49 protein-coding genes (2 of these 49 cut by a window edge) are annotated in these 57,671 nt (G+C 69.7%); 30 read left to right on the forward strand and 19 right to left on the reverse strand.

The window, feature by feature from the left end; all coding sequences use genetic code 11:
* Together A3IC_RS0144760 and glpX are read right to left on the reverse strand one after the other, a co-directional pair.
* Nucleotides 1-1,178, reverse strand: the 5' portion of a protein-coding gene (locus A3IC_RS0144760) for an MFS transporter (protein ID WP_020556581.1). It extends 880 nt beyond the left edge of the window; the window shows 1,178 of its 2,058 coding nt (coding positions 1-1,178); the start codon lies at nucleotides 1,176-1,178; the stop codon falls past the left edge of the window.
* Between the two features lie 222 nt (nucleotides 1,179-1,400).
* A complete protein-coding gene (gene glpX, locus A3IC_RS0144765; protein WP_020556582.1) occupies nucleotides 1,401-2,432 on the reverse strand; it encodes a class II fructose-bisphosphatase in 1,032 nt (343 codons plus the stop codon).
* A 214-nt stretch (nucleotides 2,433-2,646) separates the two neighbouring features.
* On the opposite strand from glpX, the gene A3IC_RS0144770 reads away from it, so the two are divergent.
* Together A3IC_RS0144770 and A3IC_RS0144775 are read left to right on the forward strand one after the other, a co-directional pair.
* Nucleotides 2,647-3,171 (forward strand): DUF4245 domain-containing protein, encoded by a 525-nt coding sequence (locus A3IC_RS0144770; protein ID WP_026219458.1) that lies wholly within the window; start codon nucleotides 2,647-2,649, stop codon nucleotides 3,169-3,171.
* A gap of 467 nt (nucleotides 3,172-3,638) precedes the next feature.
* Complete coding sequence (locus A3IC_RS0144775; RefSeq protein WP_020556584.1) at nucleotides 3,639-6,281, forward strand: immune inhibitor A domain-containing protein; 2,643 nt, start codon at nucleotides 3,639-3,641, stop codon at nucleotides 6,279-6,281.
* Between the two features lie 114 nt (nucleotides 6,282-6,395).
* On the opposite strand, the gene A3IC_RS0144780 is transcribed toward A3IC_RS0144775, so the two are convergent.
* The 6 genes from A3IC_RS0144780 to ychF form a co-directional block, all read right to left on the reverse strand.
* On the reverse strand, nucleotides 6,396-6,650 hold the full coding sequence (locus A3IC_RS0144780) for an exodeoxyribonuclease VII small subunit (protein WP_020556585.1): 255 nt from the start codon (nucleotides 6,648-6,650) through the stop codon (nucleotides 6,396-6,398).
* 40 nt (nucleotides 6,651-6,690) lie between these two features.
* Nucleotides 6,691-9,417, reverse strand: coding sequence for an immune inhibitor A domain-containing protein (locus tag A3IC_RS0144785; RefSeq protein WP_020556586.1), 2,727 nt, complete (start codon nucleotides 9,415-9,417; stop codon nucleotides 6,691-6,693).
* Nucleotides 9,418-9,539: 122 nt separating this feature from the next.
* Nucleotides 9,540-10,751, reverse strand: a complete 1,212-nt coding sequence (gene xseA, locus A3IC_RS0144790) for an exodeoxyribonuclease VII large subunit (protein ID WP_026219460.1) — start codon at nucleotides 10,749-10,751, stop codon at nucleotides 9,540-9,542.
* 195 nt (nucleotides 10,752-10,946) lie between these two features.
* The gene (locus A3IC_RS0144795) at nucleotides 10,947-11,201 is read right to left on the reverse strand and encodes a Txe/YoeB family addiction module toxin (protein WP_020556588.1); all 255 of its coding nucleotides are present in this window, start codon (nucleotides 11,199-11,201) and stop codon (nucleotides 10,947-10,949) included.
* The gene (locus A3IC_RS0144800) at nucleotides 11,198-11,479 is read right to left on the reverse strand and encodes a type II toxin-antitoxin system Phd/YefM family antitoxin (RefSeq protein ID WP_020556589.1); all 282 of its coding nucleotides are present in this window, start codon (nucleotides 11,477-11,479) and stop codon (nucleotides 11,198-11,200) included. Before A3IC_RS0144800 ends, A3IC_RS0144795 begins: the two co-directional genes overlap by 4 nt.
* A gap of 205 nt (nucleotides 11,480-11,684) precedes the next feature.
* Nucleotides 11,685-12,758 carry a redox-regulated ATPase YchF gene (ychF, locus tag A3IC_RS0144805; RefSeq protein WP_020556590.1) on the reverse strand — a complete coding sequence of 358 codons (1,074 nt, stop codon included), beginning with the start codon at nucleotides 12,756-12,758 and terminating at the stop codon, nucleotides 11,685-11,687.
* A 135-nt stretch (nucleotides 12,759-12,893) separates the two neighbouring features.
* Here ychF and A3IC_RS0144810 point away from each other — a divergent pair, with 135 nt between their 5' ends.
* Nucleotides 12,894-13,436, forward strand: coding sequence for a hypothetical protein (locus A3IC_RS0144810; protein ID WP_020556591.1), 543 nt, complete (start codon nucleotides 12,894-12,896; stop codon nucleotides 13,434-13,436).
* A 564-nt stretch (nucleotides 13,437-14,000) separates the two neighbouring features.
* The gene (locus A3IC_RS0144815) at nucleotides 14,001-14,384 is read left to right on the forward strand and encodes a DUF6542 domain-containing protein (RefSeq protein WP_020556592.1); all 384 of its coding nucleotides are present in this window, start codon (nucleotides 14,001-14,003) and stop codon (nucleotides 14,382-14,384) included.
* Between the two features lie 149 nt (nucleotides 14,385-14,533).
* Here the strand turns inward: A3IC_RS0144815 and A3IC_RS0144820 are convergent, their stop codons facing one another.
* Together A3IC_RS0144820 and A3IC_RS60190 are read right to left on the reverse strand one after the other, a co-directional pair.
* Nucleotides 14,534-15,487, reverse strand: a complete 954-nt coding sequence (locus A3IC_RS0144820) for a 4-hydroxy-3-methylbut-2-enyl diphosphate reductase (protein WP_020556593.1) — start codon at nucleotides 15,485-15,487, stop codon at nucleotides 14,534-14,536.
* 197 nt (nucleotides 15,488-15,684) lie between these two features.
* Nucleotides 15,685-16,722, reverse strand: a complete 1,038-nt coding sequence (locus A3IC_RS60190; protein WP_020556594.1) for a CE1 family esterase — start codon at nucleotides 16,720-16,722, stop codon at nucleotides 15,685-15,687.
* A 132-nt stretch (nucleotides 16,723-16,854) separates the two neighbouring features.
* On the opposite strand from A3IC_RS60190, the gene A3IC_RS60195 reads away from it, so the two are divergent.
* From A3IC_RS60195 to A3IC_RS0144840, 3 genes are read left to right on the forward strand one after another with little or no spacing between them, the layout of a single operon-like run.
* Nucleotides 16,855-17,355 carry a (deoxy)nucleoside triphosphate pyrophosphohydrolase gene (locus tag A3IC_RS60195; RefSeq protein WP_020556595.1) on the forward strand — a complete coding sequence of 167 codons (501 nt, stop codon included), beginning with the start codon at nucleotides 16,855-16,857 and terminating at the stop codon, nucleotides 17,353-17,355.
* 24 nt (nucleotides 17,356-17,379) lie between these two features.
* Entirely contained in the window at nucleotides 17,380-19,833 is a 2,454-nt protein-coding gene (locus tag A3IC_RS60200; RefSeq protein WP_020556596.1) for a SpoIIE family protein phosphatase, read from the forward strand.
* Between the two features lie 56 nt (nucleotides 19,834-19,889).
* Nucleotides 19,890-20,384: an HIT family protein gene (locus A3IC_RS0144840; protein WP_020556597.1), complete on the forward strand. Its 495-nt coding sequence runs from the start codon at nucleotides 19,890-19,892 to the stop codon at nucleotides 20,382-20,384.
* 16 nt (nucleotides 20,385-20,400) lie between these two features.
* Here A3IC_RS0144840 and A3IC_RS0144845 read toward each other — a convergent pair whose 3' ends face one another.
* The 5 genes from A3IC_RS0144845 to A3IC_RS0144865 all read right to left on the reverse strand — a co-directional run bounded on the left by A3IC_RS0144845 (nucleotide 20,401) and on the right by A3IC_RS0144865 (nucleotide 25,390).
* Nucleotides 20,401-21,159, reverse strand: a complete 759-nt coding sequence (locus A3IC_RS0144845; protein WP_020556598.1) for a succinate dehydrogenase/fumarate reductase iron-sulfur subunit — start codon at nucleotides 21,157-21,159, stop codon at nucleotides 20,401-20,403.
* Entirely contained in the window at nucleotides 21,159-23,087 is a 1,929-nt protein-coding gene (locus A3IC_RS0144850) for a fumarate reductase/succinate dehydrogenase flavoprotein subunit (RefSeq protein WP_026219461.1), read from the reverse strand. Before A3IC_RS0144850 ends, A3IC_RS0144845 begins: the two co-directional genes overlap by 1 nt.
* 70 nt (nucleotides 23,088-23,157) lie before the next feature.
* On the reverse strand, nucleotides 23,158-23,979 hold the full coding sequence (locus A3IC_RS0144855; RefSeq protein ID WP_020556600.1) for a hypothetical protein: 822 nt from the start codon (nucleotides 23,977-23,979) through the stop codon (nucleotides 23,158-23,160).
* A gap of 4 nt (nucleotides 23,980-23,983) precedes the next feature.
* A complete protein-coding gene (locus A3IC_RS0144860; protein ID WP_079027103.1) occupies nucleotides 23,984-24,307 on the reverse strand; it encodes a hypothetical protein in 324 nt (107 codons plus the stop codon).
* A gap of 273 nt (nucleotides 24,308-24,580) precedes the next feature.
* On the reverse strand, nucleotides 24,581-25,390 hold the full coding sequence (locus tag A3IC_RS0144865; RefSeq protein WP_158696348.1) for a hypothetical protein: 810 nt from the start codon (nucleotides 25,388-25,390) through the stop codon (nucleotides 24,581-24,583).
* 202 nt (nucleotides 25,391-25,592) lie between these two features.
* Between A3IC_RS0144865 and typA the strand changes: the two genes are divergently transcribed.
* From typA to A3IC_RS0144920, 11 genes are all read left to right on the forward strand, one after another.
* Complete coding sequence (gene typA, locus A3IC_RS0144870; RefSeq protein ID WP_020556603.1) at nucleotides 25,593-27,458, forward strand: translational GTPase TypA; 1,866 nt, start codon at nucleotides 25,593-25,595, stop codon at nucleotides 27,456-27,458.
* A gap of 325 nt (nucleotides 27,459-27,783) precedes the next feature.
* Nucleotides 27,784-28,827, forward strand: a complete 1,044-nt coding sequence (locus tag A3IC_RS0144875; protein ID WP_020556604.1) for an ABC transporter permease — start codon at nucleotides 27,784-27,786, stop codon at nucleotides 28,825-28,827.
* A gap of 131 nt (nucleotides 28,828-28,958) precedes the next feature.
* Complete coding sequence (locus tag A3IC_RS0144880; protein ID WP_026219463.1) at nucleotides 28,959-30,722, forward strand: ABC transporter substrate-binding protein; 1,764 nt, start codon at nucleotides 28,959-28,961, stop codon at nucleotides 30,720-30,722.
* A gap of 131 nt (nucleotides 30,723-30,853) precedes the next feature.
* On the forward strand, nucleotides 30,854-31,840 hold the full coding sequence (locus A3IC_RS0144885) for an ABC transporter permease (protein ID WP_020556606.1): 987 nt from the start codon (nucleotides 30,854-30,856) through the stop codon (nucleotides 31,838-31,840).
* Nucleotides 31,841-31,973: 133 nt separating this feature from the next.
* The gene (locus tag A3IC_RS0144890) at nucleotides 31,974-33,074 is read left to right on the forward strand and encodes an ABC transporter ATP-binding protein (protein ID WP_106669198.1); all 1,101 of its coding nucleotides are present in this window, start codon (nucleotides 31,974-31,976) and stop codon (nucleotides 33,072-33,074) included.
* 45 nt (nucleotides 33,075-33,119) lie between these two features.
* Entirely contained in the window at nucleotides 33,120-34,253 is a 1,134-nt protein-coding gene (locus A3IC_RS0144895; RefSeq protein WP_020556608.1) for an ABC transporter ATP-binding protein, read from the forward strand.
* Nucleotides 34,254-34,745: 492 nt separating this feature from the next.
* On the forward strand, nucleotides 34,746-36,392 hold the full coding sequence (locus tag A3IC_RS0144900) for a peptide ABC transporter substrate-binding protein (protein ID WP_020556609.1): 1,647 nt from the start codon (nucleotides 34,746-34,748) through the stop codon (nucleotides 36,390-36,392).
* Between the two features lie 159 nt (nucleotides 36,393-36,551).
* Complete coding sequence (locus tag A3IC_RS0144905; RefSeq protein WP_020556610.1) at nucleotides 36,552-37,481, forward strand: ABC transporter permease; 930 nt, start codon at nucleotides 36,552-36,554, stop codon at nucleotides 37,479-37,481.
* Nucleotides 37,474-38,484, forward strand: coding sequence for an ABC transporter permease (locus A3IC_RS0144910; RefSeq protein WP_020556611.1), 1,011 nt, complete (start codon nucleotides 37,474-37,476; stop codon nucleotides 38,482-38,484). The genes A3IC_RS0144905 and A3IC_RS0144910 overlap by 8 nt, the downstream gene beginning before the upstream one ends.
* A 16-nt stretch (nucleotides 38,485-38,500) precedes the next feature.
* Nucleotides 38,501-39,544, forward strand: a complete 1,044-nt coding sequence (locus tag A3IC_RS0144915; RefSeq protein WP_020556612.1) for an ABC transporter ATP-binding protein — start codon at nucleotides 38,501-38,503, stop codon at nucleotides 39,542-39,544.
* Nucleotides 39,537-40,619 (forward strand): ABC transporter ATP-binding protein, encoded by a 1,083-nt coding sequence (locus A3IC_RS0144920; RefSeq protein ID WP_020556613.1) that lies wholly within the window; start codon nucleotides 39,537-39,539, stop codon nucleotides 40,617-40,619. The genes A3IC_RS0144915 and A3IC_RS0144920 overlap by 8 nt, the downstream gene beginning before the upstream one ends.
* A 122-nt stretch (nucleotides 40,620-40,741) precedes the next feature.
* Here the strand turns inward: A3IC_RS0144920 and A3IC_RS0144925 are convergent, their stop codons facing one another.
* Nucleotides 40,742-42,874, reverse strand: a complete 2,133-nt coding sequence (locus A3IC_RS0144925; protein WP_020556614.1) for a S9 family peptidase — start codon at nucleotides 42,872-42,874, stop codon at nucleotides 40,742-40,744.
* Between the two features lie 206 nt (nucleotides 42,875-43,080).
* On the opposite strand from A3IC_RS0144925, the gene A3IC_RS0144930 reads away from it, so the two are divergent.
* The 5 genes from A3IC_RS0144930 (at nucleotide 43,081) to A3IC_RS63480 (ending at nucleotide 48,628) form a co-directional block, all read left to right on the forward strand.
* Nucleotides 43,081-43,281 carry a hypothetical protein gene (locus A3IC_RS0144930; RefSeq protein WP_020556615.1) on the forward strand — a complete coding sequence of 67 codons (201 nt, stop codon included), beginning with the start codon at nucleotides 43,081-43,083 and terminating at the stop codon, nucleotides 43,279-43,281.
* Nucleotides 43,282-43,434: 153 nt separating this feature from the next.
* Complete coding sequence (locus A3IC_RS0144935) at nucleotides 43,435-44,055, forward strand: class I SAM-dependent methyltransferase (RefSeq protein ID WP_020556616.1); 621 nt, start codon at nucleotides 43,435-43,437, stop codon at nucleotides 44,053-44,055.
* Between the two features lie 59 nt (nucleotides 44,056-44,114).
* The gene (mshB, locus tag A3IC_RS0144940) at nucleotides 44,115-45,017 is read left to right on the forward strand and encodes an N-acetyl-1-D-myo-inositol-2-amino-2-deoxy-alpha-D-glucopyranoside deacetylase (protein ID WP_020556617.1); all 903 of its coding nucleotides are present in this window, start codon (nucleotides 44,115-44,117) and stop codon (nucleotides 45,015-45,017) included.
* Nucleotides 45,018-45,027: 10 nt separating this feature from the next.
* Entirely contained in the window at nucleotides 45,028-45,420 is a 393-nt protein-coding gene (locus A3IC_RS60205; protein WP_040878340.1) for a DUF6113 family protein, read from the forward strand.
* Between the two features lie 682 nt (nucleotides 45,421-46,102).
* Nucleotides 46,103-48,628 carry a VanW family protein gene (locus A3IC_RS63480; protein ID WP_158696349.1) on the forward strand — a complete coding sequence of 842 codons (2,526 nt, stop codon included), beginning with the start codon at nucleotides 46,103-46,105 and terminating at the stop codon, nucleotides 48,626-48,628.
* 75 nt (nucleotides 48,629-48,703) lie between these two features.
* Here the strand turns inward: A3IC_RS63480 and A3IC_RS63485 are convergent, their stop codons facing one another.
* Nucleotides 48,704-49,423: a hypothetical protein gene (locus A3IC_RS63485; RefSeq protein WP_158696350.1), complete on the reverse strand. Its 720-nt coding sequence runs from the start codon at nucleotides 49,421-49,423 to the stop codon at nucleotides 48,704-48,706.
* Between the two features lie 120 nt (nucleotides 49,424-49,543).
* Between A3IC_RS63485 and A3IC_RS0144960 the strand changes: the two genes are divergently transcribed.
* The 5 genes from A3IC_RS0144960 (at nucleotide 49,544) to A3IC_RS60225 (ending at nucleotide 54,993) form a co-directional block, all read left to right on the forward strand.
* Entirely contained in the window at nucleotides 49,544-50,494 is a 951-nt protein-coding gene (locus A3IC_RS0144960; protein ID WP_020556621.1) for an ABC transporter ATP-binding protein, read from the forward strand.
* Nucleotides 50,491-51,219, forward strand: coding sequence for an ABC transporter permease (locus tag A3IC_RS0144965; protein ID WP_026219468.1), 729 nt, complete (start codon nucleotides 50,491-50,493; stop codon nucleotides 51,217-51,219). The genes A3IC_RS0144960 and A3IC_RS0144965 overlap by 4 nt, the downstream gene beginning before the upstream one ends.
* A 49-nt stretch (nucleotides 51,220-51,268) precedes the next feature.
* Nucleotides 51,269-52,477, forward strand: a complete 1,209-nt coding sequence (locus tag A3IC_RS60220; protein WP_020556623.1) for a sensor histidine kinase — start codon at nucleotides 51,269-51,271, stop codon at nucleotides 52,475-52,477.
* A 10-nt stretch (nucleotides 52,478-52,487) separates the two neighbouring features.
* The gene (locus A3IC_RS0144975) at nucleotides 52,488-53,093 is read left to right on the forward strand and encodes a response regulator transcription factor (RefSeq protein WP_020556624.1); all 606 of its coding nucleotides are present in this window, start codon (nucleotides 52,488-52,490) and stop codon (nucleotides 53,091-53,093) included.
* 292 nt (nucleotides 53,094-53,385) lie between these two features.
* Nucleotides 53,386-54,993, forward strand: coding sequence for a glycoside hydrolase family 18 protein (locus tag A3IC_RS60225; RefSeq protein ID WP_158696351.1), 1,608 nt, complete (start codon nucleotides 53,386-53,388; stop codon nucleotides 54,991-54,993).
* 65 nt (nucleotides 54,994-55,058) lie between these two features.
* Here A3IC_RS60225 and A3IC_RS0144985 read toward each other — a convergent pair whose 3' ends face one another.
* Together A3IC_RS0144985 and A3IC_RS60230 are read right to left on the reverse strand one after the other, a co-directional pair.
* Complete coding sequence (locus A3IC_RS0144985; protein WP_020556626.1) at nucleotides 55,059-55,898, reverse strand: transglutaminase family protein; 840 nt, start codon at nucleotides 55,896-55,898, stop codon at nucleotides 55,059-55,061.
* Nucleotides 55,895-56,836: a GNAT family N-acetyltransferase gene (locus tag A3IC_RS60230; protein WP_020556627.1), complete on the reverse strand. Its 942-nt coding sequence runs from the start codon at nucleotides 56,834-56,836 to the stop codon at nucleotides 55,895-55,897. The genes A3IC_RS0144985 and A3IC_RS60230 overlap by 4 nt, the downstream gene beginning before the upstream one ends.
* A gap of 204 nt (nucleotides 56,837-57,040) precedes the next feature.
* Between A3IC_RS60230 and fdxA the strand changes: the two genes are divergently transcribed.
* The gene (gene fdxA, locus A3IC_RS0144995) at nucleotides 57,041-57,367 is read left to right on the forward strand and encodes a ferredoxin (protein ID WP_020556628.1); all 327 of its coding nucleotides are present in this window, start codon (nucleotides 57,041-57,043) and stop codon (nucleotides 57,365-57,367) included.
* An 87-nt stretch (nucleotides 57,368-57,454) separates the two neighbouring features.
* Nucleotides 57,455-57,671: the start of a succinyldiaminopimelate transaminase gene (gene dapC, locus A3IC_RS0145000; RefSeq protein ID WP_026219469.1), read on the forward strand. It continues 866 nt past the right edge of the window; the window shows 217 of its 1,083 coding nt (coding positions 1-217); the start codon lies at nucleotides 57,455-57,457; its stop codon lies beyond the right edge, outside the window.

A 57,671-nucleotide genomic window follows, 5' to 3' on the forward strand; every position in this document is an offset into this window, starting at 1 on the left:
ATGACCAGACCCAGACCGATGCCGAAGACCAGCATGTACAGCGAGGACGCGGCGGTGGTGGTGAACTCGTCCATCCTGGACATCAGGAACATGCCGACCGCCATCACGGCGGTGCCCAGGATCGGGTAGATCTTGTATCTGCCGGTATGGCTGATCAGTTGCCCGCTGAGGATCGAGGTGATCAGCAGGCCGCCCATCATCGGCAGCAGCCGCAGGCCCGATTGGGTGGGTGTGGCGCCGTTGACGACCTGCATGAACAGCGGCAGGAAGCTCAATCCGCCCATCATCGCGAAGCCGACGATGAAGCCGATGCCCGCGGTCACCGAGAAGATCCGGTTGTGGAACAGCTTCAGCGGCAACACCGGTTCCCGCGCGCGCCGCTCGACCGCGACGAACCCGGCCAGCAACAGCACCGCGGCGACGCCCAGTCCGACGATCTGTGCGGAGGCCCACGGGTAGGTGGTGCCGCCGAAGGTGCTGAGCAGGACCAGACAGGTGGTGCCGCCGGCCAGCAGCGTGATGCCGAGATAGTCGATGCTCGGCCGGGTGTGCATTTCCCTGGTGTGCAGCGCGGCGGCGATCACCACCAGGGCGATCATGCCGATCGGCAGGTTGATGTAGAACACCCAGCGCCAACTGAGGTGGTCCACGAAGAACCCACCGAGCAGCGGGCCGGCCACCGAGGTGACCCCGAACACCGCGCCGAACAGGCCCTGGTAGCGCCCGCGCTCACGCGGCGGCACCACGTCGCCGATGATCGCCTGGGACAACACCATCAGGCCGCCGCCGCCGAGTCCCTGGATCGCCCGGAACGCGATCAGCTCGAACATGCTCTGGGCGATGCCGCACAGGACCGAGCCGATCAAAAAGATCACGATCGACGCCTGGTAGAGCTTCTTGCGCCCGAACAGGTCGCCGAGCTTGCCCCACAGCGGCGTGCTCACGGTCGACGCGAGCAGGTACGCGGTGACCACCCACGACAGGTGGTTGAGCCCGCCGAGGTCGCCGACGATGGTCGGCAACGCGGTGGAGACGATGGTCTGATCGAGCGCGGCCACCAACATCCCGAGCATCAGCCCGGTCAGGATCAGCCCGAGCCGCGGCGCCGCCTCGGTCTTCGCCCGGTTGCTGCCGTTGCCTCGGGCGGTCCGGGCATGTCTGCCACGCGGCGCGCTCATCCGGGGGCCTCCTTGATCGATGCTCAAGGAGGATCCCCGCTGAAAGGTACAAAATCCGCACCTATTAGTGGGACGGGAGGCGCGGGCCGAGCGTCGAGATCTCCGAGCCCCGCTTTCACCCGAGCCTCGGCGTCGAACGCCGACCGAGCCGAAATCGGCCCGGCCGGCGTTCGAGGCCACCTCGGCCGAAGGGCCGGGTCTCACATCCCCGGCCGAACGGTCCTAACGCGCGTGGTCGAAGTCGATCGCGCTGTACGCCCGCAGCTTCGCGAGCCGGTGCTGGCTGTCGATCTGCCTGATCGTGCCGCTCTTGGAGCGCATCACCAGCGAGGAGGTGAGCGCCGTGCTGGAGCGGTAGCGCACCCCGCGCAGCAGTTCGCCGTCGGTGATGCCGGTCGCGACGAAGAAGACGTTGTCGCCGCGGACCAGGTCGTCGGTCAGCAGCACGCGCGACAGGTCGTGCCCGGCGTCGATCGCCTTCGCCCGCTCGGCCTCGTCCTTGGGCCACAGCCGGCCCTGGATCACGCCGCCCATGCACTTGATCGCGGCGGCGGCGATGATGCCCTCCGGCGTGCCGCCGATGCCGAGCAGCAGGTCGACGCCGGTGCCGTCCTTGGCCGCCATGATCGCGCCGGCCACGTCGCCGTCGGTGATGAACTTGATCCGGGCGCCGGCCTCGCGGATCTCCTTGACCATCGAGTCGTGCCGGGGTCGGTCCAGGATGCAGACCGTGACGTCCTCCACGGCGCTGTGCTTGGCCTTGGCCACCCGGCGGATGTTCTCCGCGATCGGCGCGGTCAGGTCCACCACGTCGGCCGCTTCCGGGCCGGTGACCAGCTTCTCCATGTAGAACACGGCCGAGGGGTCGTACATGCTGCCCCGCTCGGACACGGCCATCACCGCGACCGCGTTGTTCATCCCCTTGGCGGTCAGCGTGGTGCCGTCCACCGGGTCGACCGCGACGTCGCACTCGGGTCCGGAGCCGTCGCCGACCCGTTCGCCGTTGAACAGCATCGGGGCGTCGTCCTTCTCGCCCTCGCCGATCACCACGACACCGTTCATCGACACGGTGTGGATCAGGCTGCGCATCGCCTTGACGGCGGCGCCGTCCGCGCCGTTCTTGTCACCTCGACCGACCCAGCGGCCGGCCGCCATCGCGGCGGCCTCGGTGACGCGGACGAGTTCGAGTGCGAGGTTGCGGTCCGGGGCTTCCGGTGCGACTTCGAGCTGCGGAGGTACAGATTGGTCCGTCATCTGGCGGGCCTTCCTGTAGGGGAACCGGTCCGTAACCACGAGGGGTGCCCTGATCCCCCGGGGCCGTGTGTCATCGCTGCGGGTGGCACGGCGATCGCGCGGCCCCGAGTCCGGACTGGTTCCAACGGGATTGCCCCGATGTTATCGGTGAGCGGTGGTATCGGTGCAGGTAGCCCGTGCAAAACGAGACGGTGCGGAATGCGACCATGTTCGGGTGGCGAGGAAGTCGGGTCGAGAGACCGTTCGGGACATGGTTCTTTCCTTGGGAGCGTGCGGCCTGGTGGTCGGCGCGCTGTTCCTGGTGGCGCCGCACAGCGGCGCGGATCCGGTGAAGCGGGTGCCCTACGAACCTTCCTTCCTGCAGGCGGCCCGGGTCTCGCCGTATCCACTGCTCGCCCCGCGGGGACTGAGCGAGCGGTGGCGGGCGACGTCGGTGAACTTCACGGGGTTCGACCGCAACCAGACCACGTGGCACATCGGCTTCATCAACCCCAACGACAAGTACGCCGCGGTCGAGCAGACCAACGGCTTCACCGACGAACTGGTCCGGGACAAGGGCAAGCGCGGGCAACCGATCGGCAACCGGGACGTGGCCGGCGAGCAGTGGAAGGCGTACGACGGCCCCAAATATCGTTCGTTGGTTCGGGTGCGCGACGGCGTGACCACGATGGTCACCGGCAATGCGACTTTCGAGGATTTGACCGTTCTCGCCGCATCCCTGCGAACTGCCGCCAGCTGAGCCGAAAGTCGGCGGATCCGCCGGACGTATCGGGGTGACTCGGGCAGCCGGCTGCGCAGGATGTACAGCGGCTTGTAAAGGTTCCGTAAAGACCACACGCCTTCCTCTGCCCCGCGCGTTACTCCCGCCCCTAGGGTCCGGAAGCCCGGTCGAACGTGTGTCGGCATCGTCGTGACCCGATGGTTGCCGCCATGTGTCCGCCGGGCTTTCCGAGTCGGCCCGACGTCGTGTGCGCTTGATCAGATCCCACGCGACGTCGCTTTGCGTCCGGGGATCGCTCCCCGGTCGGAAAGGGGAGCACGTTGAGTCCAGCGATACCCGGGAGGGGTCCGACGCCTGCCGGCGTCCGGCGGGTCAAACGCCGTGTGGCATTGCTGTCCGTATCCGCACTTGCGATCACCGGACTTGCCGCCACGACGGCCCCTTCGACCTCGGCCGCGCCTACGCGCGTCGACACGACACGCGCGGTGTGGAATCCGGGCCCCGAGGACCACTACGTCAACTCCGTCGACGCGGCGGTCGACACCAGTGCGCTGCCCGGCGACCCGGCCCAGGCCGCTTCGCTGAAGGCGCAGAACGCCGCGGCCGACCGCAAGAACTCCGACGGCAACCCCCGTGCCGCCGCGCAGATCAAGGCGCTGGAGGCCGAGGCCGGGCGTACCGGCAAGAGCCCGGCCGAGATCAAGGCCGAGCGCAGCGGCAAGCCCGTCGACGCCAAGCAGACCGCGAAGCTGCTGACCGTCCTGGTCGAGTTCAACGACCAGGCCAACGACGACTTCTCGGGCTTCAAGCGACCGACCAGCGTTTCGGACCCGACCTGTGTCACCGAGCCCCCCGGCACCATCAAGAACGGGCCGCTGCACAACCGGATCCCGAACCCGGCGCTGAACCCGAACGACAACAACTCGCAGTGGGTGCCGAACTTCGACCAGACCCACTTCAACAAGATGCTCTACTCCAAGGAGGGCATCACCGAGCGCATGCGCACCGACCTCACGGGGCCGGACGGCAAGCCGGGCATCAGCCTCGCGGGCCAGACCATGCGCAACATGTACGAGGAGATGTCGGCCGGAAAGTACTCGGTTTCCGGCGAGGCGACGCCTTGGGTCAAGGCACCGCACTCCGAAGCCTGGTACGGCGCGGGCGCCTGCGGCAACGCGCGGCAGGACAACAGCGGCAGCCCGGACAACCCGCTCGGCGCGCAGAAGCTGGCGATCGACGCGGTCGACGAGCTGGCCAAGCAGCAGCCGAACTTCCCGTGGGCCGACTACGACAAGGAAGACCCGGGCGACGCCGACCACGACGGCAACACCCAGGAGTCCGACGGCGTGGTGGACCACCTGGTCCTGGTGCACGCGGGCAAGGACAAGTCGGCCGGCGGCGGTGCCGAGGGCACCTACTCGATCTGGGCGCACGCGAGCACCGTGCTCTTCGGCCACCAGGTGCCCGGCAGCAACATCAAGATCGCGAACTACATCGTGCAGCCCGAGGACTCCGGAGTGGGCGTGTTCGCCCACGAGTTCGGCCACGACCTGGGCCTGCCCGACCTGTACGACAACTTCAGCGCAGGCGAGACGGACCTGAACTTCTGGGACCTGATGTCGGCCGGTTCGCACACCGGTGCGCTGTTCCAGTCGCAGCCCGCGCACATGGGCATCTGGGACAAGTACGCGCTCGGCTGGCTGACCCCGGACCTGGTCAAGGTCGGTGACCGAGCCAAGGTCGCCACGCTGGGCCAGGCCGCCAAGACGCCCAAGGGCACCTCCCGCGGCATCCGGGTGAACCTGCCGAACAAGCAGGTCAAGGTCGGCGCTCCGCACGGCGGTCAGAACATGTGGTACTCCGGCCAGGACCAGGCTTGGTCCGACGTCCGGATCGAGCGGAACATCGCGGTGCCCGCGGGCACGGACGTGAAGTTCTGGATGTGGAACGACTACGTCATCGAGCAGGACTGGGACTTCGGCTTCGTCGAGGTGTCCACCGACAACGGTGCCACCTGGAAGCAGCTCGCGGTCAAGGACGAGTCCGGCAAGCTGGTCAGCACGCCGTCGGACTACCCGGACCCGACGAAGAACCTGGCCACGTTCCGCAAGACCAGCGGCCTGACCGGCGACAGTGGCGGGTGGCGGCACGACAACGTCGACCTGACCCCGTACGCGGGCCAGAACATCAAGCTGCGGCTGGACCTGAACACCGACGCCGCGTTCATGGAGAAGGGTTGGTTCGCCGACGACTTCTCGCTCACCAACGGCACCACCACGGTGTGGTCGGACGACGTGGAGAGCGGCGACAACGGCTGGACCGCGATCAAGGGCACCAACGCGATCACCAGTGGCAACGGCTGGGGCCGTACCAGCGGCACCTTCGAGCGGGAGCAGTACTACCTGCTGGAGTGGCGCAACCTGTCCGGCTTCGACGAGGGCCTGAAGTACGCGTACACGTCCGGCGTGAACGGCAAGACCAACCGGGTCCCGTACAACGCCCCGGGCATGCTGGTCTGGCTGCGCGACAACCAGTACCAGAACAACGGCGTCAACTTCAACATCGACAACGGGCCCTCGTGGGGCCCCAAGGGCGAGCTGTTGATCGTCGACTCGCACCCGGACCCGCTGCGCTACACCGGCGATGCCAAGGCGCAGTTCCCGCAGCCCGACCCGAACACCGCGAACATCGAGAAGCGCAATGTGTTCGCCAACCTCCCGAGCCGGCCGCAGGCCGCGAACGCGGCGTTCGGCTTCGTCAAGACGTCGCCGTTCACGGACTGCATCCCCGGCACCGCCTACTGCACCTCCATCGCGGCGCAGGCGCCGGTGACGATGTTCACCGACACGCTCGGCTGGGCACCGGGCACCGAGCTCTACAAGGGCCGGGTCGTGCCGAAGGACCGCTACGGCTCGACCGTGGTCCCGGCGAAGGGACCGTACACGACCAAGGTCACCAAGGCGGACGGTTCGCTCGACCGGGACAGCTTCGGCAAGCTCTTCCACGGTTCCGAACTGGGCACGGGCAACCCCGGCTTCGACAAGGGCTACGGCGTGACCGTGCTGCCGGTGCTCCCGCTGCCGGGCAACTCCGGTGCGGTGGTCTGGATCCTGCCGGCCCAGAAGTAAGTGCTCCACCCCTGATCACCCGCTGACGGCGTGGCCGGTGGTCGGGTGAACCGGAAGGGGCGCTCCCGAATTCGGGAGCGCCCCTTCTGTCGTTCGTCGACCGTCGCCGTCGGATCAGTCGTCCTCGTCGGACTCGTCCGCTCCGGCTCCCGCGCGCTCGGCGCGGACCGCCGCGTCCAGCCTGGCCCGGGCGCCGTCGAGCCACTGCTCGCACACCACGGCGAGCTGCTCGCCGCGCTCCCACAGGGCCAACGACTCCTCCAGGGTGATGCCGCCGGTCTCCAGGCGGCGCACGACCTCGATCAGCTCGTCACGGGCCTGCTCGTAGGCCGGTGCCTCGTCCGGCACGGATGCGGTCTGCTCACTCATGCCGCCAGCTTAGGTCCCTCGACCGGGACCCCGGTGCGGCTCACGGCCGGGCCGAGGCGATCCACACGGCGGCCCCGCGCTCCGGGCGCCCCCGCGACAGCGGCCCGACCAGCGTGGCCGAGGCGCCGTAGGCGAGGCCCGGGCCGGGATCGCCGGTGCCGAGCACGGAGCCCTGGTACGGCACGCCGTGGTGCGCCGGATCGGGCGCGCCGTCCGGCGTGACCACCCGGGTGCTGTACGGACCGCGCGCGGGCAGCACGGTGGACCCGTCGGTGAAGCGGTCCACCGGCGCGCCGTCGACGTACTCGACGCCCGGGGCCCAGCCGCGGTCGTCGCGGAACGCGCGGACCGGTTCGCGGGCCGCGAAGTCCTGACACCACGCGCCGTTGCTGTGGCACGCGCCGAACGCCGGCGTGGGCAGGAAGCCGAACGCGGCGTCCGCGGACTGCGCCCGACTCTCCAGATTCTTCCGGGGGTTGCTCCTGATCCGGTAGTGCTCGCCCGCCTCGCCGGTCCACCGACGCGGATCCGGATGCGCGTCCACGAGCAGCGTCTGACCCTTGGCGCCGTAGCTGGGCGGCGCGCTCAGATTGAAGTTCACACCGTTGTTCTGGTATTCGGCGTCGCGCAGCCACACCAGCATGCCGGGCACGTCGTAACCCAACCGGCGCACCCGCACGCCGCGCTTGTCGCTGCGCTCGGCGGTGTACGCGAAGTTCAGGCCCCGGTCGAAGCCGACCGGGGCGCGCCACTCCATCAGGTAGTACTGCTCGCGCTCGACCTCGCCGGAGGTCCGGCCCCAGCCGGCCCCGCGTGTCACCGTGCTGGTGCCCTTGACCGGGGCCCAGCCGTTGTCGCCGCCCTCCACGTCGTCCGACCACACCGTGCCGCCGTCGGCGCCGCCGGTGAGTGCGAAGTCGTCGGCGAACCAACCCTTCTCCATGAACGCGGCGTCGGTGTTCAGGTCCAGCCGCAGCTTGACCGTGCGACCCGCGTACGGGGTCAGGTCCACGTTGTCGTGCCGCCACCCTTTGGTGCCGCCGGTGAGGCCGTTGACCTTGCGCAGTTCGCCGAGGTTGCGGTTGGGGTCGGGGTAGTCGGGCGGGGTGCTGACCAGTGCGCCCGTGTCGTCGTGCACGGCGAGCTGGGTCCAGGTCGCACCCTCGTCGACGGACACCTCGACGAAGCCGAAGTCCCAGTCCTGTTCGATGGTGTAGTCGTTCCACATCGAGAAGGTCGCGGGTCCGCCGGCGGGCACCGCGAGGTCGCGGACGATCCGGCCGTCCGACCATTCCTGGTCCCGCTCCGAGTACCACATCTTCGTGCCGCTGTGCGGGGTGCCGATCCGGACTCTCTCACTCGGCAGGTTCACCCGAACCGCGTCGGCGGTGCCGGCCCGCGGCTCGGCGGCGGCGCCGAGGAGCACGGCGCGCGCGCTGCCGCCGACCGGGACCACGGGCGGATCGATCCAGCCCAGGACGTACTTCGACCACGCGCCCATGTGGGTGGGCATGGTCTGGAACAGCGGCCCGGCGTGCGAGCCGGAGGACATCAGGTCCCAGAATTCGATGTCGGTGTCGCCGCCGCTGAAGTTGTCGTACAGGTCGGGCAGCCCTAGGTCGTGGCCGAACTCGTGGGCGAACACGCCCACTCCGGCGTCCTCGGGCTGGACGATGTAGTTCGCCACCTTGAGGTCGGTGCCCGGGACGGGATGCCCGCGCAACACGGTGCTCGCGTGCGCCCAGATCGCGTAGGTGCCCTCGGCGCCGCCGCCGGCCGACTTGTCCTTGCCCGCGTGCACCAGCACGAGGTGGTCGACCACGCCGTCCGGCTCGCGGGTGTTGCCGTCGTTGTCGGCGTCGCCCGGGTCCTCCCGGTCGTAGTCGAACCACGGGAAGTCGGGCCGGGCGGCGGCCAGCGCGTCCACCGCGTCGGTGACGAACTGCCGTACGCCGCGCGGGTTGTCCCGGCCACCGCTGTTGTCCTGGCGGATGGCGCCGCAGTGGCCCGCGGCGTACCACGCCTCGGAGTGCGGGACGCTCACCCAGCCGGCCGCCTCGCCGCCGACCGAGTACGCGCCGTGCGACATCTCCCGGTACATGTTGCGCATGGTCAGGCCCGCGAGGTCGACGCCGGGCCGGCCGTCCGGGCCGGTCAGGTCGGGCCGGACCCGCTCGGTGACGCCCCCCTCGGAGTAGAGCATGCGCTCGTAGTGGTGGCGGTCGAAGTCCTTGACCCACAGCGTGTTGTTGTCCTGCCCGCCGATCGCCGGATCGGGCAGCAGGTTGTGCCGGGGGCCGTTCTTGACCGTGCCCGGCGGCTCGGTCACGCAGGTCGGGTCGGCGATACTGGTCGGGCGCGAGAAGCCGGAGAAGTCGTCGTCGGCTCTGTCGTCGAACTCGACCAGGACGGTCAGCAGTCGTGCGTCCTGCCGGGCCGCTTCGGTCTGCGCGCGCGGGCTCTTGCCGGTCCGGGCCGCGATCGCCTCGGCGCGGGCGAGCCGGCGGGCGGGAGCCGGGTTGCCCTCGGCGAACTTGCGATCAAATTGCCGGGCCCGCTGCTCGGCCGCGAGCGCGTGCTCACGCACCTCGGGCGACGCGCCCGCCGGCCCGTCGGGCGGCAACGGGTCCCTGGGCGCGACGTAGTTGACGTAGGAGTCGGCGGCTGACGGATTCCACCGCGCGGGCGAGTCGTCGGTGGCGGCCACGGAGGACGTGGCGACACCGGTGAGCAACAACGCGGACGCGGCGAGCAGATGACGCAACACACGCGCAAACTAAGCCGTTTTCACGGCCGATCGGGTGAGATGTCACTGCTTGTCATACGAACGGGTCAAAAATCAGGGTGTGTGGGGTGACGGCGGAGCGGGCGGTCCGCTCCCGGTGTCGGTCAGTCCTTCGGGACGACCACCTCGAAGCGTCCGGCCGCCACGCGGGCGGTCAGTCGGTCGCCGGCCGCCACCTCCGCGGGATCGCGGACCGCGTGCCCGTCCGCTCGCTGCAACACCGCGTAGCCGCGCTCCAGGGTGGCCGCGGGGGAGAGCGCGACGACCCGCGCGCGGGTGTGCGTGAGGTCGCTCGCGGCGCGCTCCAGCAGGTGCCGCAGGGTGCGCCGGGAACGATCCACGAGCCCGGCCACCTCCTCCGCGCGCAGGTCCACCATGCGCTGCGGATCGGCCAGCACCGGCCGCGAACGGGCGGCCCGCAGGCCCTGGTACTCCCGATCGAGCCGGGCCCGCAGCGCGAGCCGCCCGCGATCGCGCACCTGGTGCACCCGATGCAACTCCTCGCGGATGTCCGGCACGATCCGCTTCGCGGCGTCGGTGGGCGTGGACGCCCGATAGTCGGCCACCAGGTCCAGCAGCGGCGAGTCCGGCTCGTGCCCGATCGCACTCACCACCGGCGTCGTGCACGCGAAGACGACCCGCACCAACTCCTCACTGGAGAACGGCAACAGATCCTCCACGCTGCCGCCGCCCCGGGCCACCACGATCAGGTCGACGTTCGGGTCGGCATCCAACTCGCGGATCGCCGCGACCACCTGGGAGACCGCGCTCACCCCCTGCACCGCGACGTTGCGCACCGCGAACCGCACGGCCGGCCAGCGCCGCTTGGCGTTCTCCAACACGTCCCGCTCGGCGGCCGAGGCGCGCCCACAGACCAACCCGACCCGGTGCGGCAGAAACGGCAGCGGCTGCTTGTGCCGCGGATCGAACAACCCCTCGGCGGTGAGCGCCCGCTTGAGCTGCTCCAACCGCGCCAACAACTCGCCGATCCCCACCGGCCGAATCTCCGCGGCCCGCAACGACAACGTCCCACGCGCCCGGTACCAGTCCGCCTTCGCGTGCACGACCACCCGCGAACCCTCGGTCACGATGTCCCCGACCGCGTCGAACACCTTCCGATAGCAGGTCACCGAGATCGACACGTCCTGCTCGGCATCGCGCAGCGTCATGAACACCACCCCGGCCCCCGGCCGCCGACTGAGCTGGGTGATCTGCCCCTCGACCCACACATCCCCGAGCCGATCGATCCACCCCCCGATCAACCGGGAAATCTCCGCCACGGGCAGGGGCGCATCGGCAGAAGTCGTGAGAGCCATCCCCAGAGGCTAACCGGCCGCCACCTACGGCCGGCCCCGACACCGGACCCGTTCCTGTCGGATGCCGGTCCGACGCGGATCGACGTCCACCCGCCCGGCCTCCCGCCCGATGAGGGGCCGCGGCCGGCCGGAGGGATCCGTCCCGGCGCGACCCGGCACCGGAAGGATATTTCGGCGCACCGCCGGGTTCGGCGGTCAGTAGTGGTAGCGTGCGGCGAGGATGACGATCTCCTTGTCCGTGACCAGATAGACCAATCGGTGCTCATCGTCGATCCGGCGCGACCAAGCCCCCGGCAAGTGGTACTTCAGCGGCTCGGGCTTACCGATTCCCGAGAACGGGTCACGCTTGACGTCCTCGATGAGCTTGTTGATCCGAGCGAGCATCTTGCGGTCGTTCCCGAGCCAGGACGTGTAGTCCTCCCAGCCCCCATCCTCGAAGACAAGCCTCACGGGGCGCCCGCATCCGCGCCCGCCGAGTCCGGATCGATCAGCTCACGCTCCGAGACGTCGACGTGGGCCAGGGCGTTCTCGTAAGCCTTGAGCAGCCGGCGAGCGTTAACCGGAGAGCGCAGCAGGTACGAGCCCTCGCGCAGCGCGGCATAGTCCTCGGCCGAGACGAGCACGGCGTTGCCGTGCTTGGAGACGATCTCGATGGCCTCGTGGTCGTCGTTGACTTTCTTGATCAGCGGAAAGAGTGCCTTACGGGCTTCGCTCGCGGTTATCGACATGACCCGACCCTTCCATCAAGTGGTACCTGATAACGTACCACTCCTGTGTCATTCGGCCGGGTCGAGCGGCTGATGGGTGCTCGGATATTCCGGCACCATCCCGGCGCGATCCCGACACGGGAACGAGCGAAGGGGTCGACTCTCGGACGAGTCGACCCCTTCTGACCTGCTTTGCCACGCCCACGAGGTGGCGTCGACTCATCGCTCAGACGTTGAAGCGGAACTCCACCACGTCGCCGTCCTGCATGATGTAGTCCTTGCCCTCCATGCGGGCCTTGCCCTTGGTGCGGGCCTCGGCGCGGCTGCCGGTTTCGACCAGGTCGTCGAAGCCGATCACCTCGGCCTTGATGAAGCCGCGCTGGAAGTCGGTGTGGATCACGCCGGCGGCCTCGGGGGCGGTGGCGCCCTTGGCGACCGTCCAGGCGCGAGCCTCCTTGGGGCCGGCCGTGAGGTAGGTCTGCAGGCCCAGCGTGTCGAAGCCGACTCGGGCCAGGATCGACAGGCCGGATTCCTCCTGGCCCAGGCTCTGCAGCAGTTCCAGCGCCTCGGCCTCGTCCAGTTCGATCAGCTCGGACTCGATCTTGGCGTCCAGGAAGATCGCCTCGGCCGGGGCGACCAGCTCGCGCAGTTCGGCCTTGAGCTCCTCGTTGACCAGCTCGTCCTCGTCGACGTTGAAGACGTACAGGAACGGCTTGGCGGTGAGCAGGTGCAGCTCGCGCAGCGGCTCCGGGTCGAGGCCGGCGGCGAAGACCGTGGTGCCCGCCTCCAGCACCTCCTTGGCCTTCTCCACGGCGGCGGCCACCGCGATCTTGTCCTTCTGCAGGCGCGAGTCCTTCTGGAGTCGCGGCAGGACCTTCTCGATCGTCTGCAGGTCGGCCAGGATCAGCTCGGTCTCGATGATCTCCTTGTCGTCGGCCGGCGAGATCTTGCCGTCGACGTGCACCACGTCCGGGTCGGTGAAGACCCGGATGACCTGGCAGATGGCGTCCGACTCGCGGATGTTGGCGAGGAACTTGTTGCCCAGGCCCTCACCCTCGGAGGCGCCGCGCACGATGCCGGCGATGTCCACGAAGTCGACCGTCGCCGGGATCTTCTTGGCCGAGCCGAAGATCTCGGCCAGCGTGTCCAGACGCGGGTCCGGTACGCCCACCACGCCCACGTTCGGCTCGATGGTCGCGAACGGGTAGTTCGCCGCGAGCACGTCGTTCTTGGTCAGGGCGTTGAAGAGCGTCGACTTGCCGACGTTGGGCAGGCCGACGATTCCGATGGTGAGCGACAACTGGATTCCCTGGCTTCTCGGCGATCGATGTGGCGCGCTGCGGACATACAAGCGCCTGTGGAAAGTGTAGGTGGTGGCCTGTGGCCAGTAGCATCCCTGGTTTCGTACGTCGGCCACTCAACGACGGGGACATCGATGAGCCGCACCTCGAACACCAACCACAACCGCAGGCAGCTGGTGGACGGCGTCCTGTGGGAGTCCAAGCCCATGCGCATCCTGTTGCTCACCGCGTTCGTCCCGATCGCGCTCGGCCTGTTCGACGTGGCCGACCTCGGTCTGCCGACCGTCGTGGCCTTCGCGCTCTACGGCGGGCTCAGCCTCTTCGTCCTCCTCGGCTTCGCGCTCTACCAGTATCGAAAGTTGTCGATCGGGCCCAATGGTCTGGTTTTCCACGGCCTGTTCCGCACTCGGGGCCTGCGCTGGGAAGAGATCTCCTCGGTTGAGGCCAAACTCAAGGTCAACAGCGGGGAGAGCCCGTCCTACGCGATCGTGCGCTGTGCGATGCGCGCCGGCGGCCGGAAGCAGCACACGATCAACTTCCTGGACAAGCAGATGTTGCCCTATCTGGCCGTGGACCTGCGTCGATACGCCGCGTTGCGTGGCATCCCGGTCCAGGTGCTGAGCACCGACGAGGTGGTCCGCACGGTGGACATGGTGGAAAGCGGCGCCCAGGTGTGACCCCCGACCCCGGGCCCGATCCGGACTCGACCCGGAACTCGACTCGGACCTCGTCACGGCCGCCCGGCCGCCCCGACCACCGCGTCGGCGGCGCCCCCGGGCACCGGTCGGTCCGAATTGCTCGCCCGCAACCGCCACCAATCCCGCCCGAACGAGCGTCCTCCCTGGTGAACCCCGAGAAATCGGGGCAGGAACGGATCGGTCGAGGACGAGGTGAGTGGCGACCGGGCGGACGGTTCGACACGGACGAGGTGAGGTTTTTCGTGTTCTTGGACGGGTTTGACCGCGATGCGGCAATACCTTGGGTCAATGGAACAGCGCAGCCGAACGGGAGCGCGTCCCGTACCGACCCGGAACCCACCGAAACGGCCTGCCGTGCCGGCGCCGGGACGAGGTGAGGCAGTGCGCCGTCGACCCGACTCTTCCGCCCCGCCGCCCGCGACACCGGGGGCAGGCCGCGAGCAGGCCCGGGAGCGGACCGGGAGTTCCGCGGCCCGAGTACAGGCGCGACCACGTCGGCCGGTCTCGTCGCGGCGGGCGAACGGCGCCGCGGGCGGATTCCGGATGTCCGGCAGCGGCCTCACCGCCGCGGGCGCTGCCGTGTTCGGCTTGGGCGGCACGCTGCTCGGCGGCCTCGTCGACCACTTGGCGACCGACGAACTGGGCTTCCTGTTCGGGTTCGCGTTCCTGATCAGCTCGGTGTTCGTGGCCTGGAAGGTGCGCGCCCGGTACTGGATCGCCGCGATCATCACGCCCCCGATCGCGTTCGCCACGACCGTCGTGCTCGTGAGTACGTTCCTGGGCGCCGACACCCAGGAGAGCTTCCTCACCCGGGTGGGCCTGGACCTGATCACCGCGCTGTCCTTCAAGGCGGGCCTGCTGTGGGGCGGTACGGCTCTGGCGGCCGTCGTCGTCCTGATCAAGCGCCGAGCGGCCGACCACCTCTAGACCGAGCCGGCGCATCGGCGAGCCGAAAGCCGACGGGGCCTGTCCGATCCCTCGGACAGGCCCCTCACGACAACTCCCGAACCCTCCGGCCGGCGTCTTCCGCCGCCCCGGCCCGGACAACCCCGCCCGGACAACCCCGGGTCCACCGCTCAGGTGTTGCGCAGATCCCGGCGCAGCTCCTGCGGCAGCGCGAACTGCAGCCGTTCCTCGACCGATCGGTGGATGTGTACGTCGCCGAAGCCGCGCTCGGCCAGCCACGCGAGCACGCCGTCCACGAGCACCTCGGGCACCGAAGCGCCGGAGGTGACGCCGACCGTGCCGACCCCCTCCAGCCACTCGTCCTTCAGCTCTTCCGCGTAGTCGACCAGGTACGACGCCCGGGCGCCCGCCTCCAGCGCGACCTCGACCAGACGCACCGAGTTGGACGAGTTGGTCGAGCCGACCACGATCACCAGGTCCGACTCGGCGGCGATCTGCTTCACCGCGACCTGGCGGTTCTGCGTCGCGTAGCAGATGTCGTCACTCGGCGGGTCGATCAGCAGCGGGAGCCTCTTGCGCAGCTCCTTGACGGTGGCGACGGTCTCGTCCACGGACAGCGTGGTCTGGGAGAGCCAGGCCACCTTCGAGGGGTCGCGCACCTCGACGTTCGCGACGCCTTCGGGGCCGTCCACCAAGTGGATGTGATCGGGCGCCTCACCGGCGGTGCCGATCACCTCCTCGTGCCCCTCGTGGCCGATCAGCAGGATGTCGTAGCCCTCCTCGGCGAAGCGCACGGCCTCCTTGTGCACCTTGGTCACGAGCGGGCATGTGGCGTCGATCGTGCGCAGCGACCGGGCCGCCGCCTCCTGGTGCACCACGGGAGCCACACCGTGGGCGGAGAAGACGACCGTGGCGCCCTCGGGCACCTCCGCCGTCTCGTCCACGAAGATCGCGCCGCGCTTCTCCAGCGTCTCGACGACGTATTTGTTGTGCACGATCTGCTTGCGCACGTACACCGGCGCACCGTACAGATCGAGGGCCTTCTCGACGGTCTCGACGGCTCGGTCGACGCCCGCGCAGTACCCCCGGGGGGCGGCGAGCAGGACGCGGCTGGTTGACGACATGGGTCCATCGTAAGGGCGGCCCCGGGTGATCCACCCGGCTCCGGGCGGCAAAGCGCGCGCTGCTCGCGTCGGGTGCGCCGGGGGTGCCGCTCGGCCGGCTGCGTACGGTCCCGGTGGCACACCCCGCGCATCGCGCGATCGCGCGCGGCTTCGACCGGTCGCGGCCGACGCCCTGAGCGGCGGGCGTGTACCGGCAGTCAGAGCGCGTACTCGGAGAAGAACGCCCACATCAGCTCATTGGCCGAGACCTCCTGGTTGATCCGGCCGAACCCGCGCACCTCGGTACCCGCCGCGCCCGGCCAGGTGTGCCCCGCGTCGGACTGGGTGTACAGGATCACCGCCGTGCCGCCCGCGCAGCCGGTGTACGCGGTGCGCTCGACGTGCCGGGACACGCGCGTGCGCACCGGTGCGCTCGGGCATTCGTCGATCGCGGCCCAGCGCCGCACCGCATCGGTCACCGGGTAGGTCCAGCGCGACGCGATCCCGCCCTCGTAGGGGTTGGCCTGGTCGGCCAGGCCGTGGAAGGTCAGCACCGGGATCGGTCGGATCGGTCGGCACGGCGCCGGCCGGGCGCCGTCGGTGCCGTCCGCACGCAGACCCGCGACCGGGGCGATGGCCGCTATCCGCCGACTGAGTGCGCAGCCGAGCAGCGAGGTCATCCGGGCGCCGCCGGAGAACCCGGTCGCGTATACGCGCCGATCGTCCAGGCACAACGAACGGTCCAGCGCGTCCAGCGCGGCCTCGACGAAGCCGACCTCGTCACGGCCGCCGGCCGCGGCCGGATGTCCGCCGTACAGCGGCACGCCGGGGATGTTCCAGGTACGGCCGCCGGACGAGCCGGGATGGCTCAGGCCGCCTTCCGGGACCGCGACGACGAAGCCGTGCCGCTCGGCGGACGCACCCATACCGGTGATCGCCATCTGTGCCGTGCCGGTGCTGTCGCTGCCGTGCAGGTTGAGCACCAGCGGCCGCGGCGCCACGCCGTCGTAGCTCCGCGGGAGGTACGCCCGGACCCGGTAGGTCTCACCGGAGAAGGACACCGGGACGGTCACCCATCCCTGCCGGTCCCGCCCATCGCACCCGGTGTCCGCGGCGGCGGCCCCGGCGGTGGCCGGCGGACCGGCCTCGCGGGCGGTCAGTCGGGCCGACGCGAACACCGCGAGCACCGCGGCGACCGCGGCGCACACCGCGAGCATCCGGCCCGCCCGCACGCCCGCGCCACGGAATCCCGCCACAGCCACCCCACCTCGTTCGGCGATCCGGGTCCGGATCCGTTCATTTCGCAAACGTGCCCTCGAACTCCGACGTTCGCGAACCGTGAAAGGTTGCCTCATGCGGCGACCGCTCGGCACGTAGAGTTGTCCGCCATGACCGGGACCCGCATCGTCGTCGGCGCCGCGATCCTCCATCGAGGGCGCGTACTGGCCGCGTGCCGCAGCGCGCCGGCCGAGTTGGCGGGTGGTTGGGAGTTCCCCGGCGGCAAGGTCGAACCCGGCGAGAGCGAGTCCGCCGCGCTGGTGCGCGAGTGCCACGAGGAACTCGGCGCGACCGTGCGACCGGTGCGCCGACTGCCCGGGGCGTGGCCGCTCGCCCGGGGGTATGTACTGCACGTGTGGCTGGCCGACTTGGTCGCGGGCGAACCCCGGGCGCTCCAGGACCACTCGGCGCTGCGCTGGCTGGTCCCGGACGAGGTGCTCGGGCTCGCGTGGCTGGCACCGGATCGCCCGGCGGCGGAACTGGTCGCGATCGAGTTGGGCGGGCACGACGCACGAAACGCACGGCAGCCGGCGGTGCACCGGGGGGCGGCTCGGCCGCACCCGGGGGCCGGGCTTGAGAACGTGATCAACCGGGAAAACGGTCCGGAGTAGCAGCGAAAAAGGGATCCGCCGTCGATGGAGCAGCGCCGAGAAGCCGACCGGAATCCGGGGGACGCGGCCCGGCGATCCTCGGCGCCCGGTTCCCTGTTCGACCTTGTCCCGTCGGCCACGTGGGTGCTCGACGCCGACGGCCGGATCGTGATGTGGAGCGCCGCCGCCGAGCAGCTCTTCGGCTACCGGCGCGAGGACATCCTCGGCGCCCGCGCGGTCGACCTGGTGCATCCGCCGTTCACCGCCGCGCAGGAGGCGGCCACCCAGCACGCGGTCGCGGGTGCGGACGTCTTCGCCGGCTCGTACACGATGCGCCGCGGCGACGGCACGCTGTGCACGGTCGAATCGCGCGCGGCCTTCGCCGAGGACCTGGCCGGGAACCGCTTCGTGCTGATCACCTCGATGGACTCGACGGTGGTGCGCAAGGTCGAGGCCGACCTGGCGATCCGCGAGGCGCTGTTCGACCAGTCGCCGATCGGGGTGGGCATCTTCGACGCCGACCTGCGCTACGTCGCGGTCAACGACGCGCTCGCCGCGATCAACCGGATGCCCGTCGAGGAACACATCGGACGCCGGCTCGAGGAGGTCCGTCCCGGGATGGACACCGAGCGGGTGCGCACGATCCAACAGCGCGTCCTGGAGACCGGCGAGCCCGTGGTCGACTCGCGGATCTTCGGTCCGATCCCCACCGACGGCAGCCCGCGCACCGTGTGGTCGATGTCGTACAACCGCCTGGAGGCGCCCGGCGGTCGGATCCTGGGCATCAGTTGCTCGCTGATCGACGTGACCGAGCGGCACTACGCGATGGTCAAGGTGGACGCCGCGCGCAAGCGGCTCGCGCTGCTGAACGAGGCCGGCACCCGGCTCGGCGCCACCTTGGACATTCCCCGGATCGCCGAGGAGCTGACCGCGTCGGTGGTGCCCGGCTTCGCCGACCTGGCCGCCGTGGACCTGCTGGAGGCGATCGTCCGGGGCGAGGAGATCCCACCCGGCGCGCACGCCGAGAAGGCCCGCCTGGAACGGGTCGCCTCACGCGGCGCGCGCCCGGGGCGATACACCGACGAACTGCTCCACGAGGGCAGCACCCTGGTCTACGCGGCCGATTCGACGTTCGGCCGCTGTCTGCGCACGGGCGGCTCGTACCTGATGCGCAACGTGCAGGACGACATGTACGACGAGCTGATCCGCGACTCCGGCCGGGCCGAGGCCGCCCGGGCGCTGGGTCTGCACACGATGATCGTGGTCCCGCTCAGCGCCCGCGGGGTGGTGCTCGGCACGATGCTGCTCGGGCGCGGCGAGGGCCGGCCCGCGTTCGACCCGGACGACCTCACGCTCGCCACCGAACTGGGCGCGCGGGCGGCCGTGTCGGTGGACAACGCGCGGCTGTACCACCACCAGCGGGAGACCGCGGTGATGCTCCAGCGCAGCCTGTTGCCGCAGAACCTGCCGGAGTTGCCGGGCATCTCGGTCGCGCACCGATACCTGCCGGGCAGCTCGGTGACCGAGGTGGGTGGCGACTGGTACGACGTGATCCCGCTGTCGGGCGGGCGGATCGGGCTCGTGGTCGGCGACGTGATGGGACACGGCGTGCACGCGGCGGCGGTGATGGGCCAACTGCGCACCGCGGTGCGCACGCTCGCGGGCCTGGAACTGCCGCCGGCCGAGGTGCTCGGGCACTTGGACGACATCGTGGTGGGGCTCGGCGAACTCCACTACGCGACGTGTGTCTATGTCGTCTACGACCCGGTGGCCCGCGCCTGCGAGTTCGCCAGCGCGGGCCACATGCCGCCGGTGCTGGTCCCGGCGGGCGGGCGACCGCGGGTGATCGACAACCCGCCCGGCACGGTCCTTGGCGTGGGCGGTCTCGGCTTCGAGCAGGGCGACTTCACGGTCGAGTCGGGCAGCACGCTGGTGCTGTACACCGACGGCCTGGTGGAGACCCGGGACCGCTCCCTCGACGTGGGCATCGACCTGCTGTGCGATGCCGTGGCGGGGCCGCCGGGAACGCTCGGGCAGCTCGCCGACAAGATCCTCGCCGACGTCCACGAGGAGCCGGGCTTCGACGACGTGGCCCTGCTCGTGGCCCGCCTGGACGCGCTCGCCGAGGACTCGGTGGCGTCCTGGTGGCTGCCGGCCGAGCCCGCCGTGGTCTCCCGCGCCCGCGAACTGAGCCGCAAGACGCTCACCGAGTGGGGCCTGGACGCCCTGATCGACATCACCGAGCTGCTGGTCAGCGAACTGGTCACGAACGCGCTCCGGTACGGCGCCGGCCCGATCCGACTCCGCCTGCTGCGCGGCCGGGCACTCCTGTGCGAGGTCGCCGACGCGGGCACCACGCTCCCGCGGATGCGCGAGGCCGAGGACACCGACGAGGGCGGCCGCGGCCTCCAACTGGTCAACCAGCTCGCCGAACGCTGGGGCAGCCGAAAGTCCGGCCATGGCAAGACGGTCTGGTTCGAACTGACGTTGCCGGAATAACCGTTGCCGGCGATCGACCGACCGGTTCGATCACGGCCGAGCCAGGAGGTCGGCCCATGGAGCCGAGCGAGACCGGGTGCCACTCCTGTGAGCAGGAGGCGCGGTTCGGCGAGTTGCCGTCGCGGGAGCGGGTTGCGTTCGATGCGTGGTGGCGGGTGGCGCATGCCTTCGATACTGCGTTGCCGGGGTGGCTGGTGCTGGTTCCGCGGCGGCACGTCGTGTCGATCGCGGAGTTGACCGGGGACGAGGCGGGCACGCTCGGGACCTGGCAGGTCGCGCTGGCGCGGGCGTTGCGCGAGGTGACCGGGTGTACGAAGACCTACGTGGCACAGTTCGCCGAGCGCGAGGGGTTCGCGCACGTGCACTTTCACATCGTGCCGCGACCGCCCGACCTGGCGGCGGAGCTGCGTGGGCCGGGCGCGTTCGCGATGCTCGGGCGCCCGGAGGGCGAGCGGGTCACGGCCGAGCGCATGGACGCGTCGGCCGACGCCCTGCGTGCCGTCCTGGGCGCGGACCCGGGCCGACCGGCGGTTTCCGGCCGGCCCGCGTGACCGAGCCGTCTCCCTCTCAGTCCCCCGATCCCCGCCGCCGGATCTTGTTCCCCAGCCACACCAGCGGGTCGTACTTGCGGTCCGCCACCCGCTCCTTCATCGGAATCAGTGCGTTGTCGGTGATGTGGATGTTCTCCGGACACACGTCGGTACAACACTTGGTGATGTTGCACAGACCCAGGCCGTGTTCCTCCTGGGCGGCCTTCTGCCGGTCCGCGACGTCCAGGGGGTGCATGTCCAACTCGGCGATCCGCATCAGGAAGCGGGGGCCGGAGAAGGCCGCCTTGTTGTCCTCGAAGTCACGGATGACGTGGCAGGTGTTCTGGCACAGGAAGCACTCGATGCACTTGCGGAACTCCTGCGAACGTTCCACGTCGACCTGCTGCATCCGGTACTCGCCCGGCTTCAGGTCCGCCGGCGGCGTGAAGGAGGGCACCTGCCGGGCCTTGGCGTAGTTGAACGACACGTCGGTGACCAGGTCGCGGATCACCGGGAACGTGCGCATCGGGGTGACCGTGACCACCTCCTCCGGCGCGAACGTGCTCATCCGCGTCATACACAGCAGCCGGGGGCGGCCGTTGATCTCGGCGCTGCACGAACCACACTTGCCCGCCTTGCAGTTCCAGCGCACCGCCAGATCCGGGGCCTGGGTGGCCTGGAGGCGGTGGATGATGTCGAGGACGACCTCGCCCTCGTTCACCTCGACCTTGAAGTCGCGCAGCTCGCCGCCGTCGACATCGCCGCGCCAGATGCGAAAGTCCGCCTTGTAGGACATCAGCCGTCCTCCCCGGGAAGTTCTGCGTCGGTCAGGTACTTCTTCAGCTCGTCGCGCTCGAAGAGTTCGAGCAGGTCGGCGCGCATCGGCACGGCCTCGCTCCGGGTCAGGGTCACGGACAGGTGTTCCGCGTCGGGGTCGGCGATCGAGCACGCGAGTACCACCCGACGCCACTGGGGCGACATCGCCGGGAAGTCGTCCCGGGTGTGTCCGCCGCGGCTCTCCTGGCGCTCCAGCGCCGAGCGCGCCACGCACTCGCAGACCAGCAGCATGTTCCGCAGGTCCAGGGCCAGGTGCCAGCCCGGGTTGTACTGCCGATGGCCCTCCACGCCGGCCTTGGCCGCGCGGGCCTTGAGCTCCTCGAGGCGGGTCAGCGCCTCGGCCATCTCGCCCTCCCGGCGGATGATGCCGACCAGGTCGTTCATGGTCTGCTGGAGCTCCTGGTGGACCGTGTACGGGTTCTCCGCGCTCTCCGTGGCGAACGGTGCCAACGCCTCCGCCGCGGCCGCGTCGATCTGCTCCGGGGCCGCCTCGCGCCGCTCCTCGCCGAGCGCCTCGGCGTAGCGTGCCGCGTGCTCGCCCGCGCGTCGGCCGAACACCAGCAGGTCGGACAGCGAGTTGCCGCCGAGCCGATTGCTTCCGTGCATGCCACCGGCGACCTCGCCGGCCGCGTACAGGCCGAGCACGCCCGGCGTCGCGGCGGTGTCCGGGTCCACCGCGATCCCGCCCATCACGTAGTGGCAGGTGGGTCCGACCTCCATCGCCTCGGCGGTGATGTCCACGTCCGCCAGTTCCTTGAACTGGTGGTACATCGACGGCAGTTTGCGACGGATCTCCTCGGTGCCGCCCGCCATCCGGCCGACCACGGTCAGGAACACCCCGCCGTGCGGGGAGCCGCGGCCCGCCTTGACCTCGGAGTTGATCGCGCGCGCCACCTCGTCCCTGGGCAGCAGTTCGGGCGGGCGCTTGTTGTTCTCCTGGTCGGTGTACCAACGATCGCCCTCGGCCTCGGACTTGGCGTACTTCTCCTTGAACACGTCCGGGATGTAGTCGAACATGAAGCGCTTGCCCTCGGAGTTGAGCAGCACCCCGCCGTCGCCGCGCACCGACTCGGTGACCAGGATGCCCTTCACCGACGGCGGCCAGACCATGCCGGTGGGGTGGAACTGGACGAACTCCATGTTGATCAGCGGTGCCCCCGCGAGCAGCGCGAGGGCCTGCCCGTCGCCGGTGTACTCCCACGAGTTCGAGGTCACCTTGAAGCCCTTGCCGATCCCGCCCGTGGCGAGCACGACGGCCGGTGCGTCGAAGACGGTGAAGCGGCCCGACTCGCGCCAGTAGCCGAACGCGCCGGTGATCCGGTTGCCGGTGTCGGAACCGGCGTCCGGGACGGTCAACAGGCGGGTGATGGTGCACTCCTGGAAGACCTTGAGCCGCGCCTCGGGATCGCCGAACTCGCGCTCGTCCTGCTGTTGCAGGGCGACGATCTGCTGCTGGAGGGTGCGGATCAGTTCCAGCCCGGTGCGGTCGCCGACGTGCGCCAGCCGCGGGTACTCGTGGCCACCGAAGTTGCGCTGGCTGATCCGACCGTCCGCGGTGCGATCGAACAGCGCGCCCCAGGACTCCAACTCCCAGACCCGGTCCGGGGCTTCCTTGGCGTGCAGTTCGGCCATCCGCCAGTGGTTGAGAAACTTTCCGCCACGCATCGTGTCGCGGAAGTGCACCTTCCAGCTGTCCTGCGAGTTCACGTTGCCCATCGAGGCGGCGATCCCGCCCTCGGCCATCACCGTGTGGGCCTTGCCGAACAGCGACTTGCAGACGACGGCGGTGCGCAGGCCGCGCGTGCGGGCCTCGATCGCGGCTCGCAACCCGGCGCCGCCCGCGCCGATCACGACCACGTCGTACGAATGACGTTCCACTTCGGACACGAGGGCAACTCCTGTACTGGGCTGGGCATGTGTACGGGTCGGGCAGGTGGGGCCGGGGGCGAGCCGGTGCTCAGAAGAAGCGGGGGTCGTCGAAGGCGTTGCTCGCGACCAGGTACACGTACAGATCGGCCAGCGCGACGCTGAACAGCGAGGCCCAGGCCAGTTCCATGTGCCGGCCGTTGAGCCTGCTGACGAAGCCCCAGAAGCGGTAGCGCACCGGGTGCTCGGAGAAGTGCTTGAGCTTGCCGCCGACGATGTGCCGGCACGAGTGGCAGGAGAGCGTGTACGCCCAGATCAGCAGCACGTTCGCGAGCAGCACCAGGGTGCCGAGCCCCATGTGTCCCCAGGCCCCGTGCTCGTCGCGGAACGCGATCAGCACGTCCCAGGACAGGATCACCGCCACCACGGCGGCGAAGTAGAAGAAGTAGCGGTGGATGTTCTGCATGATCAGCGGGAACCGGGTCTCGCCTGTGTACTTGCCGCGCGGCTCGGGGACCGCGCACGCCGACGGCGATGCCCAGAAGCCCCGGTAGTACGCCTTGCGGTAGTAGTAGCAGGTCAGCCGAAAGCCCAGCGGGAAGATCAGGATCAGCAGCGCCGGGGACATCCCCCACCAGTCGCCGAACAGCGGCGCGTTCGCGCTCATCGGCATGCTGTCGCACTTGGACGCCAGACACGGCGAGTAGAACGGCGACACGTACGGCTCGGCGAAGTAGTCGTCGTTCGCGAACGCGCGCCAGGTCGAGTAGACGATGAACGCGGACAGGATGGCCACCGTCACCGCCGGCGAGAGCCACCAGCGGTCCGTGCGCAGATGTCGGGCCTGGATCCGGGCCCGGCCGGGCGCGTTGGTGCCGGTACCGCCGGCGGGTCCCGTCGTCCCTGTAGCCAAGACGTCACCTTCCTGTCCGGCGGGACGGGCGCATGCCGCCCACGCCTTCGTCGTCCGCGTCCGCGAAGAGGATCGGGTCGTAAGGCAGGTCGGACATCACTTCGGTCGGCGTCGGGACGGGAGCGACCGCCGGTTCGTTCTCGGCGACCGTCTCGGCCAGGAAGCCGAGACTGGTCCGTGCCCGTTCCACGTCGTCGCTGAGTCTGCGGACGCCGTACGTGTCGCCGAGCGTGCGGCGCAAAGCGCGCACCGCGCGTGTCAGATCGTCGAGCCTGCGCCTGGCCTGGGCCAGGTCCTCGTGCGCCCGAGTCGTCAAGATCGCGCTCACCTCCTGCTTTTCCGGCGCCACGTCGTCGGGGGCCGGGGGATGGGGATGGTGTTGCGGACTTGCCATTGATTCCCGAGGTGGGAACGTCGGCAGTCTGGCGCGAACGATCAATCGATGGAAAGTGTTTCGCGGATCTGATGGGTCACAGATCGGGAAAACATGATCACCGATACAAAGATCACCGGAATTCGATCTTCAGGGAGCAAGATCGAATTCCGGTGATCAGGGCCAACGGGGTTCGAGGGTCGCGGCAGGGCTTGAAAAAATCGAGGTTTAATGATCTTCCGAGCGCAATGTGGCGGCCGGGCTGGATTCCACCCGGGCGCGGGTTGCGATGATGCGGGGGCGGCCCGGAAGAATTCCCTCGGCTTCGACGAGCGCCGTGCGGGCGGCGCTGATATCGCCCGCGGCACAGACACACAGCGCGAAAGTGCACAAGGCGTCGGCGTGCCCGGCGCGAGACGACCGCTTTTCGACCGCGACAAGGCGTTTGGCGGCCCGTACCGCCTTCGTCGCGTTTCCGTGCAACACCATCAGCAGCGGCTCGTCGTCCTCGGCCTCGAAGCGGATGGTGGCACCCGACGGGTGCCGGTAGGAATCGTCGGGTTTGCGCAGCGCCTCTTCGGCGGCGGCCAGGTTGTCCGCGAGCGGCACCGTGCCCATGATCAGCGCCTGCACCATCACCTCGCCGAACAGCGCGCGGGCGGTGTCCCAGGCGGGGTGGCTCGGGCCGATCCGGTCCAGGTAGGCCCGGGCGACCGCGGCCGCGGCCGCGTCGTCGGCGTGTGCCTCCAGCGACTGGACCCGCGCGAAAGTGCGATAGGGCTCACTTTCGGGCCCCTCGGGGATCAGATCGGCCAATTGTTCGACCATTGCCACATCCCCGTCGCGATACGCCTCGGTGGCCCGCTCGTAGAGCAGCCGGGCCCGCCCCGCCGGAGTGCCCTGATCGGACGGCGCGGGCGTCGCGTCGGCCCCCATATCGGATGGAACGGGGCCAAAGGTCCCGTCCGGCCGGTCGGCGGCCCGCCTGGACCACCGCTTGCGGATTCGCTCGTTGAAGGACTCGCCAGACTCGCTCACACCTACGGATTCTGCCCTGTGGGCCGCTCGAACGGCGGCCGGCGGGCGCCGGGACCGAGCGGAGGACGCTCCTCCCCGTACGATTGACCTTGGCGCCGAGGAGGCAGGCCGGTTCGTGCGATGCCCATCGCGCGGCGGAGGAGGCCCACGGATCGCCAGCCCGTCCGTAGCATCCCCGACTGAAGCCGAGAGACACGCAGCCGTGCCCACGCGCCATGACATCCGCAACGTCGCCATCGTCGCCCACGTCGACCACGGCAAGACCACCCTCGTCGACGCCATGCTGAAGCAGGCGGGCACGTTCAGTGCCCACCATCAGATGGACGACCGGGTGATGGACTCCAACGACCTGGAGCGCGAGAAGGGCATCACCATTCTCGCGAAGAACACCGCCGTCGCCTATCACCCCAAGGACGGTGGCCCCACGGTCACCATCAACATCATCGACACGCCCGGCCACGCCGACTTCGGCGGAGAGGTGGAGCGCGGCCTGTCGATGGTGGACGGTGTCGTGCTGCTCGTCGACGCTTCGGAAGGCCCGCTCCCGCAGACGCGTTTCGTGCTCCGCAAGGCGCTCGCGGCGAAGATGCCGGTCATCCTGTGCATCAACAAGGTCGACCGTCCCGACTCGCGCATCTCCGAGGTCGTCGACGAGACCTACGAGCTGTTCATGGACCTGGACGCGACCGAGGAGCAGATCGAGTTCCCCATCGTCTACGCGTGCGCGCGGGACGGTGTGGCCACCCTCGTGCGTCCCGCGGACGGCACCGTGCCGACCGACAGCGACAGCCTGGAGCCGTTCTTCCAGGCCATCCTGGACTCCATCCCGGCCCCGGAGTACGACGAGGGCGCGCCGCTCCAGGCGCACGTGACCAACCTGGACGCGTCCAACTTCCTCGGCCGGATCGCGCTGTGCCGTGTGCACCAGGGCACCATCCGCAAGGGCCAGCAGGCCGCGTGGTGCCGGCACGACGGCACCATCGAGCGGGTCAAGATCACCGAGCTGCTGATGACCGACCAGCTCGAGCGCAAGCCCGCCGAGGAGGCCGGCCCCGGCGACATCATCGCCATCGCCGGCATCCCGGAGATCATGATCGGCGACACCATCGCCGACCCCGAGGACCCGCGTCCGCTGCCGCTGATCACCGTGGACGAGCCCGCGATCTCGATGACCATCGGTACCAACTCCTCGCCGCTGGTGGGCAAGGGCGGCAAGGGCCACAAGGTCACCGCCCGCCTGGTGAAGGACCGCCTGGAGCGCGAACTGGTCGGCAACGTGTCGCTGCGTGTGCTGCCCACCGAGCGTCCCGACACGTGGGAGGTCCAGGGCCGCGGCGAGCTCGCGCTGGCGATCCTGGTGGAGACCATGCGCCGGGAGGGCTTCGAGCTCACCGTGGGCAAGCCGCAGGTGGTCACCCGCGAGGTGAACGGCAAGATCCACGAGCCGGTCGAGCGGCTGACCATCGACTCGCCCGAGGAGTACCTCGGCGCGATCACCCAGCTCCTGGCGTCCCGCAAGGGCCGTATGGAGACCATGACCAACCACGGCACCGGCTGGATCCGGATGGAGTTCGTGGTGCCCGCGCGCGGCCTGATCGGCTTCCGCACCGAGTTCCTCACGGACACTCGGGGCACCGGCATCGCGCACAGCGTGCACGAGGGCTACGAGCCGTGGTTCGGCGAGATTCGGACCCGCAACAACGGCTCGCTGGTCGCCGACCGCGCGGGTGTCGCGACGCCGTTCGCGATGATGAACCTGCAGGAGCGCGGCCAGATGTTCGTCGAGCCGACCACCGAGGTGTACGAGGGCATGATCGTCGGCGAGAACTCGCGCGCCGACGACATGGACGTCAACATCACCAAGGAGAAGAAGCTCACCAACATGCGCTCGTCGACCTCCGACGAGACCGAGAAGCTGATCCCGCCGCGCAAGCTCTCGCTGGAGCAGGCGCTGGAGTTCTGCCGTGAGGACGAGTGCATCGAGGTGACCCCGGAGACCGTGCGCATCCGCAAGGTCGTTCTCGATCAGAAGGAGCGTGGCCGCTCGGCCTCGCGCGCCAAGCGCTGATCGGTTGACGGTCGCCTTCGCGCGACCCGAAACGAGCCGGTGACCTGCGGTCGAACCCGCAGGTCACCGGCTTTTCGCATGCTGAGACCAAGTCGATATCTTTGCCCGGTTATATTCGTTATGTTGGCTATGTGCGCGAAATAATCGATCAATAATCGATCAACTTCGAAGTTCCAAAGAAACGCAAATGTTAATTACTTTTCGTTTCAAGGTTTACTCTGACTGCCTCTTGACGTCCGGGTAATTGGGTTGCGAGAGTCCGTGCGGCCACCAAACCAAACGGCACCCGGTCGAACCCGACCTCACCTCGGGGGTATTTGCGGCAATGACCATGCAACCCCAGCTGGTCCCGGAAGCGGGCGGACCCTCGGCTTCAGGGGAACCCGGCGCGATGCTCGACAAGACGGGCGTCGGCGCCGTACCGAAAGAGATCGTGGGGCGTTCGCCGAGCCAACTGGCCTGGCGGCGCTTTCGCAAGGATCGTATCGGTATGGTCTCGACGGCCATAGTGGTTTTCTTTTTCGTGGTCGCTTTCGCCGCGCCCTTGATCTCGAAGCTGTACGGCAAGAACCCTTACACGCGTTACGGCCAGACCGAGCCCGGGCTGCTCAACTCCCGCGGCTTCCCGATCGCGCCCAACGGCGGCATGTCCGGGGACTACTGGTTCGGCATCGAGCCGACGCTGGGTCGGGACGTGCTGACCCAGCTCGTCTACGGCATCCGGACCTCCCTGCTGCTCGCGATCATCGTGGTCCTGATCGTCACGATCACGGGCACCATCCTGGGGATCACGGCCGGCTACCTCGGCGGCCGGACCGACTACGTGATCAGTCGGGTCATCGACACCCTCCTGGCGATGCCCTCACAGCTGTTCTTCATCGCCTTCACGCCGATCGCCCTGGCACTGTTCGTGAGCGACCGCGAGACCACGCCGACCTGGCTCAGGGCCATGGCGCTGATCATCGTGCTGTCGCTCTTCGGCTGGTGCCGGATCGCCCGCATCCTGCGTGGGCAGGTGTTGTCGATGCGTGAGCGCGAGTTCATCGAAGCCGCCAAGATCAGCGGCGCGAGTTCCAGGCGGATCATCTTTCGCGAGCTCCTGCCCAACCTGTGGACCCCGATCCTGATCGTCGCGACGATCGAGGTGCCGACCTACGTCACCACCGAGGCCGCACTCTCCTTCCTCGGCGTCGGCATGACGGAGCCGACCCCCGACTGGGGCCGGATGATCCACAAGGGCTTCGAGAACATGCAGAGCGACGTCACGTACATGGCCTTCCCGGCCGCCGCGATGGTGATCTTCGTGCTCGCCTTCAACCTCTTCGGCGACTCGGTTCGCGACGCGCTGGACCCCAAGGCCAACCGGTAACGGGCAGCGGTCGTCCCCGGGTCGACGCGCATCAACCGCATCCTGTCGCGGCCTTCAAGTCTGCTTCTGGCACTTCCTGCACGCCGTAAAGCACAGCCGGGTGAACCCGGATTTTCTGATGAGGGGATTACATGAAAACGACGGGGAAGCACCGGTTCGCCGCGTTGCTCGCAGTGGGGGCCCTCGCGGCTTCGGCGTCCGCGTGCAGCAGCGGTGGCGGGGACGAGAAGGAAGAGCAGGGCAAGCCGCAGGCCAAGACCGCGGCGGTCTCCGTGGGTACGGCCGCGGACTCGAAGGGGCCCGCTGCCGAGATCCCCGGGGCCAAGAAGGGCGGCGTCGCCGGCGTCCTCAACCGCAGCGGCTTCTCCCACCTCGACCCGCAGCGCGCGTACGTCAGCAACCTGATGACCATCTCCGAACTGGTCTCCCGGCGCCTGACCTTCTACAAGAAGGAGGGCGACAAGACCACGCTCGTCGGCGACCTGGCCACGGACCCGGGCAGCACCACCGACGGTGGCAAGACCTGGAAGTTCACCCTGAAGGACAACCTCAAGTACGAGGACGGCTCGCCGATCGTCGCGGCGGACGTCAAGTACGGAGTGGAACGTTCCTTCCACAAGCCCTACAACCAGGGCCCCAAGTGGGTGCAGCAGTGGCTCACCGGCACCGAGAACTACTTCGAGGCCTACGAAGGTCCGTTCAACGGCAAGGAGTTGGGCCCGGACAAGATCGAGGTGCCCGACGCGAAGACGATCATCTTCAAGTTGACCGAGGCGCACCCCGACTTCCCCTTCGCGGTCGCCATGGGTACCTCGTCGCCGATGCCCAAGGCCAAGGAGACCAAGGACGACAACGACCGCAAGCCGTTCGCCAGCGGTCCGTACAAGGTCACCTCGCACGAGCCGGACAAGGCTCTGGTGCTGGACAAGAACCCGAACTGGGACCCGGCCACCGACGCGATCCGCCACCAGTACGTGGACCAGTTCAAGTTCGAGCTCGGTGTCGCGGCTCCGCAGCAGTTCCAGCGGCTGACCGCCGCGGCCGGCAGTGACGCCGCCGCGTTCACCCTCAACGAGCGCCCCGACGCCAACTTCGCGCAGCAGATCGCGACCGACCCGGCGCTCAAGAACCGGGTCACCGACGCCGTGGGTCCGTACACGAACCGCTGGGACATCAACAACAAGCGGATCACCGACGTCAACGTCCGCAAGGCGATGCTGACCGCGTTCCCGCGCAACTCGGCCCGACTGGCCGAAGGCGGCCCGACCGCCGGCGACTTCGCCAACTCGCTCGCGTCGGTGACGCAGCTCGGCTTCGCGCCGTACAAGAGCCTGTTCGACGGTCTGCCGCCGGACGGTGACCAGGCCAAGGCCAAGCAGATGCTGGAAGCGGCGGGCAAGGTCGGCCAGAAGGTCGTCTTCTGCTTCACCACGTCCAAGACCCAGCAGGAGCGCGCGCTGCCCATCATCGACTCGCTGAACAAGGCGGGCTTCCAGATGGAGCGCAAGGAGATCTCCGACAAGGAGTACTACGACGTCATCGGCAAGCTGGACACCCCCTGCGACCTGTACTGGGCCGGCTGGGGCGCGGACTGGCCGACCGGCGCCACCGTCTACACCCCGGTCTTCGACGGTCGCAAGATCGTCGACGACGGTGAGAACTACTCGCAGTACAACAACCCGAGCGTGAACACGGAGATCGACCGGATCCTCAAGATCACGGACGTGAACCAGCAGGCCGTCGAGTGGATGAAGCTGGACCAGAAGATCATGGAAGACGTGCCGACGATCCCGTACCTGTACCAGCGGCACCGTCTCGTCTACGGCCCGCAGATCGGTGGGGCCGGGCTGAACATCCACGGTGCGATCGACCTGCACAACGTCTTCGTCAAGTAGTAGCCGTCAGCCCCTCTTCCGGTTGATCCGACGGTGAAGCGTTCGGTCCGGGACCCCGAGATCGGGGTCCCGGACCGAACGCGACGGGACGGATCCACCCTCTGGGCACATCGCGGAGGAAGCCCGGCCTCATGCTTCGATTCCTGGTCCGTCGGCTGATCGGCGTAGTGGCGATCCTGCTCGTCGTCAGCGGCATCACCTTCTATCTGTTCTTCGCGGCCTCCGGTGCCGACGACGTCGTACGACTTTCGTGCGGTCGCAACTGCACCCCGGAGATGCGCGAAGTCGTCCGGCAGAACCTCGGCTTGGACAAATCCCTCATCGAACAGTTCTGGATCTTCATCTCGGGGATCTTCACGGGACGCACCATCGGCGACAAGGCGTGCGACGCGCCGTGCCTGGGCTACTCGTTCGCCAACAACGAGAACGTCTTCGACAAGCTGGCCGACCGTTTCCCGGTGACCCTGTCGCTCGCGATCGGCGCGATCCTGCTGTGCACCACGATCGGCATCGGGATGGGCGTGTTGGCCGCGCTCAAGCGCGGCAAGACCACGGACAAGGTGACCACCGGCGTCGCGCTGCTCAGTGGTTCCGCCCCGATCTACGTCCTGGGCCCGCTGTTCATCTACGTCTTCGTACAGCAACTCGGATGGCTCGACCGACCGACGGACCCCCCATCGTTCTTCGGTGATCCCGGAGGATGGGCGTCCGCGTTGCTGTTGCCGTGGATCTGTCTGATGACGATCCATATGGCGATGTACTGCCGCCTCACCAGATCCACCATGGTCGACGTGCTGTCCGAGGACTACGTCCGAACACTCAAGGCCAAGGGCCTGTCCGGACGCAGCGTCTACCTCAAACACGCGTTCCGCGGCGCGCTCAGCCCGATCGTCACCGTCCTGGGCGTGGACATCGGCGTCCTGATGAGCGGCACGATCATCACCGAGTCCACCTTCAGCCTGCATGGCATCGGGATGCTCGCGGTGACCTCGGTGGTCGACTCGGACCTGCCGATGATGATGGGCGTGGTGATGGTCGCGGCCACCTTCACGATGCTCGCGAACCTCGCGGTGGACATGGCCTACGCGGCCATCGACCCCCGGGTGCGGCTGTCATGACGGGCGGCCCGCGATGAGACTGCGCCGCGGCGCGGCCACGAGCCCCGCCCCATCCGAAGCGTCCACAAAGCCCACCACGGCCGCGACATCCACGGATGCCACGGTCTCCGACGAACAGGCCCGGGAGCAGGACATGGCCGCCGGCACCGACACCACCGACGGCACCCCGAGTCTGGTCAAGCAGCGGGATTCGAGCCCGTCCGGCGACCGGCCCGACGCGTTCTTGTCGGTCCGCGACCTACAGGTCCACTTCAGCACCGAGGACGGCGTGGTCAAGGCCGTCGACGGGTTGACCTTCGACGTCGAGAAGGGTCGCACGCTCGGCATCGTCGGCGAGTCCGGATCGGGCAAGTCGGTCTCCTCGCTGACCATCCTGGGGCTGCACAACCGCGAACGGACCAGGATCGAGGGCGAGATCCGGTTCGACGGCCACGAGTTGGTCAAGATGCCCGAGCGCAAGCTGCGCGATCTGCGCGGGCGACGGATCTCGATGATCTTCCAGGACCCGCTGACCGCGCTGTCGCCGTTCTACACGGTCGGCGAGCAGATCGCCGAGTCCTACCGTCGGCACACGGGCGCCAACCGGCACGACGCGCACGCGCGGGCCATCGAGATGCTGGACCGGGTGGGGATCCCCAACCCCAAGACCCGCGTGAACGACTATCCGCACCACTTCTCCGGCGGTATGCGCCAGCGCGCGATGATCGCGATGTCGCTGGTCTGCGACCCCGACCTGCTGATCGCCGACGAGCCCACGACCGCGCTCGACGTGACGGTCCAGGCACAGATCCTCGATCTGTTGCGGGACCTCCAGGACGAGTTCGGCACCGCGATCCTGTTCATCACGCACGACCTCGGCGTGATCGCGTCGATGGCGCACGACGTGCTGGTGATGTACGCCGGGCGCAGCGTGGAGAAGGGCACCGTGCGCGAGGTGCTGAAGAACCCCCGGCACCCGTACACGTGGGGGTTGTTGTCCTCGATGCCCAACCTGTCGGGCGACGTCGACATCCCGCTGCGGCCGGTGCGCGGCACCCCGCCGAGCCTGCTGGCGCCGCCTTCGGGCTGCCCGTTCCACCCGCGGTGCGACTACGTCGACACGGTGGGCGGCGATCGGTGTTCGACCGAGCGCCCGCCGCTCGCCCTGGTGGACGGCCGAGGTGCCGCGTGCCACCTGAGCGCCGAGGACAAGCAGCGGATCTTCATCGACGACGTCCGTCCGCTGCTGGGCTGATCGCCCCAGCCCGGCCGACGACGGTAGAAAGCAGGAGTAACGACGATGACCGAGACGATCAGCGAGTCCCCGGCGCCGACCCCGGACCCTGCGCCCGAGTCGCCCGGCGAGCCGCTGCTCGACGTGCGGGGCCTGACCAAGTACTTCCCCGTCAAGGGGGGCGGCCTGGTCCGCCGCAAGATGCTCCACGTGCGCGCGGTGGACGGGATCGACCTGTCGGTCGCGGCGGGGGAGAGCGTGGGTCTGGTCGGCGAGTCCGGTTGCGGCAAGTCCACGACCGGCCGGCTGATCAGCCGGCTGCTCGAACCCTCGGGCGGCACGATTCGCTACGACGGCAAGGACATCACGCACGCCACCCGGCGGCAGATCGCGCCCATCCGCACCGAGATCCAGATGATCTTCCAGGACCCGTACTCGTCGCTGAACCCGCGACAGACGGTGGGCGCGATCATCGCGTCGCCGATGGAGGTCAACGGGATCGATCCCGAGGGTGGCCGAAAAAAGCGGGTCCAGGAGCTCCTGGAGCGTGTGGGCCTGAACCCCGAGCACTACAACCGCTTCCCGCACGAGTTCTCCGGCGGGCAGCGACAGCGGATCGGCATCGCCCGCGCGCTGGCGCTGCAACCGAGGCTGATCGTGGCCGACGAGCCGGTCTCCGCGCTCGACGTGTCGATCCAGGCCCAGGTGATCAACCTGCTCCAGGGCCTGCAACGGGACCTGGGCATCGCCTTCGTGTTCATCGCGCACGACCTCGCGGTGGTCCGGCACTTCTCCCAGCGGGTCGCGGTGATGTACCTCGGCAAGATCGTGGAGATCGCCGACCGCACCTCGCTGTACTCCAACCCGCACCACCCGTACACGCACACGCTGCTGGCCGCGGTGCCGGAAGCGGACCCGGACAAGGGCGCGAACCGGACACGGGTGCACGCCTTCGGCGACATGCCCAGTCCGATCAACCCGCCGTCGGGTTGCCGGTTCCGCACCCGCTGCCCCAAGGCGCAGGACGTGTGCGCGAACGAGGAGCCGCCGCTGATCGGGATCGAGACCCTGCTCCAGGGCCATCGCGTCGCGTGCCACTTCCCGGGACCACTGGAGGCCACCGCGAAGGCCGAGGAGATCATGCCCGAGGAGCGAATCGAAGCGGCCCTGGAAGCGGGGATCATTTCCGACCCGGAGTAACGGCCGGTTGTTATATCGCAGTCAGGAACGGGATGCCACCGATTTGGTGGCATCCCGTTCTTCGTGCTTTCCTTGCAGGTCAGCTACGCGCGTTGAACCGGTATCGGCAGGCGATCCGCGCCGTCTCGACCGGCCGCGTGTCGTCACGCTCGGTAGCGTTTCTCGCCTATCGAGACGAGGTAGGGGCGTCCTATGGGCGTTCGCTCATCGGACTGTATGCTCCGGTCAGCGGTACATGGTGTCCGTTTGATACGGCTTCATTACTGGTCTCATATGTCTGGGTTTCGAGATTGATCATAGATTTACGTGATCAAACTGAAACCTGCAGGGGATTGGTCGCAGCCAATCGGTGACGGATAGTGGATCCGCTTGTGCTCGGAACCTGGTCACGCGCTCGGGGGCGCCGACTCTACGAGCAGCTGCAACGGAAGCTTCCCGCTTGGGAGCCCCGTTGCACTTCACTTCGGTAGTGATTCCATGAGGAGGCAACCCATGCGCGGAACAACGCGCGTGAAGTGGGTCGTCGGCATGGCCGTTCTCGGCCTGGCGGCGACTGCGTGTGGCAGCAGCGATGACGACAAGGGCAGCAAGGGCAGTGGCGGCGGGCTTCCCGCCGGCTACTACTCCGCCAGCAGCACCGAGCCGCAGAACCTGATTCAGCCGGCGAACTCGAACGAGACCGGTGGGTTCTACCCGCTGCAGCTCATGTTCCGCGGTCTGTACACCTACGACTCCAAGACCGGCCAGCCCGTGCCGGCCATGGCGCAGTCGGTGGAGAGCCCGGACTCGACGAACTACACCGTGAAGCTCAAGCCCGGGTGGACCTTCCACAACGGCGAGCCGGTCACGGCGAAGTCCTACGTCGACGCGTGGAACTGGGGCGCCAACTCCGAGAACAAGCAGATCAACTCGAGCTGGTTCGCCAAGATCGAGGGCTACGACGCGGTGCACCCGGAGAACGGTGCGCCGACGACCAAGGAGATGTCCGGCCTCAAGGTGGTGGACGACAACACGTTCACCATCAAGCTCACGCAGGCCGTCTCGTCCTTCAAGGCGAGCCTCGGCTACGTGGTCTACGCGCCGCTGCCGCAGGAGTTCTTCAAGGACCCCAAGAAGTACGGCGAGGCGCCGATCGGCAACGGTCCGTTCCAGCTGGACACCGCCAACGGCGGCTGGAACCACAAGAAGTCGATCACCGTGAAGAAGTACGACAAGTACGTCGGTGACGACAAGCCGAAGTCCAACGGTGTGCGTCTGGATATGTACACCACGTACGACGCCGCCTACACGGCGCTGCGCGACAACAAGCTCGACGTGATCGACCAGATCCCGACGGCCGCCGTGGGCAGCTTCAAGAAGGACCTGGGCGACCGCGCGATCGAGGCCCCGCAGTTCTCGATCCAGAAGATCGGCTTCCCGCTGTACGACGCCGGCTGGGGCGCGCCGGGCAAGGAGAAGGTCCGCCAGGGCCTGTCCATGGCGATCGACCGGGCGAGCATCGTCAAGGCGATCTACAAGGGCGCCGAGCAGCCGGCGACCGACTGGCTGGCCCCGAACATCCCGGGTTACAGCAAGGACATCACCGGCGAGCTGACCAAGTACGACCCGGCCAAGGCCCGTGAGCTGGTCACGGCCGGCGGTGGCATCCCCGGTGGCAAGCTCACCATCGCCACGAACGCGGACGGCCCGCACAAGGAATGGGTCACCGCGGTCTGCAACAGCATCAACGAGGCGCTGAAGCAGCCGGGCGCCTGCGAGCCGAAGCTGTACCCCGAGTTCAGCGTGGCGCGCAAGGACATCACCGACAAGAAGATGACCGGCGCGTACCGCACCGGCTGGCGTGCGGACTACCCGTTCCCGGACAACTTCCTCGCGGACGTCTACCTGACCGGTGCCGCCTCCAACGACTCGGGCTACTCCAGCCCGGTGTTCGACGACCTGGCCAAGCGTGCGATGGCCGCCCCGGACCAGACCGAGGGTGTCAAGCTCTGGCAGCAGGCCGAGCAGCAGATGGCGAAGGACGTTCCGTCCATCCCGCTGTGGTACTACGTGACCAAGGCCGGCTCCTCGACCAAGGTCTCCAACGTCCAGTTCGACCCGTACGGCAACCCGGTCTTCACCGAGGTCACCGTCAAGTAGTGATCCGGATATGACCCGGCGCTGACCACGGTCCGGCCGCACCCCAACGGTGCGGCCGGATCTTGGCGGTGGCGGGCCGGGCCGGCGTCGTGCGATCCATGACGCCGGCCACTGGTCCGATCCCCCGCCTCGGGCCGACGACGACAGCAGGAGGCTGGTATGGGGCGATATGTCGTACGGCGACTGCTCCAGATGATCCCGGTGTTCATCGGGACCACGTTCTTGATCTATTACATGGTGTATCAGCTGGGTGGCGACCCCATCTCGGCCATGTTCGGCGACAAGGGTGCCGACCCTGTCTTCGTGCGCCAGATGCGGGAAGAGTTCCACCTGAACGACCCGCTGATCGTGCAGTACTGGTACTACATCACCGACCTGCTCCATGGTGATTTCGGGACGAGCTTCAACGGCCGTCCCGTCGCCGACGAACTCAAGCGAGCCTTCCCGGTGTCGATCCGGCTCGCGATGATCGCGTTTGCGATCGAGGTCGTCGTCGGCGTCGGCTTGGGCCTGCTGTCCGGCCTGCGCCGCGGCAAGTTCGTCGACACGCTCGTACTCGCCGGCACGCTGGTGGTCATCTCGATCCCGGTCTTCGTGCTCGGCACCGTCGCCCAGTTCTGGCTGGGTTCGGAGTGGGGCATCTTCGAGGCCACCGCCACCGTGGGCGACGCGACCTGGAGTCAGCTCCTGCTGCCGGGCATCGTGCTCGGCTCACTTTCCTTGGCCTTCGTCGCCCGACTCACCCGGACCAGCGTCGCGGAAAACATGCGCGCCGACTACGTCCGGACCGCGACCGCCAAGGGTCTTCCGCGCCGCCGGGTGGTCACCCGCCACCTCCTGCGCAACTCGCTCATCCCCGTGGTGACGTTCCTCGGTGCGGATCTCGGCGCCTTGATGGCCGGCGCGATCGTGACCGAGGGCATCTTCAACGTCGACGGTGTCGGCCGCCTGATCTACCTCGCGGTCACCAAGCACGAGAGCTCGACAGTGGTCGGCGCGGTGGCGGCGTTGGTGATGATCTACCTGGTCATGAACCTGATCGTCGACCTGCTGTACGCCGTCCTGGACCCGAGGATCCGGTATGCCTGACATGAACAAGCAGCAGCGCGAACAGCTGCCGACCCGCAGCGACGAGCAGCCCCAATCCGCCATCGAGCTTCCCGGCATGCTGCTCGCGGACGAAGAGGGTACGACGCTGGAGAAGCGCGGCGCGTACTCCGCGCCGGATGCGCGGGGACCGCAGGACAAGCCTCGCGGAGCCTGGGCCGAGGCGTGGCGCGAGCTGCGCAACAGCCCGAGCTTCTACGTGTCGGGCGTGCTGCTGCTCTTCCTGGTGTTCATGGCGATCTTCCCGGGCGTGTTCACGAACATCGACCCGCGGCACTGTCCGATCCTGGACACCAACCAGGACCCGTCCGGCGACCACTGGTTCGGTACCAACGTCCAGGGTTGCGACGTGTACGCGCGCACCGTCTACGGCGCCCGTGCCTCGATCATCGTCGGCGTGGCCACGACCGCGCTGATCGTGGTCATCGGTGGCCTCATCGGTGCGCTTTCCGGCTACTTCGGCGGCTGGCTGGACACCATCCTGGCCCGCATCACGGACATCTTCTTCGGTATCCCGCTGCTGCTGGCGGCGCTGGTGTTCATGAGCTCGGTCAAGGACCGCACCGTGTGGACCGTGGTGGCCGCGCTCGGCGTCTTCGGTTGGATGCAGATCGCGCGCATCATGCGCGGCTCGGTGATCACGGTGAAGAAGTCCGACTACGTGGTGGCCGCCAGGGCACTCGGCGCCGGCACCCCGCGCATCCTGGGTCGGCACGTGCTGCCCAACGCGATCGCCCCGGTGATCGTGGTCGCGACCATCTCGCTCGGCACCTTCATCGCCACCGAGGCGACGCTGTCCTTCCTGGGCATCGGGCTGCCGCCCACCGAGATCTCGTGGGGCGCGGACATCAGCTCCGCGACCACCGCGCTGCGCGACTCGCCGTATCAGCTGATCTTCCCGTCGATCTTCCTCTCGGTCACGGTGTTCAGCTTCATCCTGCTCGGCGACGCGGTGCGCGACGCCCTCGACCCGAAGCTCCGCTGAGGGAGGGGACAGACAAGTGACGACGATCGACACGAAGAACAAGCCCGAGGGCTCGGGCCCGGCCGCCGCCGCGCCGCTGCTCGAAGTGGACAACCTCCACGTCGAGTTCCGCACCCGCGACGGCGTGGCCAAGGCGATCAACGGTGTCTCGTACGACGTCAGCGCCGGCGAGACGCTCGCGGTGCTCGGCGAGTCCGGGTCCGGCAAGTCGGTGACCGCGCAGACGATCATGGGCATCCTGGACATGCCGCCGGGGCACATCACCGGTGGCGAGATCCGCTTCCACGGCAAGGACATGCTCAAGATGTCCAAGGAGGAGCGCCGGAAGATCCGCGGCCAGAAGATCTCGATGATCTTCCAGGACGCGCTCTCCGCGCTCAACCCGGTGTACTCGGTCGGCTTCCAGCTCGCCGAGATGTTCACCGTGCACCGTGGGATGTCCAAGAAGGACGCCAAGCTCAAGTCCATCGAGCTGATGGACCAGGTGCGCATCCCGGCCGCCAAGGACCGGGTGAACGACTACCCGCACCAGTTCTCCGGCGGCATGCGCCAGCGCATCATGATCGCGATGGCGCTCGCGCTGGACCCCGAGCTGATCATCGCGGACGAGCCGACCACGGCGCTCGACGTGACCGTGCAGGCGCAGGTGATGGATCTGCTCGCGGAACTCCAGCGCGAGCGCAACATGGGTCTGATCCTGATCACCCACGACCTCGGCGTGGTCGCCGACGTCGCGGACAAGATCGCGGTCATGTACGCGGGCCGGATCGTCGAGCAGGCGCCGGTGCGCGAGCTGTACCGGCAGCCGACCCACCCGTACACCAAGGGTCTGCTCGAGTCGATCCCGCGGCTGGACCACAAGGGTCGCGAGCTGTACGCGATCAAGGGTCTGCCGCCGAACCTGATGCGCATCCCGTCCGGCTGCGCGTTCAACCCACGCTGCCCGTATGCGCAGGACGTGTGTCGCAGCGAGATTCCGCCGCTGCACGAGATCTCGGTCGGGCGTGGCAGCGCATGCCACTTCTGGGAGACCGTGATGGAGGGAGAAGTCCGTGGCTGAGTCCCCGAACGGCGCGACCAGCGCCGATCCGCGCAAGATCGTCAAGCCGGTGGCGCAGGGCGAGCCGATCCTTCAGGTGCGGGGGCTGGTCAAGCACTTCCCGATCACCCAGGGCATCCTCTTCCAGAAGAAGATCGGTGCCGTCAAGGCCGTCGACGGCGTCACCTTCGACCTGATGAAGGGCGAGACCCTCGGCCTCGTCGGCGAGTCGGGTTGCGGCAAGTCCACGGTCGCCCGGTTGCTGATGAACCTGGAGTCGATCACCGCGGGCAGCGTGCTGTACAAGGGCGACGACCTGGCCAAGTTGTCCGGTCGCGCGCTCAAGGCCGTGCGTCGCAACATCCAGATGGTCTTCCAGGACCCGTACACCTCGCTGAACCCGCGGATGACGGTCGCCGACATCATCGGCGAGCCGTACGACATCCACCCGGAGGTCGCGCCCAGGGGCGACCGCAAGCGGCGTGTGCAGGAACTGCTCGAACTGGTCGGCCTGAACCCGGAGCACATCAACCGGTATCCGCACCAGTTCTCCGGCGGTCAGCGCCAGCGCATCGGGATCGCCCGGGGCCTCGCGCTGAACCCGGAGATCATCATCGCGGACGAGCCGGTCTCCGCACTGGACGTGTCGGTGCAGGCCCAGGTGGTCAACCTGCTGGAGAAGCTGCAGAACGAACTGGGTCTGTCGTACCTGTTCATCGCGCACGACCTCTCCGTGGTGCGGCACATCTCGGACCGCGTCGCGGTGATGTACCTCGGGCGGATCGCCGAGATCGGCACGGACGCGCAGATCTACGACCACCCGACGCACCCGTACACCCAGGCGCTGCTGTCCGCGGTGCCGGTGCCGGACCCGGACGGCCGTGAGCACCGCGAGCGGATCATCCTCACCGGTGACGTGCCGTCGCCGGCGAACCCGCCCTCGGGCTGCCGATTCCGCACCCGGTGCTGGAAGGCGCAGGACATCTGCGCCGAGCAGGAGCCGCTGCTGGAGATCCGCAAGGGCCTCTCCGGCCTGGGCGCGCACGACAGCGCGTGCCACTTCGCCGAGGAGAAGGACATAGTCGGCGCGGCCTGATTCATGTCCGACCGACAGCGCCCGCCGTTCCCGATCGGGAACGGCGGGCGCTGTGGCATGTGGCGGCTCGTGCGGGCCGGCTCGCTCGACGCCGGGCGGGCCGGGTGTCGGCTGCCGGTGGGTCAGCCGGTCGCCGGGCGCGCCAATGCGCGGCGCAGGAAGTCGACCTGAAGGAGCAGGAGATTCTCCGCGACCTGCTCCTGCGGCGTCATGTGGGTGACACCGGACAGCGGTAGCACCTCGTGCGGGTAGCCCGCCGCGAGCAGGCTGCTGCTCAGGCGCAGCGTGTGCGCCGCGACCACGTTGTCGTCGGCGAGACCGTGCACCAGCATCAGCGGCCGGTGGGTCGGCGCCTGCTCGCCCGGCCCGGCGCCGACGACCAGCGAGTTCCGACGGTAGGCGTCCGGCTGCTCGGCCGGCAGGCCGAGGTAGCGCTCGGTGTAGTGCGTGTCGTACAGCTCCCAGGCGGTGACCGGGGCGCCGGCGACCGCCGCGTGGAAGACGTCCGGGCGGCGCAGCACGGCCAGCGCCGACAGGTAGCCGCCGTAGGACCAGCCCCGGATGCCCACCCGCGTGGTGTCCAGCCAGGGCCGCTCGGCGGCGACCGCCGCCAGCGCGTCCACCTGGTCCTGGAGGGTGACCGAGCCGAGGTCGAGGTGGACCGACTTCTCCCACTCGGGGGAGTGCCCGGGCGTGCCCCGGCCGTCCGCGACCAGCACCGCGAAGCCCTGGTCGGCGAACCACTGCGAGGTCAGGTGCGGGTTGCGCGCGGCGAGCACACGCGGGCCGTGCGGGCCGCCGTACGGGTCCAGCAGGATCGGCAGCCGTTCGCCGGAGGCGGGGTCGAACCCGGTCGGCAGCAGCAGGGCGCACGGGATGTCGCGGGCACCGGCGCGGAGCAGCTCGACCCGCGCGGTGAGCACGGGAGTGGCCGCGTGCGAGGTGATCTCGGCGAGCTCGGCACCGGCGCGGTGCACGGTGACCCGGGCGCCGAAGCGGTCGAGCGAGGAGGACAGCAGCACCGTGGTGTCGCCGGAGCGCACCGCGTTGTGCACGCCGGGTTCGGCACTGACCCGGGTTACCCCGTCGGCGGCGACCCGGTACACGTGGATCTCGCCGATCTCGGGGTCGCTCGCATCGGTGCCCGCCGACGCGGTGATCAGCACGTCCTCGTCGGCGACGTCCAGGATCGAGCGCACGAACAGGCGCCGGTCGGTCAGCTCCTTGTCCGCGACCACCACGCGGCGGGCGCCGTCGGCGTCGACCAGCCGGACCAGCCGGCCGTCCGGTGTCCACGCGGGCACGCCCGGGACCAGGTCGATCCACACGTCGTCGCTCTCGTCGTGCAGCTCGCGGGTGGTTCCGGCGGCGATGTCGACGGCGAGGGTGAGCAGGTGCTTCTGGTCGCGCGGCTGCACGCTCAGCAGCGGGTCGCCGCCGGCCGACCAGTGCACGCTCGCCAGGTAGGGGTACGCCGCGCGATCCCAGGTCAGCTCGGTACGGGAGCCGTCGAGGCCGATCAGCCACGCGGTGACCTCGGCATTGGGGGTGCCGGCCGCGGGATAGGCGACCCGGGTGGGCGCACTGGCCGGGTTGGCCGGGTCGCTGATCCACCAGCGGTCCACCGGCGCGTCGTCCACGCGCGCGACGATCAGCGCGGAGCCGTCGGGCGCCCACCAGTAGCCCCGGTAGCGGGACATCTCCTCGGCGGCGATGAACTCGGCCAGGCCCCAGACGACTTCGTCGCCGTCGGGCTCGGCGAGCGCGGTGTCCCCGGAGCCGTCGGCGGCGACCACCCGCAGTGCGCCGGCCGCCGCGTAGGCGATGTGCGTGCCGGTCGGGGAGGGACGCGGATCGATCACCGGGCCGGGCACGGCCAGCTCGCGCGGGGCCTCCCCGTCGGCGAGGGACACGGCGAACAGCCGGCCCGAAAGGGTGAAAGCCGCCAGATCGCCCGCGCTGTCGAGCGCGTAACCGACGATGCCGGCCGCCCCCTCGCGACTGCGTTCGCGCCGGGCCCGCTCCTCGGCGGAGAGGTCCTCGGCCGCGCCGCCGAGCAGCACCGCGGGATCGGCCACCAGGCGCTCGACGCCGGTCTCGGGATCGAGCGTCCACAGGCACGTGGTGGGGTCGTCGGCGGCCTTGGACCGCAGGAAAGTGATCCGGCCGTCGGCGATGCCGAAGCTGCGCGGAGCGCCTTGGGTGAAGCGCTGCGTGCGGGCGTATTGCCGGGGAAATGTGATCTCCGAGCTCATGCGCCACAGCGTACGTGGCGGGGGCGTCGAGGGAAGGGGAGACCGAGGGAGAGTGCGGACGCCAGTACGAAGACCACCTCGCGCCCGCTGAACGAGTGAACGCTGTTCGTGATCGCCGGCTTACAGTCTGTGTATAGACATGTCCCTTTGGGTCCGGTGGCCGGCTTCCCCGAGCAAGCCTCGGACCCCCTGCGCACAGGAGGTGCGTGACCGTGGTGGTGTCCGTCTCCGCCGTGCTGCTGCTCGGTGTCACCGTCGTCTTCTTCGTCCGGAAGTCCGCGCTCAGGCCCTTCCACGCGATCATCTGCACGATGCTCGGCTTCTATCTGTCGACGACGTCGATGGCCCCCTCGATCCGCGACGCGGGCACGAGCTTCGCCGGTGTGCTGAACGACATTCATTTCTGAGCGGGTTCGGTTGGCGTGGGTTCGGGGGGCGCTCCCGGGGTGGTGCGGTGCGGGTGCGCCGAGCGACATCCAGGTCTGAGCGGTTCCGTCGGCGTGGGGTCCGGGGGTCGCTCCCGACCCGGTTGGCGGGTGGGCTTTGTAGGCTCGTCTGCCATGACCAATCGATGGCTGGCCAATACCGGTGGCACCCGCGGGCCCGAGTACGCCGAGCGGTTTCGCCGACTCGCCGCCGAAGGGCGGGACATGCACGGCGAGGCGCGGTTCTGCGACGCGCTGCTGTCCGAGCCCGCGCGCGTGCTGGACGCGGGCTGCGGGACGGGACGGGTGGCGATCGAGCTGGCCCGGCAGGGTCACGAGGTGGTCGGCGTCGACCTGGACTCCTCGATGCTGGCCGAGGCCGAGGCCGCGGCGCCCGGACTGACCTGGGTGCTCGACGACCTCGCCGACCTGGACCCGCTGCCGCTGGGCGGGCGCGGCAGCTTCGACCTGGTGGTGGCCGCCGGCAACGTGATGATCTTCCTGACGCCGGGCAGCGAGGCCGAGGTCGTGCGCACGCTGGCCAGGATGCTGAAGCCGGGCGGGATCCTGGTCGCCGGGTTCAGCCTCGCGGGCGGTCCCGGCGGGGTGGGGGCCACGATCGACGTCGAACAGTACGACGCCGCGTGCGCGGCGGCCGGCCTGACCCGCCGCACCCGGTACGCCGGCTGGGCGCGTGAGCCCTGGATCGACGGCGGCGACTACCTGGTGGCCGTGCACGCGAGGCCGGCCGGCTGAGTCCGCGAGTGCGGGGTCGGCGCGCAGGCCACCCGGATCGGCTGCGTAGGCTGTCGAACATGACCGAACGCACTGCCGAGAGCCCGCTGCGCCTGTTGCTCGTCCACGCCCACCCGGACGACGAAGTGATCAACAACGGCGCGTCGATGGCGCGCTACGCGGCCGAGGGTGTGCACGTCACGCTCGTCACCTGCACGCTCGGCGAGGAGGGCGAGATCCTGGTCCCCGAGCTGGCCCACCTGGCGGCCGATCGCGAGGATGCGCTCGGGCCGCACCGGATGACCGAGATCGCCGACTCGATGAAGGTGCTCGGCATCTCGGACCAGCGCTTTCTGGGCGGCCCGGGCCGCTACCGCGACTCCGGGATGATGGGCGTGCCGAGCAACGAGCGGCCCGACTGCTTCTGGCAGGCCGATGTCGACGAGGCCGCCGCGCACCTGGTGCGGGTGATCCGCGAGGTGCGCCCGCAGGTGCTCGCCACCTACGACGAGCGCGGCGGCTACGGCCACCCGGACCACATCCAGGCGCACCGGGTGGCGCTGCGCGCCGCCGAGTCGGCGGCCGACCCCACCTACGCCGAGGGCGAGGGCGAGTCCTGGACGATCGCGAAGATCTACTACAACGTGATGCCCCGGTCGGTTCTCAAGGCCGGCATCGAGCGGATGATCGAGGCGGGCCAGGAGGTGCCGTTCACCGTGGTCGAGGTGGACGAGTTGCCGTTCGCGGTGGACGACGACCAGGTCACCACCGCCGTGGACGCGGGCGACTACGTGGGCGCGAAGTTCGACGCGCTGCGGGCATATCCCACCCAGGTCTCGGTGGAGGACGGCTTCTTCGCGCTGTCCAACAACATCGGCCAGAGCATCATGTCGGTCGAGCACTATCGACTGATCCGCGGCGAACTCGGGCCCACCGGCCCGGACGGCCGCGAGGACGACCTGTTCGCCGGACTGCGCCCGTAAGGTAGCCCTCGTGCCAGACAAAGCCGGCCGCATCGCGGCATATGTCGTGCTGTTCCTGCTCGGCGTGGTGATCGCCTTCATCGGGGCGTTCACCCAGGCCGCCTACCCGCCCGCGGGGCTGATCGTCGCGCTCGCGGGCAGTGGCGGCCTGTTCGTCGCGGGCGGTTCGTTGCTCAAGACGAAGGCGGGCGCCGCCGTACCGGTGGCCGGCTGGATGCTGACCGTGCTGTGGCTGGCGAGTTGGACCAAGCCCGAGGGCGACTGGATCTTCGTCAGCGGGTTCCTGTCCTACATCTTCCTGCTCGGCGGCACGATCTTCGGTGTCGCCGCGGCCACCTACCCTTGGGGCGGCATCAAACCCGTCCTTCTTTCGGGTGAATCGGTGAAGACGCGTACGAGGTGAGTCCCTTGCCCCGCCATGCTTGCCGACGGCGCGTGCTCCGAGGCAGGCGACAGTGTGGGGTAACGGTGTGGCAGGAGCGCAGTATTGTGGTTGCCGAGGTGCGGTGCGTGTCATGTCCTGTCCATGGGGCCGTCGCGACCGACTCCTCTAGCCCGTCGTACCGGGCAACCTCGGTGGCCGAGTTCGTCCACTCGCTTTCGATGGGGAGCAGGAAAACCCTCGGAGGCGGTGTCACGACCCGCACACGGCGTGTGTCAACGCACCGTCGTCGCACTTTCCTGGATACCGTCCGACCCCGGGCGGGGGCGGCCGTGCGCCGCCACGCAACCTTCAGCTGTCGGAGAGCTCGTTCTTCGTGAGTAACGACCAGCCCCCCACGCCCGACGACCCGGGCGCGCAGCCGCGCCGCGACGATGTCGGCGGTGATCCGCATCCGTTCTTCGGACGGGTCGGCCGCCCGTCGCCGGCTGCGCCCGCTGCCCGTGAGCGATCCGCCGCGCCCGCGTCGTCTCCGCATCCATCCCCCGATCCGTTCGGGGACGACGACGAGTTCGCGTCGTGGTTCGACGACGAACCGCCCCGACCCGCGCCCGTCGCGGGGCCGCCGGGTGGCTCGTCGTGGCCCAGCGCGGACGACGATGTGTCACCCGTCGCGGAACCGCCTCGACAGGAGGCCCCGCCGGTGGGGCCCAACGGGTTGCCGCAGCGCGTTCCCGGCGCCTCGGGAGCCCGGAGTCTGACGGCCGACGGTACGGGCGCGCCCGGTCCGGTGCCGTTCTCGGACGCGCCGCCGTCGGCCTTCGTACCGGCGCAGTCCGGGCAGCCGCCGGCCCACCGGCAACCGCCGCACGGGCAACCGCACTCCGTCGCGCCCGCCGCGCACTCGGGCGAGCGCGGCGCGGGGGTGCCCGGTGCGGGCCTGGACGACGCCGGCTACGGGCCGACGACCGGGGGAGAGCCGTTCGGCCACCCGACCGGGCCGGTCGATCCGGTGCCGGGCCAGCCACCCGCGGAGAGCGGCGGACTGCCGACCCGGGTGGGTCGGCGTCGGCTGATCGCCGGCTTCGGCACGCCCGAGGCCGGCCCGGTGCCGGCGCCGCCCACCGAGGAGGCGGTCGCCGAGTCGGACGCCGAGTCCGGTGACCAGACCATGACCACCCGGGTCAGCATCAAGATCCCCGGGTCCCGGCCGATCCCGCCGGTGGTGCTGCGCGGCCAGGCCCCGCTGCCCTCGCAGGACCCGCCCCGCTGGACGCGCGACGGCGAGGCCGACGGGCCGTACGAGTACCAGACGCGGCAGGAACAGGACGCCGCCGACCACGGGTTCCCGCAGTACGGCACGACGGACGCGCACGCGGCGGAGACCGGCGCGGCGCACCCCGACGACACCGAGGACCACGCCGACGATCCGCGGCCCGCGCCCGCCCGACCGCGGCGGCGCAAGCCGAAGGCGCTGATCGCGTGCGCGGCCGGGCTCGCGGTGCTGGGCGGGGTGTACGGCGCGTCGCTGGCCTATGCCGGCGGCGGGGTGCCGCGCGGCACGTCCGTGCTCGGCGTCAACATCGGCGGCCAGTCCCGGGACGAGGCCGTTCGTACGCTCGAGCAAAAGCTCGGCGACCGCACCACGAAGCCGATCCGACTCACCCTGGCGGGCAAGCAGCTCCAACTCGACCCGGCCGTGGCCGGACTGCTGCTCGACGCCCGGGCGACGGTCAGCGAGGCGTCGAAGGGCGGGATGAACCCGCTCACCTCGGTGCCGGCGATGCTCGGCAAGACCCGGGAGACGGCGCCGCGTACGGTAGTGGACCCGGTCAAGCTGGGGGCCGAGCTGGAGGCGCTGGCCGCCGAGGCCGGCGGCGCGCAATCGGACGGCGGCATCTCGTTCGCGGGTGGTCAGGCCGCCGCGGTCGCGCCGAACAAGGGCAAGGTGTTGGACACCCCCGCCGCGGTCAAGTTGGTCCAGGCGGCCTTCCTGCGCGGCAACGGTCCGGTCGAACTGCCCACCAAAACCGCCGACCCCAAGGTCACGCAGGCCGAAGTGGACCGCGCGATGCGCGAGTTCGCGGTGCCCGCGATGTCCGGACCGGTCACCCTGACGGCCGGCAACAAGAGCCTCAAGCTGACCCCGGCCGTGCTTTCGAAGTACCTCACCATGGTCGCGGACGGCAGCGGCAGGCTACAGCCCAAGATCGACGTGAACGGCCTGCAGGACGAACTGGGCCAGACCTTCTCCTCGGTCGGCGACAAGCCGAAGAACGCGTCGTTCAAGGTCGAGGGCAAATTGGCGGCCGGCGCCAAGGTGTCCGTCGTACCGTCCGTGGCGGGCAAGGGCGTCTCCGGCGCGACCGCGGCGGACGCGCTGCTGACGGTGCTGGCCAAGACCGGCTCGGCGCGCACCGCGAAGGTCAACCTCGGCCCGATCGAGCCGGAACTGACCACCGAGGCGGCGAACAAGCTCGGCATCACCGAGGTGATGTCGACGTACACGACGAACTACCCGTACGCCGCATACCGGTTGACCAACATCCACCGGGCCGCCGATCTGATCAACGGCTCGGTGATCAAGCCCGGCGACACCTGGAGCCTGAACAAGACGGTCGGCGAGCGCACCGCCGAGAACGGCTTCGCCAAGGGCACGATCATCAACAACGGGCGCTTCCAGACCGACTTCGGCGGCGGCGTGTCGCAGGTGGCCACGACAACCTTCAACGCGGTGTTCTTCGCCGGGCTCAAGGACGTCATGCACCGCCCGCACAGCTTCTGGATCGACCGCTACCCGCCCGGCCGCGAGGCCACCGTGGCCTGGCCCTCGCTGGACCTGAAGTTCCAGAACGACTCCGGGAAGAACGTCTTTCTGGAGTCCAAGTACACCGATTCCACGGTGACCGTGACCCTGCTCGGCACGCGCCGGTTCGACGACATCAAGGCCGAGCCGGGCAGCAAGTACGACGTGGTCAAGCCCAAGTCGGTGGTGGACAAGTCGGCCGGCTGCGTGGAGCAGGCCGCCTCCGACGGGTTCAAGATCGACGTGACGCGGGTGTTCATCCAGGGCGGCAAGGAGACCGCGCGGGAGAAGTTCCACACCAAGTACGACCCGGCGGACAAGATCACCTGTGATCGCACCGGCGGCGCGGAGGGCGAGGGGCAGGGACGCACGGCGGACTCACCACCGCCGGGCGCGATGCCGATGCGCGTCTCGGACGACTAGGGCGCACTCGCTCGAACGCCGGACGGGCGCCATGCCCGTCCGGCGTCGTGCGTTCGGGCCCGGCCCGGGGGCGGGTCAGTCCGTGGGGCGGCCCACGTCACGGGACAGGTCCAGGGCCAGGAAGCGGTCCAGGTGGGCCAGCGCCTCGAACCGGGCGCCGGGCGCCAGTCCCTGATCGCGGGCCAGCTCGACCATCAGCCGAAGCGCGGTGCGGGTGTCCAGGCCGTCGTCGAGCGCGGCGTGGATCGGCTCCACCGCCTCGCTCGGCAGCGCCCGGGACGGGGACTCGGCGCACTGCGCCGTCCGGGCACGCAGTTCGGCGAGCGTGCGCTCGGCCTCGCCGGCACCGTGATAGCCCTTCGGGTCCGCCCGCAGCGGCTCGTCCGCGGCCAGTGAGAGCAGGAGCAGACGCAGCGCGAGGGGGTCCTCGGGGTGCGGGACCGGGCGCCGCGGGGCCGCCTCGATCAGCGCCGCCGGATGCAGCACGTGCACCCGGGCCCTCGGGCCCTGATCGCCGCTCTCGCCGATGTACAGGTCGATCGCGCCGTCCGGCTGCCCGGTGGTGGGCACCGGCATGTTGTACCGTCCGTAGCCCGCCGCGTTCGCCACCTGGGCGCGGTACGGCAGCTGATGGATGGTCACGGTCAGTCGATGCCGACCCGCGACGCGGCGGAAGGTGTCGGCGAGGATCGCCGCGCGCAACGAGCGGCTCGGATACGCGACGCGCACCCGTCTGCCGATCGAGGTGATCACGGGCTCGGACTTGCCGGTCTGGGAGTCGGTCAGTCGCACCATGCGCCCACGGTAGGCGCCCATGACATCCATGACACGCCCATGACATCCATGACATCTGTCATGGCGCGATCAGGAGGTTTCCCACTTCGCCGGTTGCGCGCGCGCCGCCACTGTGGATCCATGACGATCACGGCTGGAAAACAGACGACCGCGCCGGCCGTCGCGCTCAGCGGGGTGCGCAAGAGCTTCGGCGACCTGCGTGCCGTGGACGGGCTCGATCTGGAGCTGCGCCAGGGCGAGACGGTCGCACTGCTGGGCCCCAACGGTGCCGGCAAGTCCACCACGCTGGACCTGCTGCTGGGCCTGAGCCGGCCCACCGAGGGCACCGTCGCGCTGTTCGGCGGCGACCCGCGCGACGCGATCCGCCTGGGCCGGGTCGGCGCGATGTTGCAGAGCGGCGGCCTGATGCCGGACGTGACCGTCGGCGAGATGGTCAAGCTGGCCCGCGACCTGCACCCGCGCCCGTTGCCGCAGGCGCAGGTGCTGCGTCGGGCGGGCATCGAGGACCTGGTCGGCAAGAACGTCGCCAAGCTCTCCGGCGGGCAGGCCCAGCGGGTGCGCTTCGCGGTCGCCATCGCCGGCGAGGTGGACCTGATCGTCCTGGACGAACCCACCACCGGCATGGACGTGGACAGCCAGCAGCGGTTCTGGGGGAGCATGCGCGAGCAGGCCGAGTTGGGCCGCACCGTGCTGTTCGCGACGCACTACCTGGAAGAGGCGGACAACGTCGCCGACCGGGTGCTCGTGCTGCACCGCGGCAGACTGCTCGCCGACGCGAGCGCCGCGCAGATCAAGGCCCGCGCCGGACTGCGCCGGATCGCCTTCGACCTGACCGAGACGGTCGAGCGGTACGAGCCCACCCTGCGCGCGCTGCCCGGCGTCGTACAGCTCGAACTCGGCGGCAACACCGTGCGCATACGCAGCGACGACGCCGACGAGACGGTCGCCGCGATCTACGCCGCGGGCCTTCGGCCGCGCGGCCTGGAAGTGGCCGGACTCGGCCTGGAGCAGGCGTTCCTGGCGATCACCCAGCAGGCGGACGAGGCGGAAGGCATGGAGATCGCGTCATGAGGACCCTGATGAGGCTGGAGATCCTGCGGATGCTGCGCAACCGCCGGTACCTGATCTTCACGCTCGCCTACCCGGTCGCGATGTACCTGATCTTCGGCAGCCAGTCGGGTGATGTCGACGGCACGGACGTCGCCGCCTACGTCATGGTGTCGATGGCCTCGTTCGGCGCGGTCGGCGCGACGCTCAGCGCGGGCGTGCAGCGGATCGCGGCGGAGCGGCAGAGCGGCTGGACCCGCCAGCTCCGGCTGACCACGCTGACCGGGCGGCAGTACGTGATCTCCAAGCTCGCGTCGGCGGCGGTGGTCGGCCTGCCCGCGATCGTGCTGGTGCTGTTCACCGGTTTCCTGCGCGGGGTGCGGCTGGACCCGTGGCAGTGGGGCGTGCTCGTGATCGCGCTGTGGTTCGGCTCGTTCGTGTTCGCGGTACTGGGGATCGGGCTGGGCTATCTGGTCGCGCCCGACTCCGCCCAGCCGGTGTTCATGCTGGTCTACCTGGGCATGGCGGTGCTCGGCGGGATGTGGGTCCCGTTGACCGGGTTCCCGCGACTGCTCCAGGACATCGGGCATGTGATGCCGACCTACCGGTTCGGCCAACTCGGGTGGGAGGTGCTGGCCGGCCGGCATCCCCGGATGTCGGACATCGCGATCCTGGCGCTGTATCTGGTCGCGTTCACCGCGTTGGCGGCGTGGCGCTACCGTCGCGACGAACAAAAGGTCGCGGCCTGAGCCGGGAAGGCTCGCGGCACCGGATCCCGTCCACGGAGGAGCACACGGCATGAACTGGTCGGACCCGACGCGGCAGGACAGCGCGCGAGGGCGGGCGATCCGGATGTCGTGGTCGTTGTTGTGGCTGTTCTTCCTCACTCCGGTCGTGCACGACCTGGCGACCGGGGGCTACGGCCCGGCGCGGCTGGCACTGGGCTCGTTCGGGCTGCTGGTGGTGGTGATCTGCTACGTCTCGCTGGTGTTCGGTGGGATCGGCTGGTTCGGCCTGTTCGGCCGGGTGGAGGGCGCACTGCGCCGGGTGCTGGACACCGATCGCACCCTGCGACTGACCTGTCTGCTGCTGTGGGCTACCTCGGTCGGGCTGATCCTGGCCTTCGACGACGCGTGGCTGGGTCTGATGGTCTACGTGTCGGTGTCGCTGGGGTCCGGGCTGCGCTTCCCGCAGTCGATGTGGGCGATCCTGGGCTGCGTGCTGACCGGGCTGGCCCTGGGCACGCTGCTGGACGCGGCCGGGAACGACATCCTGGTGCTCGCGTTCGTCACGGTGCTCACCGGCGGGCTGATGATCGGGGTGCGCCGACTCCTGGAGACGCTGGCCGAGCTGCGCGAGGCCCGGGAGATCGTGGCCCAGCTCTCCGCGAACGAGGAGCGCCTGCGGATGGCCCGCGACCTGCACGACGTGCTCGGCCACTCGTTGTCGCTGATCACGCTCAAGAGCGAACTCGCCGGCCGATTCCTGCCCGGGCACGTCGAGCGCGCGGCGGAACAGGTCGCGGACATCGAGCGGGTCAGCCGGCAGGCGCTCGTGGACGTACGCGAGGCGGTCGGCGGCTATCGGCGCCCGACCTTCGCGGTCGAACTGGCGGGCGCCCGGATCGCCTCCCGGGCGGTGGGCATCGAGCTTGCCCTGGTGCCCGAACAGTGGCCGGTGTGCCCCGATCCGGAGGCCGAGGCGGTGCTCGCGTGGGCGCTGCGCGAGGCGGTCACCAACACGATGCGACACAGCGGCGCGCGGCGCTGCACGGTCACGCTGGGCACGGGACAGGTGTGGAGCCTGGACATCGCGGACGACGGGCGCGGTGCGGCGCGGTGCGAGGGAAACGGGTTGACCGGGCTGCGCGAGCGGTTCGCGTCGGCCGGCGGCGACATTCGAGTGGGTGCTCCCGACGGGGGCCGCGGGTTCATATTGACCGCTTCGGTCCCGGTGCTTCCCGGTAAGGACGAGGTGGGGCAGATCGATCCCGGGGTGAACCGCTAACGTTCGGGCCGTGATCAACGTGCTGCTCGCCGAGGACCAGGCCATGGTGCGCGAGGCGCTGGCCGCGTTGCTCGGCCTGGAGGAGGACATTCGTGTCGTCGCCCAGGTCGCGCGCGGGGACGAGGTGCTGGAGGCGATTCGCACCAGCGGCGCCGACGTGGCGCTGCTGGACATCGAGATGCCCGGCCAGGACGGCCTCGCCGCCGCCGCCGAGCTGCGCCGGGCCGTACCCGGGTGCCGGATCGTCATGCTGACCACGTTCGGCCGGCCCGGCTATCTGCGTCGGGCGATGGAGCTGGGCGCGGACGCGTTCCTGGTCAAGGACGCGCCCGCGGCCCAACTGGCCGACGCCGTCCGGCGGGTGCTGCGCGGTGAGCGGGTGATCGACCCCACGCTCGCGGCGACCGCGCTCTCGGTGGGCGCCGATCCGCTGACCGAGCGCGAGCGCGACGTGTTGCGGGCGGCGGCCGACGGCTCGACGGTGTCCGAGATCGCTTCGCGGCTGCACCTGTCCGAGGGCACCGTGCGCAACCACCTGTCCTCGTGCATCGGCAAGACGCACGCCCGCAACCGGGCGGACGCGGTGCGCATCGCGCACGAGAACGGCTGGTTGTGAGCGGCGGCTCGCGCCGCGACGCCCGGACCCCCGATGCCGCCCGATTCCCAGGGTGACCATGCCGAAGCGCGGTGGGGACGCGCCGGCCCGCCGGCCGGGTTGGCGTGCCACGCCATGCCCGGGAATCCACGGCTCGTAGCCGGCGTTCGATACCCGTATCTCCAGTGCCGAGACGAAGGATCTTCGCTTCGGTCGCCCGGACCGGGCCGATGGGACACGCGGCCGAAGGCCGGTAGAGTCCTCGTGCCCGGCGGCCCGAGTGCCGCCGGAGAGGATGTCGGAGGAAATGGGCATGGGGTCGCACCGGGCAAGCGGTCCCGAGCCGGGTGCCGGTCGTCCCCGTCGGGAGCGGATCCGCTGGGCCGCCGCCAGTGCCGCGCTCGCCGCGTTGCCCGCCGCGCTGGTCGTGGCCCTGTCCGGGGACTCGCCCGGGCACGACCACGTGCTCAGCGCCGACTACGTCCGCACCGGCTCGTGGCCCACCGGATACAGCGGCCAGTACGTCCTGCGCAATCTGGGCTCCGACACGGTCAAGGGCTGGACGCTGCGCTTCGACCTGCCGTCGGGCACCCGGATCGCGAACGTGTGGAACGGCCGCCTGGCGCCGGCTGAGGGCAAGTACACGGTGCGCAACGAGAATTGGAACAAGGCGCTGCGGCCGGGCGAGAGCATCGTGGTCGGCTTCGAGGTGCGCCGGGACGGCGCCGGCGCGCCGACCGCGAGCGAACCGGCCCGCTCCGACGGACCGATCGCGTGCACGATCAACGACAAGCCGTGCAACGTGCCCGCCCCGAACGCGTCCGGTGACCGCTCGGCCACGGCCGGGCCGGTGCCGCCGACCGGTCCGCGCGACGGCACCGACCGGCACACCGCCACGCCCACCCCCGCCGGCACCGGCCGGGTCGGCGCCCCGGTGACCACCTCGCCGGCCCCGACCGCGAGCGGGTCCGGCGGCGGCTCCGCGCCGCGCTCGGGCACGGTCGAACACATCGCGCCCTACCTGGACATGACGCTCGCCGGTCCGCTCGACCCCACCCGGGCGGGCTCGGCCGGCGGGGTGCGCGAGCGCACACTGGCCTACGTCGTGGACGGTGGCGGCTGCCGGCCGATGTGGGGCGGGGTGACCCGACTCGACGACCCGGCGATCACCGGCCGGATCGCCGCGCTGCGTGACGCCGGCGGGACGATCCGGGTCGCCTTCGGCGGCGCCGGCGGCACCGATCTCGCCGCGTCCTGCGGCACGCCCGAGGAACTGGCGGCCGTCTACCGGCAGGTTTTGACCGCGACTGGGGCGACCGGGATGGACTTGGACATCGAGGGCCGCTCGCTGGTGCGTCCCGACGTGGTCCAGCGGCGCAACGCGGCGCTGTACCTGCTCCAGGAGGGTGCCCGGGTGGCCGGCCGGGCCGTGGACATCGGGTACTCGCTGCCGGTGGACCCGCTCCAGGGATTGGGCGAGGAGGCCAAGGCGCTGCTTCGGGACGCCGTCGCGCAGCGGGTCGAGGTTTCCTACGTCAACGTCAAGGCGCTGAACTACGGCGCCGCGGTGGCCCCGCGACCACAGGGCCGGATGGGCCAGTTCGCGAGCGACGCCGCGCACGCCGTGCAGGGGCAGATCCGCGAGGTGTGGCCGCACCTGTCCGAGGAGCAGGCCTGGCGGCGGGTGTCCGTGACGGTGATGATCGGCCGCAACGACGTCGCGGGCGAGGTGTTCACTCTCGACGACGCGCGCAGGTTCGCCGAGTTCGCCCGGACGGTGCACCTGGGTCGGGTCGCGTGGTGGTCCGTCGCGCGGGACCGGCCGTGTCCCGACGGCGCCGGCGCCGAGGCGGGCGCCGACCCCACGTGCAGCGGGATCGCCCAGGACGCCGACGCGTTCCTGCGCATCCTGAGCGGCTGAGTCCCGGCGGCCGAGCCGGCCGGGAGCGCGGTCGCCCACCGTGCCCGGGGCTCGGTGTCCCGGGCTCAGTTCAGCCGGGCCCGGGCGGCCTTGGCCTCGGCCAGCACACCCTCGGCGACCTTCGGATCGATCCGCTCGACGAGTTCGGCGTACTCCTGCAGCTGCCGAGCCCCGGCTGCGAACTGGCCGGTCTTGGCGAGCAGCGAGCCGCGCTCGTGGCGCAGCGCCGCCGGGTGGCGCGGCAGCAGCAGGGACAGCTCGACCGCCCACAGCCGGGTCCAGGCGCCCTCGATGCCGCGCTCGGGCTGGGCGGCCCACGCGCGGATGTTGTTGAGCACCCGGAGCAGGATCGCGGTCGGCCGGGCCGGCTGCAAAAGCGCCGGATCGCCCGCCTGGCCGCCCGCCTCCGCGGCCAGGCGACGGGCCCGCGACACTGACAGGGGCACCCCGCCGTGGAACGGGTCGGCCAGCTCGAACGCGCCGTCCGGATCACCGATCCCGACCACGAAATGTCCCGGCAACGCGACGCCGTACACCGGCAGGCCGGCCCGTCGGCCCACCTCGATCCAGACCACCGACAGCAGGATCGGCAGCCCGCGTCGACGGCGCAGCACCTCGTGCAGCAGCGACGAGCGCAGATCGGCGTAGTCCGACTGCTGCCCGAAGAAGCGGGCCCGGCCGCCGAGCACGAGCGCGAGCGCCGCGGCGGCCCGCGCCGGGTCGTACCCGGCACCGGCCTCGGCCCGCACGGCCGCCGCGAGTCGGTCCAGCTCGGCGATGCCCGCGGCCGGGTCGAAGGTCGGATCGACCTCGACGCCCATCAGCAACGCGGCCTCGGCCAGATCCACCTCGTCCGCCCGGACCACCGAGGCGAACCGGTCGCGCGGGTTCCCGGGGGCGCTCACGGGCGGGCGACCGGCGATCGGCGGTAGTGGTAACCGTGGTGGTCGGTGAAGCCGAGCGCGTCGTAGAGCTCGCGGGCAGGCCGGTTGTCCGATTCCACTTGGAGCCACCCGGTGACCGCGCCGCTCGCCAGCGCCCGATCGGTCAGCGCCCGGACGATCGCCCGGGCGTGGCCCTGCCGACGATGGGTCGGGTCGACCTCCAATGCGGCGAAGCCCGCGTACCGACCGAGCACGCACACGCGCCCGATCGCGATCGGCGCACCCGAGACGGGATCGCTCACGGTCGCGAACAGGGTGCCCGGTGGGCCCTGGAGCACGTGTCGCTCGGCGTCGCCGCCCGGGCGTCCCGCGACGTGGTGATAGAGGGAGAGCCACGCGTCGGTGAGGGTGTCCTGCACCCGGACCGCACTCGCGTCCACGTCGTGCAGCACGTCCGCCGCGCGCACCAGCCGCCCGGTGCGCATCAGGGCATCGCCCTCCGCGAGCCAGCCGGCCGCGTCGAGGAAGCGGTCGAAGGGGTCGTGGTGCGCGACCTGGAACAGCGTCGGCAACCGGCGTTTCTCATACCAGCGGTTCACCCGATCGAGTGCCTCCTGGAACGGGACCCCGGGCTCGCCCAAAACCAGCACCGAGTTGGCCCGCCGGGTGAACCCGTCCGCCGCCCGCAGCAGCCATTCGCCGAACGTGGCGACCTCCGGCGCGGGCCAGGACCGGCTGGCCACGTCCTGCAACCGGGCCGGGGTCAGCCGCTGCACGGGCGGCGGGACCACCTTGGCGGCCACGATGCTCGCTTCGGCCACCCGGGCGATACTGCCGTCCTTGCGGGTGATTGTCAGCACACCGTCGCGCCAGTCCACGAGGTCGCCCACGACGTCCGTATAGCTCGCTCCGGAGTCCTCGGGCGGCAGCTCGCGGCGCACCGACACGCGCCTGCCCACATCCCGTGGTGTGATCCTCTTCACCTGTCCGGCTTCCCCGATCCGTGCTGACCTCGTCCGCCCACGTCTGCTGACATGTTCCCGGCACACAGGTAAGGGCCACCTGCTAGGAGTAGGCCCCGGCCCACCGCGATACTAGTTGCGGGCACCGACGTTGCCGCGCTCCCGCGCACCCTGTACCGCCCGCATGAGGAGGAACCCGACGTGACCTACGTCATCGCGCAGCCCTGCGTCGACCTGAAGGACAAGGCATGCATCGAGGAGTGCCCCGTCGACTGCATCTACGAGGGTGAACGTGCGCTGTACATCCACCCCGACGAGTGCGTCGACTGTGGAGCCTGCGAGCCCGTCTGCCCGGTCGAGGCAATCTTCTACGAGGACGACACCCCGGAGCAGTGGAAGGACTACTACAAGGCGAATGTGGAGTTCTTCGACGACCTCGGCTCCCCGGGTGGCGCCTCGAAGATGGGCCTGATCGCCAAGGACCACCCGCTCATCGCCGCGCTGCCGCCGCAGGCGACCGGCGAGTAGAGCGACGTGACCGCTTCGCACAACGGTGCGGAAACGCCTACCGACCCCGCAGCAGCGCGGGGTCGGCGGGCGCGTCGCGTCACCGATCTGCTCCCCGTCTTCCCCTGGGACCGCCTCGAACCGTTCGGTGTGCGGGCGCGGGCCCACCCGGGCGGCGTGGTCGACCTGTCCGTGGGTACGCCCGTGGACCCCACCCCGGAGCTGATCCGGGACGCGCTGAGCGCGGCCGCCGACTCGCCCGGGTACCCGACCGTGTACGGCCGGCCCGAACTGCGCGAGTCGATCGCCGCGTGGCTGGTCCGCC

Source organism: Embleya scabrispora DSM 41855 (genome assembly GCF_000372745.1).
GTDB lineage: Bacteria > Actinomycetota > Actinomycetes > Streptomycetales > Streptomycetaceae > Embleya > Embleya scabrispora.

What these genes read in the sequence shown, in the direction of transcription:
- A3IC_RS60220 (WP_020556623.1), top strand. Translation starts at nt 51,269, where the DNA reads ATGAACTGGTCGGACCCGACGCGGCAGGACAGCGCGCGAGGGCGGGCG.
- A3IC_RS0144820 (WP_020556593.1), bottom strand. Translation starts at nt 15,487, where the DNA reads ATGTCGTCAACCAGCCGCGTCCTGCTCGCCGCCCCCCGGGGGTACTGC.
- glpX (WP_020556582.1), bottom strand. Translation starts at nt 2,432, where the DNA reads ATGACGGACCAATCTGTACCTCCGCAGCTCGAAGTCGCACCGGAAGCC.
- A3IC_RS0144840 (WP_020556597.1), top strand. Translation starts at nt 19,890, where the DNA reads ATGGAGCCGAGCGAGACCGGGTGCCACTCCTGTGAGCAGGAGGCGCGG.
- A3IC_RS60200 (WP_020556596.1), top strand. Translation starts at nt 17,380, where the DNA reads ATGGAGCAGCGCCGAGAAGCCGACCGGAATCCGGGGGACGCGGCCCGG.
- mshB (WP_020556617.1), top strand. Translation starts at nt 44,115, where the DNA reads ATGACCGAACGCACTGCCGAGAGCCCGCTGCGCCTGTTGCTCGTCCAC.
- A3IC_RS0144780 (WP_020556585.1), bottom strand. Translation starts at nt 6,650, where the DNA reads ATGAGTGAGCAGACCGCATCCGTGCCGGACGAGGCACCGGCCTACGAG.
- A3IC_RS0144890 (WP_106669198.1), top strand. Translation starts at nt 31,974, where the DNA reads ATGGCCGCCGGCACCGACACCACCGACGGCACCCCGAGTCTGGTCAAG.
- A3IC_RS0144905 (WP_020556610.1), top strand. Translation starts at nt 36,552, where the DNA reads ATGGGGCGATATGTCGTACGGCGACTGCTCCAGATGATCCCGGTGTTC.
- A3IC_RS0144895 (WP_020556608.1), top strand. Translation starts at nt 33,120, where the DNA reads ATGACCGAGACGATCAGCGAGTCCCCGGCGCCGACCCCGGACCCTGCG.
- A3IC_RS0144815 (WP_020556592.1), top strand. Translation starts at nt 14,001, where the DNA reads ATGTCCGGCAGCGGCCTCACCGCCGCGGGCGCTGCCGTGTTCGGCTTG.
- A3IC_RS60195 (WP_020556595.1), top strand. Translation starts at nt 16,855, where the DNA reads ATGACCGGGACCCGCATCGTCGTCGGCGCCGCGATCCTCCATCGAGGG.
- A3IC_RS0144810 (WP_020556591.1), top strand. Translation starts at nt 12,894, where the DNA reads ATGAGCCGCACCTCGAACACCAACCACAACCGCAGGCAGCTGGTGGAC.
- xseA (WP_026219460.1), bottom strand. Translation starts at nt 10,751, where the DNA reads ATGGCTCTCACGACTTCTGCCGATGCGCCCCTGCCCGTGGCGGAGATT.
- A3IC_RS63485 (WP_158696350.1), bottom strand. Translation starts at nt 49,423, where the DNA reads ATGGTGCGACTGACCGACTCCCAGACCGGCAAGTCCGAGCCCGTGATC.
- A3IC_RS0144875 (WP_020556604.1), top strand. Translation starts at nt 27,784, where the DNA reads ATGACCATGCAACCCCAGCTGGTCCCGGAAGCGGGCGGACCCTCGGCT.
- A3IC_RS0144900 (WP_020556609.1), top strand. Translation starts at nt 34,746, where the DNA reads ATGCGCGGAACAACGCGCGTGAAGTGGGTCGTCGGCATGGCCGTTCTC.
- A3IC_RS0144845 (WP_020556598.1), bottom strand. Translation starts at nt 21,159, where the DNA reads ATGTCCTACAAGGCGGACTTTCGCATCTGGCGCGGCGATGTCGACGGC.
- A3IC_RS0144965 (WP_026219468.1), top strand. Translation starts at nt 50,491, where the DNA reads ATGAGGACCCTGATGAGGCTGGAGATCCTGCGGATGCTGCGCAACCGC.
- A3IC_RS0144880 (WP_026219463.1), top strand. Translation starts at nt 28,959, where the DNA reads ATGAAAACGACGGGGAAGCACCGGTTCGCCGCGTTGCTCGCAGTGGGG.
- A3IC_RS0144910 (WP_020556611.1), top strand. Translation starts at nt 37,474, where the DNA reads ATGCCTGACATGAACAAGCAGCAGCGCGAACAGCTGCCGACCCGCAGC.
- A3IC_RS0144800 (WP_020556589.1), bottom strand. Translation starts at nt 11,479, where the DNA reads ATGTCGATAACCGCGAGCGAAGCCCGTAAGGCACTCTTTCCGCTGATC.
- A3IC_RS0144935 (WP_020556616.1), top strand. Translation starts at nt 43,435, where the DNA reads ATGACCAATCGATGGCTGGCCAATACCGGTGGCACCCGCGGGCCCGAG.
- A3IC_RS0144960 (WP_020556621.1), top strand. Translation starts at nt 49,544, where the DNA reads ATGACGATCACGGCTGGAAAACAGACGACCGCGCCGGCCGTCGCGCTC.
- A3IC_RS60225 (WP_158696351.1), top strand. Translation starts at nt 53,386, where the DNA reads ATGGGGTCGCACCGGGCAAGCGGTCCCGAGCCGGGTGCCGGTCGTCCC.
- A3IC_RS0144925 (WP_020556614.1), bottom strand. Translation starts at nt 42,874, where the DNA reads ATGAGCTCGGAGATCACATTTCCCCGGCAATACGCCCGCACGCAGCGC.
- A3IC_RS0144885 (WP_020556606.1), top strand. Translation starts at nt 30,854, where the DNA reads ATGCTTCGATTCCTGGTCCGTCGGCTGATCGGCGTAGTGGCGATCCTG.